Origin of the sequence: Trueperella abortisuis (genome assembly GCF_030811095.1) — a bacterium.
In the GTDB taxonomy this organism is placed as follows: Bacteria; Actinomycetota; Actinomycetes; order Actinomycetales; family Actinomycetaceae; genus Trueperella; species Trueperella abortisuis.
Window position 1 is genome coordinate 1,202,878 of record NZ_JAUSQL010000001.1, and the last position, 57,671, is coordinate 1,260,548.

A 57,671-nucleotide genomic window follows, 5' to 3' on the forward strand; every position below is an offset into this window, starting at 1 on the left:
CCACTTCGTGCCCAACCTGACGATGGGCGTCCCGATCGTGGAGTCGATCGTCGGGATCTCGCAGATTCCGGTCGACACGCACTTGATGATCGAGGACCCGGACCGCTGGGCGCCCGCCTACGCTGAAGCCGGCGCGAAGTCGGTCACCTTCCACGCGGAGGCCGCGGCCGCGCCGCTACGCCTCGCGCGCGAGCTGCGGGCGATGGGCGTGCGCGCGGGGCTGGGTCTCAAGCCCGCTACCCCCATCGAGCCCTACCTCGACATCCTCGACGAGTTCGACATGATCCTCATCATGACTGTCGAGCCCGGTTTCGGCGGCCAGTCCTTCATCGAGTCGATGATGGCGAAGGTGGCCCGCACCCGCGACGCCGTGAACAAGTCGGGCCTCGACGTGTGGATTCAGGTGGACGGCGGTATTTCGCGGGAGACGATCGAGATCGCGGCCGACGCCGGGGCCGACACGTTCGTTGCCGGATCGGCGGTCTACAAGTCGGAGGACGCCTACGCCGAGGTCGAGGCGCTACGCGAGTTGGCGAGCCGACACACACATTCTCGTTAAAGGTGCCTATACTGGGCACGTGCACATGCTCCGGGGTCAGTGAAAATCTGAACCGGCGGTGAAAGTCCGCGACCCGGCCCACTTGGGCCGGTTGATGGGGTGAGATTCCCCGACCGACGGTGAAAGTCCGGATGGGAGGAGCAATGAGGCGGCGTGTGCCGCCCGCACGCTTGACGCGTGCGTCCTTCCCGGTGCGTGCATGGGAAGGGACGAATGAAGCGGATGACATGGGCGGCACCGATCACGGTCGGCGTCGTTGCGATGATTGCCTGGATTGCGCTGACCGAGACGGGCGTGGTGGCGGAGTGGATTCTGCCCAGCCCCCGTCAGGTTGGCCAGCGGCTTTTCGCCGGGCTCGGCAAAGGCTACCTGGTCGACGGCACGCTCCAGACGCTGTACGAGGCGCTCCTGGGGTGCTTCTTCGCGGCGCTCATCGGCATTCCGCTCGGCTTCGCTATCGCCCATTGGCGGGCGCTGGCGGCGTCGGTTCAACCCTATCTGGCGGCTTCCCAGGCCATCCCTGCGGTCGCCATCGCACCCATGCTCGTGATCTGGGTGGGCTACGGAACGACCCCCATCGTCGTGCTGTGTACGATCATGGTCGTGTTCCCCATCGTCATCAATACGACGGTGGGAGCCAAAAGCATCGACCCAGACATCATCGGGGCCGCCCGCCTCGACGGTGCCGGGTCACTTCGCCTGGTGGGGATGATTGAGCTTCCCCTGGCGGCGCCGAACATCTTGGCCGGCCTGCGCAACGGCTTCACGCTGTCGATCACGGGTGCGGTAGTTGGGGAGATGGTCATCGGCGGCCGTGACGGGCTGGGCATCGTCCTCGTCGGGGCGCAGGCGCTCAATGACATCTCGGGCATGTTCGCCGCGATCGTCATCTTGGCAGTGTGCGCGATCCTGATCTACGTTCTCTTGCTCATCGCAGAATCCAGGGCCGTCTTGGCCGTGGAAGGAAGAAAAGGTAGAAAATGAAGAAGCTACTGGCGCTGCTGGCGCTGCTGGCGTTGACGTCCTGCTCGGGCGGGCCGGACACCGCCCCGACCTCCCCGTCGGTTGAGAGCCCCGCCGCGCACTCCGATGACGCCGGCGCCGCCGCCCTCACGATCGGCCTGACCTACATCCCCGACGTTCAGTTCGCCCCGGTCTACGTGGCGCTCGAGAAGGGCTACTTCGCCGACGAGGGCCTGGAGGTAACCATCCGCCACCACGGCGCGCAAGAGTCCCTCCTCGGTGCGCTGCAGTCTGGCGAGGAGGACGTCGTCTTCGCGGGCGGGGACGAGATGATGCAGGCGCGAAGCACCGGCGTCGACGTCGTGAACTGGGCGACGATGTACCAGCGCTACCCGGTGGTTCTCATCGCGAAGGCCGATTCGGGGATCACCTCACCCGCGGACCTCGCGGGCAAGACGGTGGGTCTGCCCGGCCCATACGGCGAGAACTATTTCGGTCTGCTCGCCATGCAGAAGGCTTACGGGTTGGAGGATATGCAGGTCGATTACATCGGCTACACCCAGTCGGCGGCGCTGAGCTCGGGTCAGGTGGACGCCATCATCGGGTTCACCAATAACGACGCCGTCTCCATGCGTCACGCTGGAATCGACGTGGTCGAGATGCCGTTGGTCGAGGGCAACCTGCCGCTTGTCGGCGTCGGGCTGGGATCGATCAACGTCGAGCCGGAGACGATGTCGAAGGTGCTTTCCGCGATGGAGAAGGCGACCGCCGACGCCTCCGCGGATCTTGACGGCACGCTGGACATTGTGGAGAGCTACGTGCCCACGCTCGCCGAACCCGACCAACGCGAGCTCGCCGGCGAGGTGCTCAAGGCTACCCTGAAGCTGTACACCGGCGGAGAGTCGTTCGGCGCGCAGGACGAACGGGCCTGGGAGGCCATGTCGGGCTTCCTTGAGGAGACCGGCGTGCTCGAAAAGCCCGTGTCCGCTACCGACGCCTACACGCTCGACGTTCTTAAAGCACGGACTAAGTGAGGCCAGCGCCCGGGCAGGGCTACAATGAAAGCGTGAAAACGTTTGAAGAGCTGTTTGCGGAACTGTCGACGAAGGCCATTGAGCGCCCCGAAGGTTCGGGGTCGGTCAAGGAGCTAGATGCTGGGATTCATTTCATCGGCAAGAAGATCGTGGAGGAGGCTGGCGAGGTTTGGATTGCCGCCGAGTACCAGTCTGATGAGGAGCTGGCCGAGGAGGCATCCCAGTTGCTCTACCATCTTCAGCTCATGCTCATCGCCCGCGGCCTGACCTTGGCCGACGTTTACCGGTACCTCTAGGAGAGTCATGCTTCGCATCGCCGTGCCCAATAAGGGCTCCCTGTCCGATCCCGCCTCGCGCATGCTCGCTGAGGCCGGCTACCGTCAGCGTCGCGAGTCGCGCGAGCTTGTGCTCGTTGATGAGGACAACGATGTTGAGTTCTTCTACATCCGCCCTCGCGACGTGGCGGTCTATGTCGGCGCCGGCACGGTCGACGTCGGCATCACCGGCCGTGACCTTCTGGTCGACTCGCAGGCGGGCGCGGTCGAGCACCGCGGTTTGGGCTTCGCCCGCGCAACATTCCGATTCGCCGCCCCCGGCGGGGAGACGATGACGATCGCCGACCTGGACGGAAAGCGCATCGCCACCTCCTACGACTCGCTGGTCAGCAGCTACCTGGCCGAGCGCGGAATCCAGGCGACTGTGGTCCATCTGGACGGCGCGGTGGAGAGCTCGGTGCGGCTCGGGGTCGCGGACGCGATCGCCGACGTCGTTGAGACGGGTTCGACGTTGCGGGCGGCGGGCATGGCCGTGTTCGGCGAGCCGTTGCTGCGCTCGGAGGCGATCCTCATCCGCCGCGCGGATCAGGAAGTCGGCCACGACTTACGCATTCTCGACGGCCGCCTCGAGGGCGTCATCATGGCGCGCAACTACGTGCTCATGGACTACGACATCCAGCGTGATCGCTTGGAGCAGGCCGTCACGCTCACCCCCGGTTACCAGTCGCCTACGGTCTCGCCACTCCACGACGAGGACTGGGTGGCCGTGCGGGCGATGGTGGAGCGCAAGAAGATGAACGCCGTCATGGACGATCTTCACGACGTCGGGGCGCGTGGCATCCTCGTCACCCCGATCCTGACTTCGCGCATCTAGAGGCGGCTATCGGCGCCGCCCGACGCGCGTCGGACCTACTTCCCGGCAGCTGAGCTGCCGGGAAGTATCTTTCCTGCGTATTCGCCGGCGGCCGCGGCGGCGAGGAAGGCCAGCGGATCCTCCTCGTAGCTACGCCCCATCGTGCGTAGCGGAGCGGGGGGATGGCGCAGGACGCTGTCGAGATGCTGCGCCGGATAGGGCACCAGCTCGAGGTGATCCCGCTTGAGCTGACGCACCTGCTCGGCAAGGCGCGAGGCGACGTCGTCGGGTAGGGGCAGCTGCGGTACCACGACGGCGCAGGGCACGTGGACCACGCGGGTGAGGACCGTCAAGGAATGGTGGGAGATGCCGACGTGGCGGCTACGCGGGTCTGCCTGTGAGGCACGCAGGGCGGCGATGGGGCGCCCGCCGAGCACGTGCGCGGCGTTGAGGGCCTCGCCGAGGGATGTGCCGGAGAATCCCCAGCGGGTGTCGGTGCCGAGGTTCCCCGGCCCCTGGGTGACGACCGCGATATCGGCCTGCCACACGAGGCGCGCGGCGAGGAGCGCCGTGTGGACGTTAACGGCCTCGAGCTCGCCACCGTAGGCCTGACCGGCAGAGATCGTGCCGAGGATGTGGTCGCCCTCGCGCAGTGCGTGAGCAGTCTGGGAGAACCACGCGGGAAGCGCTCCGCCGTCGGTCATGACGTAGGCGATGCGTGCCCCCGGGCGCACGGCGTGGATCCCGGCAACGATGGCGGGAAGGGCGGAGTGGAGGTCGGCGGCGATCACGGGCATCCCGGCTATCGAGTCGGCGTCGCGCAGAAGGGTGTGGTAGGGCGATTCCTGTTCGTCGACCCCCATCACCATGTACTGCAGTGGCGTGTAGCGTGCCTTGACGACATGGCCGGGCCCGGGGGTGTAGGCGGGCAGCCGTCCGGGGATGGCGACGATCATGACGAAGCCGCCCGTGCCAAGACCGCGGTCGTGGGTGGCGGTGGTGACGAGCACCGATTCGCCCACCCGCGGTTCACCCACCTGCGGAATGTAGGCCAAGGCCCGAACGAGCTGGCCGCCGGGGAGCTCGGCGTCAAACTCAGCCGCCTCGCCCCAGGTTTTGTGCTTTGCCACGAGTGTCGCATGCTGCCAGTTCATGCCTGCCACTCTAGTCGAGTAACCTAGTGGGTATGAAGAATGTGCGCACGGTGAGTGAACGGCGTTTTTCGCTGCTCGTTGCCCTGCGCCAGGGGCATCTGACGGCGCGCCAGATGCTCGACATGCCCGCCTACCGCGAGCTCGACCCGGCCAACGGCCAGCGTTACCTGGAGCGAGATATCCAGGTGTTGCGCGAATCGGGCTACCGGATCGATATCGATGCCGAGAACCGCTACATCTTGGCGGATCAGAACATCCTTGTGGACGGCACGGACGTGGAGATGAGCATCCTGCGCTCGCTCCTGGGCTCGAAGGCGACCTCACATGCGCTGGCTTTTGCGCAGTCCGCCGTGACCAAGCTGCTCTCCTCAGGCGAGGCGAGGGCCGGGGAGTCCCGGCTCGCCCCTCGCCTTCCGCGCGGTGACGCCGCGCTCGCCATCGCCCCGGCGATTCAACGCGCGTGCCGCATCGCCTTTGACTACCGTTCGACGTCGAGTCGGGCCGCCTCCCGCCGCGTCGTCGAGCCGATGCGGCTCGAGGTTCACCTCGACGCGTTCTACCTGCGCGGCTACCAGGTCAGTAGCGATTCGGGTAGCGGTGTCGGGATGCGTCTGTTCAAGGTCGACCGGATCGTCGGCAAGGTCGAGCTACTTGACGAACCGATCACACACGAGGCCCCGGCGAGCTTCCCCACGACGTTCACGCCGGTCGACGCCGTCGTGCGCACCTCGCGTGAGCTTCCGCTCGCCTCCCGGGCGAGCGAGGTGCGACAGGCCGACGGGGGCTACGAGCTCATTCTCACCGCGGTGGATCGCGCCGAACTCTATGAGGACCTCTTCTTCTACGGCCTAGACGCCCGCCTTGTAGGTCCACCCGAGCTCGTGGCCGATTTCGAGGCGAGGGTGGCTCACCTCGCTAGCCTCGGAGGTGAGCATGACTGACCTGTCCCTCGCGCGCAAGATCGCTATCCTGACCTACCTCGGGCGTGGCGCGCCGTCGTTGCGCGACCTCGCCGAGCACTTCCGCACCACACCTGCTCGGATGCGCCGCGAGCTCACCGAGCTCTTCCTCTTCGAGATCTGGGAGGGTGGCTACTACGAGGCCCCCGTCGACGTCGAGATTCCACAGGACGACGACGGCGAGGTTCGGCTGAACGACGATTCGACGGGTATGGCCCCGTCGCTCTCGCTGGCCGAGGTGCTCACGCTCTTGGCCCTTATCGACGACCTGCTTTCCGCCGTCGACGCCGGCACCCGCCTGCACCTCCTGCGCCTGCGTGAACGTATCGCAGCGGCGATGGAGGGGCGCGGCTACGGTTCGGCGCTGTGGCCGGCACCGGCGCTCAACGCCCGCGAAATCACCGATACTCTGGCGATCGCCATGAAGAAGGACAGGCTCGTCGAGCTCGTCTACCTCAAGGCGGGTCCGGATCTGCACGTCGTCGAGAATTCGGCGACCGTCCTCCCGGCGATGATCGCCACCGGTTCACGTCCGCGTTTGGTGGCCGGTAAGAATGGCCGCCTGCGCACCTACCGGCTCGACCGCATCGTCTCCGTCCGGGTCTTGGAGGCGGGCTTTGCTAAGAAGGCGCGCGATGAGATCGTGGAGGCGTTCGAGAGCGATGGCGGCTTTTTGGGGGAGCAGGTGACGATTCGGTGCACGGCGGAGGGCCGCTGGGTCACGGAAACCCTGCCCGTGGATTCCTTCCGCGACCTCGGCGACAGGCTGGAGATCGTGCTGACGGTGAGTTCACTGGCGTGGCTACGCACGTTGCTGGTACGCATGGGAGAATCGGTGCTCGGCGTCGAGCCGGAGCACGTCGCGCGGCAGATCGCCACGCAGGCCCGCCGATATCTGAAGGAGGACTGATGTGGTTCTGGATCCTACTGATCGGTTTGGTAGCCCTCGGGCTCTACCTCGCCTCGAACCTTAGGGATCTGTGGCACGCGGCGAAGAGGCTCGGCGCCCAGTTCGGCGAGCTGTCGCGGGTGGCCGACGCCCTGTCCGTGCCCGAACGTGAGCGCCCGCCACTGGCAGACCTCTACTCCGACCCGGAGCGCGTGCGGGAGGCCCGCGAGCAACGACGCCGGATTCGGATTGAGCGCGGGGAACGACGCCGCCGTAGCCTTGCCGGTGCACGCGAGCGCTGGGCCAGGCTCGACGATTCCGCCTTCGACTCGATCGGCCCGCAGGCCCGAGAGCGCGCCCGGCTGCGCGTCCAGGAGCGCACATGAGAGTTGCGCTTGCGCTGAATCCCACTTCGGGTAAGGGGCGCTCGGATGGCTACCGGGCGGTCTTGCGCGAGGTGCTGGGCAAGTATCCCGTGGACATGATGTGGTTGCCCACCGGTTCGCGTGAGGAAACCTTCCTCGCGATGCGTGAGGCGAGCGCCGAGGCGGATGCGTTGATCATCGTGGGAGGTGACGGCTTCATCCACAACGCAGTCAATGCGGTGGGGGATTCGGGTGTGCCCGTCGGGATCGTGGCGGCCGGTTCGGGTAACGACATCGCCCGCGAGTTTGGCCTGCCCATCCACTGCGTCCACGACTCGGTTCACCAGATCGCGGCCTGCCTGATGACCGGCCGGCACCGCGACGTTGACGTCATGGAGATTAGTTGGGAGGGCGGTAGCGAGCGTGCGCTGGCCATCGTTTCTGTCGGCATTGACGCGGACGTGAACTTGCGCACGAACCGCATGTCCTGGCCTAAGGGCAACACGCGCTACCTGCGTGCGCTACCCGGCGCAATCGGAGGCTATCAGCCCTTCGGCGCGCGGGTGACGATGGACGGGCATACCGCCGAGGGCAACATGACGCTCCTGTCGGTTGCGAACACACGCTACTTCGGGGGAGGGTTTTGTATCTCTCCCGGTGCGCTTCCCGACGACGGCCTGCTCGACGTCGTCCTCACGCGCGGCCTGCGCATGCCCGAGATCGTCGGCCTGCTCGGGCGCCTCATCGTCTACCGCCACCTTGCTGACCCGCGCGTTCACCTATACCGCACCAATGAGATTCGCATCGAGCAGGGGCCAGGCGCCACGCTTCCGGTACTCATGGCCGACGGCGAGGAGATCTGCCGCGCGCCCGCCACCGTCCGGATACTGCCGAAAGCGCTGAGGCTGGCCATATGATCTTAGAGAACTTCGTCGACCGCTACCGCGCCCGCGGAATCATCCTCGACGACTTCCAGCTGGCGGCCATCGAGGCGCTCGAATCTCGGGACGTGCTGGTGAGCGCACCGACGGGCGCGGGAAAGACCGTGGTGGCCGAATACGCAGTCGAGCTGGCGCTGGCCCACTCGAAGCGCTGCATCTACACTGCCCCGATCAAGGCCCTGTCCAACCAGAAGTTCCGCGACCTGAGCGAGCAGATTGGTCAGGACTACGTTGGCCTGCTCACTGGCGACCAGACAATCAATCGCGATGCCCCGATCTTGGTGGTCACCACCGAGGTGCTGCGCAACATGCTCTTCCAGCGTGACGACATCGTGGCCGACATCGGCTACGCGGTGCTCGATGAGGTGCACTACCTCAGCGACGAGTTTCGTGGGCCGGTGTGGGAGGAGATCATCCTGCAGCTACCTGCCCATGCCCGTCTCGTGGCGCTATCCGCCACCATCTCGAATGTGGAGGAGTTCGCGAGCTGGCTGCGATCGGTGCGTGGGGCGACAGCCGTGGTTGTCTCCACGGAGCGTCCGGTCCCTCTCGTGCAGCACGTGGCGATCAATCGGCGCCTCGAACCGCTGTTCGTCGGTGGGAAGATGAACCAGCGTCTCGTACAGGCCGATGCCTCCCTATCCGCTCATCGCCGACGCCGTCCCACCGGCTTCGCACGTCGCAAGCGCGTGCTCAACCAGCTTCACGACGCCGACCTGTTGCCCGCGATCGAGTTCATCTTTTCCCGCAAGGGGTGCGACCGTGCGGTGGCAGACCTGCTCGACGCCGGAGTCAGTCTCAACCGGGCCGACCAGCAGCGCGAGGTTCGCGCTCGCCTGCGCAAGCTACGCGCCGACGTGAGTGAGGAGGACCAGCGCGCGGTCCGATTCGGGTTCTGGGCCAAGGCGATGACGCGTGGGTTTTGTGCTCACCACGCCGGCATGTTCCCGGCGCTGAAGGAGCTGGCGGAGGATCTCATGGAGGATGGCCTGCTCAAGCTCGTCTACGCCACTGGCACGCTTGCGCTCGGAATCGACATGCCGGTGCGCACCGTCGTCCTTGAGGAGCTCCAGCGGTGGAACGGCTCCGATTTCGTTCCCCTGAGTGCCACCGAGTACACCCAGCTCATCGGGCGTGCGGGCCGGCGCGGGAAGGACAAGGTGGGTCACGCCGTCGTGATCCATACCGACGACCTCGACGTCCAGGCCCTGGCAGATCTTGGCTCGGGACGCGTGGAGCCGCTCGAGTCCGCGTTCTATCCTTCCTACAACTCCGTTGCCAACCTCCTGGCCTTCCACCCCTACGAGGATGCGCGGGCGATCATGGGCACGTCGTTCGCCCAGTATCAGCGCAACGCCGAGCTGGGCGAGGTGCGCGGGCGCATGACGCGTGTGCGTGCCCGGCTCGAGGCTGTCGAGGACGTCTTGGCGGGGGAGTGCCTCGAGGGGAGCCTGCCCGACTACCTCCGGCTACGTCGGAAGGCCAAGCGGGCCTCCAAGGCTGAGCGCAAGCGCGCCAAACGCGAATACCGCCAGCGCATCGCGGATTCGTGGGATGAGGCCGCCACCGGGCACCTGTACGCCTTCGCCCGCGGCGGGGAACTGGACTACGGCGTCGTTCTCTCGGTGGGCGCGAAACTACGCCTCGTTGACCTGAACGCACAGATGACGTGGCTACGCGAGGAGGAGCTGTCCTCCGAGCTACGCGACCTGGGCACGATCGCCATGCCCTTCGGGCTCTCCCCGAAGAAGGCCGAGGTCAGAGCCGACATTGCCGATGCCATGTGGGAGGCCGTGGGGGAGAGGATTGAGCTGGGAACCGACCGCGACCTCACGGGCTCTTGGGATCGCTTCGCGGTCACGTCCTCCACCGAGCTTGAGGCCCACCCCATCCACCACTGCCCGGACCTGGCCTCGCACATCCGTGCCGGCAGCGAGTTCACCTCGCTGCTGGCCAGCCTCGAGAATTTGGAGGCCGAAAGCGAGGCCTACGACGACTCGGTGGCCAAGGAGTTTGATGCCACCGCCGGCGTCTTGTTCCGGCTCGGCTATCTCCAGCCCGGCGACAAAGGCCCAAGGTCCGGAATGGTCAAGCTGGCGGCCGGCGCCGCTATGCTACGCGGCATCCACAACGAGGCCGACCTCCTTGTCTGCCAGAGCCTGTCCGAGGCCGCTTTCGCTGACCTCACGCCCGAGGAATTTGCGGGCGCCTGTTCGGCCTTCCTGTGCGACCGCCGGCTCGGGATCGACCGGCCGACGGGTGGCGCCCTCCGCGAGGCGTGGCAGGCGATCGAGCGCAACGTCACCTTCCTCACCCGCGTGGAGGAAGGCTTCGCCATCCTCCGTACCCCGGAGCCGTTTCCGGGCGGCATGGAAGCCTTCACCGCGTGGGCGGGCGGGCACAACCTCGAAACCGTTCTTGCACTGGGCAACCTGGTGGTGGGGGACTTCATCTCCGCTAATCGGCGCCTCATCGATCTGCTTGGTCAGATCGAGGCGGTGGCGCCCTCGGAGCTCCTGCGTGACGTGGCGGGCCAGGCGGCCAGGCTCATTCGCCGCTGGCAATGGCTCTGATCTACTTGGTGTGGCCATGGCCCATGACCTTGGTCGGCAACCGTCAGGTCGCTAGTGAGCGACCTCATGGTGCTACGGTGGGCGATTGGCGAAACTGAGTTGCTGGCCGGCTCACGCGGTTCTAGGCTATGAAGAGCACGAAGGTGTTAGTGCAGGCCCTGTTCGATAGAAAACGATCCACCGGATCGGTCCGAGGAACAGCGGCCTGCACTGTTTTATGCCGTAAGATCTGAACGTGATCCGATTCCTTCTCGCAGTCCTCGGCGGGGTGACGCTGTGGTTCGCCACCTCCACCGGCCTGTGGGTGGCGGGGTTTTTCGCGATTTCGCTGCTGTGGCTGGCGGTCCGGGGTAGGGCGGTGGGCGCCGGATTCGCCCTCGGCTGGTGCTGGGGTATCGCATTCTTCTTCCCACTCGTGAAGTGGGCCGCCGTCTCCACCGGGCTGATCGCCGCCCAGGTTGCGCTTGCCGTCGTGGAGGGGTGCTACCTCGGCGTCGTGGGGGCGGCGTGGGCGTTACTCTCGCGCGCGGGGGAACGACTGACTCGGCCGTGGCTGCGCGCACTGGCGGCCACCGCCATCTTCCTCGCCGTCGAACAGCTCCGCGGCATGTGGCCATACGGCGGCCTACCTTGGGGAACTTTGGCCTTCACGTTTACTACCTCGCCGCTGGTCAGCTACGCGCCATACGGCTCGACGGCCCTGGTGGGCGGGGTTGCCGTCTTGATCGGGGTGCTCGCGGCGATGACACCGTCGATGAGCTACCTGCAGATCGCCGCATCGGTGGTGGCGGCCCTCGTACTCGTCATCGCCCCGGTTATCCTTCCGGTGGGAGCGCGCTCCTCGGGGAGCCTCAACGTCGCTATTGTACAGGGCAACGTGGCGCCCCCAGGCACGCAAGACCGCGCGCTAGCGGTGACGGAAAACCACGTGCGCGCAACGCGCGAACTGGTCAAGGCCTCCGAGACGAAACCCGATCTCATTCTGTGGCCGGAGTCTTCCTCGGATCGCGACATCCGGGTTGACGACGCCGCGGGTAGCCTCGTCTTCGACATGGTCGCCGACCTCGGCATCCCGCTCGTGATGGGCACGCAGAGCTATGTTGAGGGCGGGCGGTACAACGACGTGCTCGTCATCGAACCCGACGGCATCGCGGACCGCTATTCGAAACAACACCCCGTACCGTTCGGGGAATACATCCCGCACCGGGAACTGATCCACAAGATTACCGACGTCGTGGATCAGGTTTCCACAGACATGCTTCCTGGGACGGGCAAGGCCCAGGTGGAGGTGCCCTCGCTGGGACTGCGCCTGGCGGTGCCGATCTGCTTCGAGGTGGCCTACACCGACATCGTCGCCGAGGCGGTGCGCGGCAGCCAGCTGCTCGTCATCCCCACCAACAACGCCTCCTTTGGCACGAGCGAGCTGTCCTCCCAGCAGTTTTCGATGACGGCTTTCCGCGCGGTTGAGACCGGTCGCACTGCGATCCAGGTATCGACCTCAGGCATCTCGGGCGTGGCCGACCACCACGGCGTCGTCTACGAGACGGACCTGTTCACCAAAGATGCCCGAGTGGTGCAGGTGGCGCTGTATGACCGGACGACGTTCGCCACTTCGACGGCCGCACCCCGTAGGGTGATCGTCTTCGTCCTTGGCGCGCTTGGCGCTATCCTAGCGATAGGCATGTCGAGGCAAGGACGATCATGAAGGTAGTCATCTGTATTCCAACCTATAACGAGCGCGAGTCTCTCCCGGGGCTCTTGGACCGGACGAGGGCGGCTGTCCCCGATGCCGACGTCCTCGTGATCGACGACAATTCCCCAGATGGCACGGGCGCCTTGGCCGATGATCGGGCTCAGCGCGATCCGCAGATTCACGTCATGCACCGTACGGCGAAGGAGGGCCTGGGGAGGGCCTATCTTGCGGGATTCGAGTGGGCCATCGAGCGCGGCTATAGCCACGTGTGCGAGATGGACGCCGACGGCTCGCACCGCCCCGAGCAACTTGTCGACCTCCTCGCACGCGCCGACGCATGGGATAAGCCCGAACTCGTCATTGGCTCGAGGTGGACCGACGGTGGGGAAGTGGTGAACTGGCCCAAGCACAGGGAGCTCCTCTCCCGCGCCGGAAATCTTTACATCAAGATATGGCTGAACCTGCCAGCGAAGGATGCTACGGCGGGTTTCCGCGTCTACCGTGCGGACGCCCTCAAGCGACTGGATTTCGCGGCCGTCGAGTCCAAGGGATACTTTTTCCAGGTTGATATGACGCTGAAGATGACCGATATGGGTGCGCGGATTGCGGAGGTGCCGATCTCGTTCGTCGAGCGCGAGGCGGGCACGTCGAAAATGAGCGGCAACATCGTGCAGGAAGCGTTTTTGCGCGCCACGAAGCTCGGGATTGAGCGACGCGGCGCGCAATTGCGGGCTCTATGGGCTCGGGCTAGCGCTTAGCGTAGGCGCTTGTAAAGCTTTCCCTGGCGCAGCAGCGCGAGGCGCTCGTCCAGCAAGACCTGCAGTTCCTCGATCGAACGACGCTCGAGCAGCATGTCCCAGTGGGTCCGTTGCGGCTTGGCCGGCTTCTCGTCGTCCTCACCCTCGACGGCGCCGATGAGCTCGGCGCGCTTGCCGCACTTGCATTCCCACGTCGCGGGCGCATCGGCGTCTTCGGCGAAGGTGACGGCAAACGTGTGCCCGTCCTCGCAGCGATAGTTTTCTTCGCGGCGCGCGACGAACGCGACGCCGGCATCGGACTCGAGCGAGTGCGCGCCGATCTTCATTCCGCGCAGTGAACGTTCTGCCATGGTTGTCTCCTTTGTTTATGCCTATCTTAACGCCGGAAGATCACCACTTATGCCGAGCGGCCGGAAGGGGCGAGAATCCGCGGAAAGGGGCTATTAGTCGCGAGCCCAAATCCGCAACGAAGATCCGATAATGTACATTATGTCAAAAGAGCGGGCGGGAACCCGCCTCGACACGCCGTTCATGCCCGGTTGATAGAAATGAGCTGCGAACCCCTCCCCGGGCCCGCTCTCCCACGATTGCCGCGTGCACGTAGACGAACGCCTACCCGTGGCGCGTTAGCAGGCGCCCTCAGATCGCTTAGATCGCGTTACGCTTGGCGGCACGACGCGCGGCGAGCTCATCAATCGGCTCGTTGTGCGCGCGCTCGGTGGGAAGCTCAGAGAGCTCGCCTTCCACCTCTCGCCACACCTTACCCACGGCGATGCCGAACACGCCCTGGCCGCCCTGGATAAGGTCGATCACCTCGTCGTTCGAGGTGCACAGGTACACGGAGGCGCCGTCGCTCATGAGCGTGACGGCAGACAGATCCTCGACTCCGTATTCCGTGAGCTGGGCGATGGCCACACGAATCTGCTGGAGGGATACGCCGGTGTCAAGCAGGCGCTTGACCACCTTGAGCACGAGCACGTCGCGGAAGGCATAGAGACGCTGCGAGCCGGAGCCCTTCGCAGAGCGGATCGAGGGCGAGACAAGCCCGATGCGATCCCAATAGTCAAGCTGACGGTAGGTGATGCCGAGCGCGCGGCACACGGCCGGCCCGCGGTAGCCGGTCTCCGTGTCAAGATCCGGCAACTGGCCACCAAAGAGCGTTCCCTGTGCGAGCTGCGGGCGTGCGCCATGTGCGGTTGCGTCACTCACGTCAGCCTCCTTCGAATTGTTACCTCTAGCGTAAACCGGAAGTGGGGCGATCTCAACGAAGCTGCTTGAAACACGCGCGGCGTGTCTTTGTGCCGTGTCTCAAGTTCAACTTGAAGTTTCGCTCCCCTATCTCAGTTGGACGTCGATGTTTTCCGTCAGCAGCGCTCGATACAGGTTGGTCAGCATTGTCGCCAGTTCCGCCGATTCGTTGACCACCCGCTCCTTGGCCAGTGGCGTGTTGCGCGCGCGCTCGGTGGCGAGGCGACTGGCGACATTAGTGGCGTGCGCGTGCGCGGAGTTCTTCACCTGACGCAGGCTGCGAAGATCCATGCCGGCCTCCCCCAGCATCTTCGAGTAGCGCACGATGTCCACGGCGTGCGCCGTCAAGCGCCCACGGGCATCAGGGATGATCATGCCGGCGTCTACCAGCTGGTCGATTTCGGCGAGTGAGGTGCCCGTTAGCGCTGCGAGCTCATCCCTGCGGATCCGGATCCCCGGGGTTGGACGAACCTCCGGCTCGGCACTGAGCGCGCGCAACTTGCCGGGGTGCTCTTGGCTGACCCGCCCGGAGTCGAGCTGGGCGAGCATCTCCTTGATCTGTGGCAACGGAACGTAGCGGTCTCGCTGCTCGACCAGGATGAAGCGCAGGCGCTCAACATCGGCGATCGAGAAGATGCGCTGGTTCGACTCGGTGCGGTACGGGTCGATGAGCCCTTGGGACTCGAAGTAGCGGATCTTCGAAGCGGCCAGAAACGGGAATTCCCGGCGCAAGTGAGTAGTGACCTCACCGATCTTCAGCGTGGGCTCGTGTGAGAGGTCGTGTGGCCAGGAGCTGGGAAGAGACTCCTCCCCAGCGCTTTGCGGCAGTGGACTCATTCGCCTGCCTGCCGAGATGCGTAGAAGGTCAGCTGGAACTTGCCGATACGCACCTCGTCGCCGTCATTAAGCTTGGCTTCCTCCACCTGCTGGAGGTTGACGTACGTGCCGTTGAGCGAGCCGATATCGCGCACGTAGAAGTCGCGCCCGTTGCGCAGGAAGAAGGCGTGCTTACGGGAGACCGTGACGTCGTCGAGGAAGATGTCCGACTTCGGGTGGCGCCCGACAGTGGTCGAATCCGCGTTGAGCAGGAAGCGGGCACCCGCGTTGGCGCCGGTGTGAGCGATGAGCAACGCCGAGGTGGGCGGCAACGCGTTGATCGTGGCCAAATCCTCCGGATCGAGACCCCGCACCACAGGTGCCGGCTCCACGGCGTCGTTAATCGCCGTAAAACGTGACGTGGAGGTGGGGTCAATTCCCTGCGGGTTTACCTCGAAATCTGCCATCACTTCCCCTTCCCTTATTCACACAATTTTAACGCACGAGCGAAGACGTGTCATTGCTGGTCGTCAACTGGGGATAAGCTCACGCAGCCTGCGCGCGGAGCATGCGCAGGTGCTCGTCGCGGCAGTCGAGGATAACCTTTCGCAACGCGCCAGGCGCCTCCGGGTTGGCATCCAGCCACTGTCCTGCCGCCACGACGTCCGGATGCTCCTGTGGGCTCGTCGCTTCGCCGAGATCCGTCATCGGGTAGAGCCCGTAGATGATGCGTTCGGCGATCTCCTGCGAACGCGTCGACCAGATTTCGGTCAGTTGACCGAAGTAGTCGCCAAGAGCGGCCGTCTTCTCCGCGGCCCGCAGAGGCTGACGCAGACCGTCGATGAGCGCCTGGACGTGGTCGTTAGACAGCCCTCCAGCGAGCACCTTGGCCAGCGTATCGGCGGCAGTGCCCGGCATGCTCGCGGTGGCATACATGTGTGCGACGACATCGGCGGCTGTCCCCGTCCTCGCGAGCTCGGAGTCGAGCTCGTCTTGGCTCGCGGTCCCGGTTGCCGCCAGCGCCGCGAGGTAGGCCCAGCGCAGGTCCTGGTCATCGGTGTTCTCCAGTAGTCTCACGACGGCGTCCGCCCGGCTCGGCAGCGACTGCCCGGCTCGCGCCGCGGCCCGTGACCAGATCAGGCGGGTGTCGGGGTCGCCCGCGATGTTCGCCACGGCCGCGTCGAAGAAGGATTCCAGCTCGGCCTCGCGTACGTCTGCCTTCGTGTAGGCGCGCAGCGCGGAGACCGAGTTGAGGGTGCGGGCCGCGAGCAGGCCCGAGCTGGTCCCCTGCGCAGAGCGCGCGGTGAAGTGGGCGTAGCCGACAGCGGGAAGCAGACCGTCGCGGACCATCTCCCATAATGCGGAGCTGACCACGCACTGAGCGAGCGGCTCGTCCAGTTCGTGGGCCAACGCGGCGGCGAGCGATCGCTCGTCGAAGGAGATCTTGAGGTAGGAAAGGGCATGGTCGTTGGGAAGGATGAGGTCTGCGTCGGCCCCGATCTCATCCCAGTCGACCACGACGGCATCGGTGAGCTCGACGTCGGTGGCGCCCGTGCGAACAAGACGGTCACCGTCGAGCCTCCAGCCGGAAACGTTCAGGTGGTGCGGGCGGGTGATGGGGGCACCGGCGGGATCGACTCCGACCTGACGCAGCGTCACGCCGTGCGGTCCGCGCTCGATAGTGACCGAGGATACTCCGGCCGTCTCAAGCCAGTGCCGCGCCCAGCCGCGAACGTCCTTTCCCGACGTGGTCTCAAGAGCCCCGAGAAGGTCGTCGAGAGTGGCGTTGGAGAAAGCCCTGTCCTTGAACAGTAGGGCGGCTCCTGCGAAGAACTCCTTCTCCCCCACCCATGCCACAAGCTGACGTAGCACGGCCGCGCCCTTGGCGTAGGTGATGCCGTCGAAAACCTGGTCGGCGGCCTCAAGATCCACGACGTCGGCCACGATGGGGTGTGTTGTCGGGTACTGGTCATTACGCAGAGCCCAGGCTACGCGGGCGCCGGCAAAATTCTCCCATGCCTCCGTGTACTGGGTAGCCGCGACCATACTCCACGCTCCCATGAACTCGGCAAAAGACTCCTTCAGCCACAGATCGTCCCACCACACGGGCGTGACGAGATCGCCGAACCACATGTGGCTCATCTCATGCAGGATAGTGTTGGCGCGGCTGGCGCGCTGGGAACGGGTGGACTGGCCGCGGAAGATGTAGGCGTCCTCGGAGAAAGTCACGCAACCGGGGTTCTCCATCGCGCCGAGGTTGTATTCGGGCACGAAGACCGAATCGTACTTGCCCCACACGTAGGGGTAGTCGAAGACTTGCGGCAACAGCGCCAGGCCCTGCTTCGTCACCGTCGAGATGTCCTGCAGGTCGAAATGGTCTTTGAGGGAGGTACGGCAGTAGAAACCGAGCTTGACCTCCTGCCCGTCCACCTCAGTCGAATCGGCGAAGGCATGGTAGGGCCCACCGATGAACGCAGTGAGGTAGGTAGACATACGCTTCGTGGTCGCGAACTGGGTACGCGTGAGCTCCTCGCCCCGGCTGTTTGCTCCCGCCGCACCCGTGCCGGTGGCCTCCCCGTTGGAGAGCACCACCCACGCGGCGGGGGCCGTGATCGAGATGGTGAAAGTCGCCTTGAGGTCCGGCTGTTCGAAGTTGGGGTAGACGCGACGAGCGTCGGCGGGCTCGAACTGTGTGTAGAGGTAGGTCTGGCCATCAACGGGGTCACGGAAGCGGTGGAGCCCCTCCCCCGTCGTCGAATATATCCCGCGCCCGGCGACCTCCACCGCGTGGTGGCCCTCCGGAATCTCCACAGTAACGCGCGCACCGTCGAAGGTAAAGGGCACGACGGCGTCGTCGATCTTGACGCTTGAGACGTCGGCGCCGATGAAGTCGAGGAAGGTGTCACCGCGCTCCGCCGCCTTCAGTTCGATGCGGGAAACGACGCCGAAGGTGGTGGCCTTCGAGGTCGCCTCGGACACGTCCAGATCGATGGTGTAGCCGTCCAGGCTCAACAGCTTGGCGCGGCGGCGGGCTTCTTCACGCTTCAGATTCTCGGTCACTGCTCAATTCTCACCCCTCCTTATCGCGCTGACAAGTCCGCGCGTCGCCCCGACGGGCTACGCTAGTAGGTATGAATCTTGATTATGCGCTTGTACGCCGCCCCTCTCCCATCATGGACCGCGGCCAGCTGACACACCTTCAGCCGACGCCAATGAGCTACGAGCTCGCACTGACGCAGTGGCAGGATTACTGCGAGGTGCTCTCCCACTACACCGACGTGGTGGAGGTCGAGCCGACCCCGGATCTGCCAGACTCGATCTTCGTGGAAGACACCGTCTTCACCTACGGCAACGTGGCTGTCCGCACGAACATGCATCCCACGCGTGCCGCGGAGCAGGACAGCGTGATCAGAGTGCTGGAGGCCCGCGGCTTCACCGTCGTGGGCCTTCCCGAAGGCGCCCGGCTCGAGGGCGGAGACGTGCTGAAGTTCGGTGGCAAGGTGTGGGTGGGTTTGTCCACCCGTAGCAACGACGCCGGGGTCGGCGCGTTGCGTGAGATTCTCGCGCCGCAAGGCGTGGAGGTGGTGGGCGTGCCCGTTGAGCGCGCGTTGCACTTGAAGTCCTGCCTGACCGCACTGCCCGATGGAACTTTCATCACGCACAGGGACTATGCCCCTCCAGCCGAGTGCTTCCCCGGCCTGCGCTACGTCCCGGAGTTCCTCGGCACACAGGTCGTGCTACTTGGCGGCAACAGCTTGCTGATCTCAGCCTCTGCGCCGCAGACTGCCGACTACCTGCGCGGCCTCGGCTTTGAGGTGGTGGCATGCGAGCTCACCGAAATCGAGAAGATGGAAGGGTCGTGCACCTGTCTGTCAGTGCGGATCCGGGGATAGACAGGTGCACGGTGGCGTGACCGGGCCAATGCGCGTCGTTGATTCTGGCGATGCATGCGCAGCTGTGGTGAGTCGCACCAACCCGGTACAGATTTGGTAAAACGACTGGGCTTTCGGCTAAGATCTATACGTCCAACGCGACACGGGCTATAGCGCAGTTTGGTAGCGCACTTGACTGGGGGTCAAGGGGTCGTGGGTTCAAATCCCGCTAGCCCGACCATGTGATGTCTCGCGACATAGCCGGAATTATATCGCGAGACATCCCACCTGAGCTGCGGCACCATTTGTTCCTACCAAGAGCACTGGAAGCCGTGGCGCCAAAAAGTATGGGTCGCCGTCAAAAGGTATCGACGAGGGGGTTGCCGTACTTCTTCCCGTGCCGCTTCTTGCGCAGGTAGTATTTGTAATCCTCGCGCACCTGCTCGTATTCTTCATCGGTTTTGTTCTTCAGGAAGTTCAGCGCGACTCCCGAACGCAGGTTCCCAGTTAGTCGCATCTTTCTCAACGACACACATCGTCAGATCACCTCCCAGGTGATGGTGAACAGTTCGCGACGGTTCTTGGTGGCGTTGAGGGCGTCGCGGGCGTTTTCGAGGTATTCCTCGGATTCGTCGCGCAGCCGGTTGCGTTCAGTGCGGTACTCATCCTCGGCGTCGTCGATCTTGCGTCGCCACTGGCGGGCTTCTTGCTTGAGCTTGAGCTCTTCGGTGGTGCTGGTGGCCTTGCGGGCCGCCTTCTTCGCGGTGGTTTCCTTGGCTTGGTATTCGCGGATTTTCGCGTCGAACTTCGCCTTGTGGTCGAGGCGGGCAGCTTCGATGAGTTCTTCTTGTTGGAGGAAGAACCCGGCGTTGCGATCCTCCACGTCTTGGCCGATCTCGGTGAGTTGAGCGTCAAGGGCATCCTCGAACCCAGCGTCGTCCACCTCCGCTTCGGTGATGTTGGTGCAGGTGAGGTCGAGCAGGTCGCGGACTTGTCCGTGGTCTATAGGGGTGCCGTCGTCGAGGAACCCTGCTGAAAGCAGGTAGGACTCGCGCAGTTGTTGTTTGCCTGCCTTCATCGTGAAGGCAGCTTCCTCGATCCGTAGTCGCCCACTCTTCTTGCGCAGACGCTTGGCAACCGTCGTGGCGCGTTCGGAGCCTTTGACCTGGAACGTGAGGTGCGCCGGTGGAGTGTCGTGGTTTTTCGCATGCTCGATCACCCACGCACATAGCTCACTGGCATACCGGTATTGGTGTGCGCCTTTGCGAGGCTCGGACTTGAAGTAGTACTCGCCGGTCGGGATCCCCGCTTCCGGGGCGTCCTTGAGCGTGAACTGGGTGCCAGTCTCGTTAAAGGTGGCAATGTTGCCCAGCTCATGGCGGGTGACTTCTATGAGGAGGCGCTCGAAGGCGTTGAGGACGACGCCGGTTTGGGCGTCGTAGGACTTGAGCTTGTCACGCACCTTCGGGTCGAGGTTGTCAAACACCTTGGCGCGGGTCTTCTTCATCTCCTGGTTGATCTGCTTGGCATACTTAGCTTCGAGAGCGGTGAAGGCGGCATCGATCTCGGCAGAGGTCTTGCAGTTGTCAAGGATGTGGGCGATGTTCTTCTCGAAATCCAGGCCGTCTTCGATCTGGCCGAGAACCTCATCGGAGGCGCCGAACACGGAGGTGAACAACTCGAACTTCTGCGTGAGCAGCTCCAGGATGCGCTCTTCGGCGAGGTTTCCTTTGTTGGAGAAGTTGACGACCACGACGTTGTGTTTTTGCCCGAAGCGGTGCACGCGGCCGATGCGCTGCTCGATGCGTTGCGGGTTCCACGGCAAGTCATAGTTGACCAGCATCGAGCAGAACTGCAGGTTGATGCCTTCGGCGGCAGCCTCGGTCGCGATCATGAGCCGACCGCGTGAACGGAATTCATCCACGAGGGCTTTACGCCGGTCCGCAGCAGGAATACCTGTGACGAGATCACCGCCCTCGTTCTCCTCGAGCCACCGCTTGTAGATCGTGTTGGCTTCCGGGCTGGTATTGGTGCCGTTGAACAAGACGAGGCCTTCGACCCATCCCGCCTCTGTGAGGGATCGGGCGAGGTAGTCCTGGGTGACGGTGGAATCGGTGAAGATGATCGCCTTCTCCGGCGCACCAATCTCGCTTAGCTTCGCAAAGCCCTGCTCGAGCGCATCAACCAGCTTCACAGCCTTCTGGTTGACGGTAATGGAGCGGGCGAGCTTTGCGTACTCGCGCAGCTCTTCGACTTCGCGCAGCATCGCCTGGCGCTGCTCCGGGTCAATCACCTCAGAGGTGACCGGGGTGTTTTCTGCTTCCTCGCGCAGCTCGCTGGTGACGTCTGGATCACCGACGAAACCACCGGCGTCGTTGCGTCGGCGTCCGGCACGGACTTCCGCTTCGAGGCGGTCTGCGGTGCGCTCCAGAGTGGAGGCGACGGCGTAGGAGGAGGAGCCGAGACGTTTACGCATGATGAGCGCGGACAGGTGGCGTTGGGATTTCGCGAACGCCCACAAAAACGGCCGCTGCAGGTACTCGTTGATCTTGTCGTACAGCTCAATCTCGGCATCGCTCGGGGTAAACGCGACGGTCAGCGGCATGCGCTCGGTGAAGCGAATGTACTTATCCGCATCCTTGCGAAGCGTCCGCTTCGCAACCATCGCGACCCTTTGGGCAAGGTCATCGTTACCGACCCCGTCAGGGTTGTCCAGATAGCGTTCCTTGAACGCATCCAGCGAATGGAAGTAATCCGGTGCGAACACCGAGACCAGCCCGTAGAGCTCCTCGAGCCGGTTCTGAAGCGGCGTCGCGGTGAGCATGACGGTCTTCGTGGCAGCGCGGCAGATGCGGGCGATGTTCCCTGCGATCTTGGCTTGCCCGGTCCAGTGGGAGCGCAGGCGGTGGGCCTCATCGCAGACCACGAGATCCCAGGTGCGGATCATCTTCGTGGTCTGCGAGTTCGCGAACTCATACGAGCAGATCAGGATCTGCTCCTTCGCGCCACGCCCGGCCAGTTCGTCGATGTTTGTGCGGTCGAGCAGGCTCGCGGGGAGGGCGAATTTTTCGTCGAGTTCCTGCTTCCACTGTTGGCGCAGCGAGGATGGGGCGATGATCAGGATCCGGCGATTGCGCTGTGCCCAGTATTGGGAGATGACGATTCCGGCCTCGATCGTTTTACCGAGCCCGACCTCGTCGGCAAGGATCACCCCATCCAGGAACGGGGTTTGCAGGGCGAACAGGGCGGCGTCAACCTGGTGGGGTTTGGGCTCCACCTGCGCGTCGAACAGCAGCCCCGCGAGTTTGCCGACATGGTCGGAAGCATAAGAGCGATCCAGCTCGTGGGCGTAGAGCTTGGCCTGGTAATCACTTAAAGGTTGCAACGCGCATTCGTCTCCTAGATTGTCTCCTAGATTTCCCACCGATCAGGCGCCGAGACCGCATAGTCCACGCCGATCGCCGCGAAGTGCTTCATCGCAGCCTTGATCTTCGCGTTCTCGCTCGGGCGGCGCTTGGCTGGATCCTGGCTCGACTTCGTTTCCCGCACCAGGTAGAGGTGCTCCGTGCCGTCCTCAACCTTGATGATTGCCCAGTCCGGGTTGTAATCACCCACCGGTGTGGGGACACGGAACTTGTCGGGCAGTTTCATGAACAACTTGATGTCCTCACGCCCATCCAGATATTGGGCGAACTGCCGCTCCACTACCGAGTCGAGCACGAGGTAGTCGAAGTCCGTCTTGTTCTTGTTCGTGACCTTATACAGCTGGTCGATGAACCGGTCTTTCTCCTCCAGCCCATCGGCCTGGAGTTCACGCAGCTCGTAGATGGAGCCACCGATCGGCTCATACTGGATCCCATCGATGAGGGTGTGGGCGAGCTCGGTCTCGATGCGTTCGGTGACCATCTTGATGAAGTCATTCGGGTTCGCCAGGAAGTCCCCGATACGGCCGGAGCCGATCAAGATCTCGATGATCGTCTTCCTGGTCAGTGAGGTCGCCTCCTGCAGCTGGCTGATGATGTCCGGCAGCGGATACGAGTCCGTGAGCACACTGGATCGGGAACCCAGTTCCGTGCCCTTCGGGCCACCACGGGTGATCTCAAGCCCCGTGCGAGTGACTTGGATACGGATCGGATCGATCTGCGGCGCCTGGCGAATACTCGCCACACTCCGGCTGATGAGGTCCGCTCGGTCGAGGGCAACCCGGTAGGTGGTGCGCGCGGTGATCGCCTCCCAGAACTCTTCGAACTCCGGGGTGGCATAGACCTGCTTGTTAAGGGTACGCACCTGCCGCTTGCGCTTTTGCTTGACGATCGTTTCGATCTTGCAGCCATCGACGATCCGGATGATGTCTTCCTCGTAACCTGCGAACTCGGCAGGCAGATTCACTGTGAAGCCCAGCTGATCCGGCACCCACGTGCCCATCACCTCACCGGCGGCATTGATGTAGCCCTGGCTGTGGAGCGACTCCCAAATCTCACCGGAACGCTTTGTCCCCAGCCGCGTCTCCTTGCCCGTCACCTCATCAACCACCGGCAACGCAGCGAACTCAGTCCGCCTCACGTACCCGATCGCCACACCAGCCTGCTTGTACTCATCCTGCAGCGCGGACGCGAACGCCTTATATGACTCGTTCGCCACCACAGTGAGTTGTGCGGTGCCCGCGTCCTTGATCCGCTCACCATCTTGGTTCACAGGAAGGCGCAGGCCACGGCCGATAGTCTGGCGACGCTCGGTCTCGGTCGCCATGTCACGCAGCGTGCAGATCTGGAACACGTTCGGGTTATCCCACCCCTCACGGAGCGCAGAGTGAGAGAAGATGAACCGGACCGGCTCGTCCATACTGAGCAAGCGAGCCTTGTCCTTCATGATCAGCTCATAAGCGTCATCATCTGCCTTCGTCTTGCCCGAGGAGTCCTTAAACGTGAGCTGGGCATTCTTACCCTTACCAGCCTTCATCTGCGCGAAGTACCCCGAGCGCACCTCCACCGGATCCTCGGGCAGGAACGCGTGTGAGGCTGGGTTCTTCGCTCGCTCCTGACCGTAAATCGCATCGAAGGCCTCGGCGAACGGGCCGCGCGCATCAAGGTTATTGATGCCCTCACCAAGATAAGAGGCGACCTTGTCGATGAAGAACAGCGAGAGCACTTTGATACCGCGCTCGTGAACCTGGGTCTCCTTGCGGATGTGCTCACGGATGGTCTCTCTGATCATCTCCCTGAACACAGCGTCCTGGTTATCGCCAATCGCCTCACCCACCCGCAGATATCCGTGGTTACTGAGCTCGATCTGCTCGGGTTGGATGCTGATCTCGTTGATCCGCCAATTCCCCTCATACGCCGGATTCCCACCAGAGAGCCGCTCCAGATCGGCACCTTGGGTGGCAGAGACCTTCTTCTTGACGAAGCCGCCGTCCTTCTTCCGCACCACCAGCTCCAGCGACGCTTTGAACGACGGGTCGCGCTTGACCTCCAGCAACCTCACATACGGCTTCGCAGCGCTGCCCATCTCCAAGGCGTCGGAAACGACAATCTTCTTCACCAACTCCAGCCGGTGCGCATCCAACGGATCGAGCCGGTAGACCACGTTTCGGGTGGTGCGGTGGGTTGCCGAGTAGCGCAGCGTGCACAGCGGATTTAAGTCGGCGACGGCGGAGTGGGACAGCTGGGACTCCATGTTTTGCGGCTCGTCCATGATGACGATCGGCCGCGTCGCCTGCAAGAAGTCCAACGGCCGCAGCCCGGAGAGCTTGTCGCGCATCTGGTGGATGATGCGGTTGTTCTTGTCGCCCCTGATCGAATCAATCGTCATCACCATAAACTGCAGCGACGTCGCGGTCGCGAAATCCCGCACATCCTCAGCCCGATCCCCCGAATACACCGTGTAGTCCATGTTGATCTGCGGATACAAATGCCGGAAATGCTCCCGCATCAACTGGATGCTCGTCTTCACGCCCTCACGGATCGCTACAGACGGCACCAAAATAATGAACTTGTTGAACCGGTACTTGCTCGCAAGCTCGAACGCCGTCCGCAAATACACATACGTTTTACCCGTCCCGGTCTCCATCTCTACATCGAACTGAAGCCCATCCACCAGGGTGTCGTTAACCTCCAAACCGTTGCGATCCTGCACTCGACGCAGATTCGCGGCAATCGTGTCCTCATCAAGAACCAGGTTGTTGCCATAAGCTCCAATCTCCACGGCGACATCCAAGGAACCCTGCCCAGGAAGATCGGGAAAATCGAGAGCCTGTTGAGGTGGAAGGAACTGCAAACTCGTCACGAGCTGGTCAGCATCGGCGGGCTGCCCATCGAACAGATCCGTGACAGCCTCGATGGCGCTCGTCTGGTAGGGCTGGCGGGGATCAAACTGAAAACGCATCACTCACTCGCCTTACGCCGTCCACAGATCAACACTGCGGGTCTTGCACTCCTGCACCAGATTCGTCTTCAACTCATCATTACCCTGGAACGCATCCTCCAGGATCACAAGCCGCTCCGGCTCCTTTGCGACCATCGCACGCAACTGATCCAGCGTCGGAGTCTGGTGCTCATCCAGGTAGGCCAACACAAGCCCACCAGCCACACTGAACACCTCGAGACCCTCGATGTTGACCTTCTCGATCTTCTCTGACAACGAGAAGCCAAGCTTCAACAAGACCTCAGTCAACAGCGCCTCAGGGCGAGCATGATCATTAGCCGAATCAGCCAACCGTGCAAGTAAACCAACCAGGTCTTCTTCAGTAAGACCTGAGTCCGCCTTCCACTTCGCGAAATTAGTGTCCACAAGCTTGTAGGCGCGGAAACCAACATCCAGATCTTTGCGTCCATCGAGCTTGCCGGACTCTTCCTCAAGGAACTTCTCTCCGGCTCGGCGAATACGTTCGCGCGTAATCTGCGAGATCGTTTCGTATCCAGCCTTACGCGCCTCGGACTTCTCACCCGTAGGCTCCGGGAGCTGAACCGAAATACACCTGCGGTTACCGCCATCCTCCGCATTCAGGTGCATCACGGCATGAGCAGTTGTGCCAGACCCCGCAAAGAAATCCAGGACGATACCATTAGTGTCACCATTGAGGACGAGCTTGGTCCACCGGGCAAGAACATACTCGTCTTTAGGGTAGTCGAATACACCGGAACCTATGAGGCGTCGGAGACGCTGAGCAGCGGTCGTTCTGATTTGTGTAAAGACCGATTCAGCTACTTGGGAATCAAGTTCGTCAAGAAAGGTCTTGCCGCGTGGAATCTTCTTTTCATCAACCCCGAACTCTATGAGGTCTCTTTGAACTTGTTCTTTCAGGCTCTCTTCCGTGAAACGCCAGCCTGTGCTCGGTGTTGTGACAGGTCGCTTCGTTATCGGATGAAGAACCTCAAACCGTGGTCCACCACCTCCGGGCCACCCTAGATCTTTGTCAGCGTTATAGACTCGACCATTTTGATCGATGCTCTTGAAACGGGTAACCGCTGGGGTCAAATCCTTTCTGGATCCGAGCCACTCTCTGAATTTCCTTGTAGCAAGAGCCGGGTTACCTTGTGCAGCTTGCCAGCACCTCGATCCAGCTTCAAGAGCATCTTCGACACCAGATTTGCGTTCTCTCCACCGAACGCCGTTCTCTTTAAGGAAGGCCTCATTTCTTGCGTACACTAAAATGTAGTCATGACCCACTGACACATACCGTGAGTCATTCTTACGACCGCCTTGCCAGACCAAAGTAGCAATAAAGTTATTCTGCCCAAATATCTCATCGCACATCATACGCAAGTTGGCTTGCTCGCTGTCGTCTACCGAGATGAGGACTGCACCGTCCTGCGTCAGGAGATTCCTCGCGAGTTTGAGGCGCGGGTACATCATGTTGAGCCAGTTGGAGTGGAAGCGCCCGGATGATTCCGAGTTCGTTGACAGTCTCCCGCCGTCATCGGTCTGGCCGGTGAGCTCGAGGTAGTTGCCTATAGAATCCGCATAATCGTCCGCGTAGACGAAGTCGTTGCCCGTGTTGTATGGCGGGTCGATATAGATCATCTTGATCTGCCCGTAATAGTGCTTTTGGAGGATCTTCAGCACTTCGAGGTTGTCGCCCTCGATAAAGACGTTCTGAGTGGTGTCCCAGTCGACGGAGTTCTCTTTGTCGGGCATGAGTGTTGCCGTTGTCGGTGTTTGTGCTACCCGAATTGCTTCGCGCTTGCCTGGCCACGTCAGACCGAATCGCTCGCGGCCGTCCTCGACGTCGATGTCGAGGATGGTCTTGAGGGTGTCGAGGTTGATTTTGCCGTCGGCTGCGACCTCGGGGAAGAGTTCTGCGAGCTTGGTGGCTGCTTCGGTGGCAAAGTCGGGGGTGGTGCGTGGCACTTCGTTGAGTTCTTCGGTCATTGCTTGCTCCATGGGTTCGTGAAAGTCGGGTTGCCTGCGGCGCTGCTGCCGCTGAATTCTGCCTGATTGGTCGGCTCCGGTGCCGGGCTGCGCGGTCGCGTCGCTACTACCCGTTTGTCCAGGCAGAGACCGGTGGCTATCAGCCCTCTACCCTTCGCGCTCGCCTTTCTCGTTGTGCGTTCTCCTGTTCATTCGGGACGACTTCGCAGATGTCGGCGATGTCGCAGTTGAGCGCTTCGCAGATTCTCACAAGGACGGTTGTGGTGACGTTTCCGTCGCGGCCGAGCTTGGCGATTGCTACTCCTGGTAGCCATTTCCGCATGCAGGCGGGCTAGTCGCCCATTGCCGTGCCGACCTCGCGAGCTGCCTCAATCCATTCGTGGTCTGTGGGTACGTACTTGACCTTGCCGGCCACCGACTCGAGGTCTACCAGCTCAGTGCCGTGCCCGCGGTCAGCCACCATGACATTGAAATGGCCCTCGGCCACGGCCGCCGCGCCCGCCACGCCGAGCCGAGTGCCCAGCAGGCGATCCGCACCGTTGGGAGTACCACCGCGCTGCACATGACCAAGGATTGTCACGCGTGCCTCGAGCCCCGTCAGCGACTCAAGCTCCTGCGCCAACGCCAACGACGTGCCGCGGTGGGAGCTCTCGATCGCTTTGACAGACTTCTTCGCGATCGCCTTCGCCTCCGGCGATGAGGCGTCCTTGACAAGGGTACGCGCGTATTCGAGTTGCTTGGCCTCCTCGATTGGCATCGCGCCCTCTGCGACGGCGACCACGGAAAAGCTCAGTCCGTTCGCCCGACGTCGTTCGATCTTCTCCGCGATCGCCTCAACCGAGTATGGGATCTCCGGAATCAGAATGACGTCGGCGCCACCGGCGATACCCGCACCGAGGGCAAGCCAGCCCGCGCGATGTCCCATAAGCTCAACCACGATAATGCGATGGTGGGAATGCGCCGTCGAATGGAGGCGGTCAATTGCCTCGGTGGCGATCTCAAGCGCGGTTGAGAAGCCGAAGGAGGAGTCCGTGTAGAGAATGTCGTTGTCGATCGTCTTCGGCAGGTGGATGACGTTGAGCCCGGCCTCGGCAAGCCGATGGGCGTTTTTGGCCGTTCCCCCGCCGCCCAGACAAACGAGAGCGTCGAGGCCATCGGCCTCGTAGTTATCCACGATCGTGGGGATCATGTCCGTCTTTTGGCCATTGACCATCATGCGATGGACCTTGTCACGAGACGTGCCCAGGATCGTGCCGCCCGTCGTCAGGATACCCGACAGCTCCCTGGCCTCAAGCTCAACGAAACGATTCTCAGCCAGTCCGCGCATACCATCGCGGAAACCCACGAGCTGCCAGCCGTAGTTGCCGATCGCTGCCTTGCCAAAGCCACGAATGGCCGCGTTCAACCCGGGTGCGTCGCCGCCTGCGGTGAGGATTCCAATTCTCTTAGTCATGGCTCAATTATGGCCCATGACCGCGGCGCATGTGGGCTTTTGGCACGCATGCTCAAACCACATGATTGCCGCGCACGACCTCCGTCTGGATGCCCTGGCTACTTTCGCTTGCGTCGCTCGCGCACACGCACCGAAATCTCCACGGGTGAGCCGAGGAAATCGAAGGTCTCGCGCAGCCGGCGCTCGATGAAGCGCCGGTAACCGTGATCCAGGAAGCCCGTGGTGAAGAGCACAAAGCGAGGCGGCTGAACGGCCACCTGGGTGGCAAAGAGGATGCGCGGCTGGCGGCCGCCCCGAACCGGGTGAGGGTTGGCAGCGACCAGTTCTCCGAGCGTCGAATTGAGCTTGGAGGTCGTGACGCGCTTATCCCACGAGTCGAGCGCCTTCTCCATCGCGCGCGTGAGGCGGTTGGTGTGCCATCCCGTCTTGGCGGAAATGTTGATGCGCTCTACCCACGGCATCTGCACGAGTTCGCGTTCGATGTCGCGGTCGAGCTGGATGCGCCGCTCGTCGTCCACCAGGTCCCACTTGTTGCACACGAGAACCATCGCGCGCCCGGCATCGATGACCTGCTGCATGATACGCACGTCCTGCTCGGACAGATCCGAGGAGGCGTCGATGAGCATCAGCGCGAGCTCCGCCTTATCGATGGCGCGCTGTGTGCGCAGGGAGGCGTAGTAGTCGGCGCCGGACTGCATATGCACACGACGCCGAATGCCCGCGGTGTCGACGAAGGTCCACACTCGCCCGTCAAGTTCGACGATCTCGTCGACCGGGTCGCGCGTGGTGCCGGCGAGGTCGTCGACCACCACGCGGTTCTCCCCCGCCAGCTGATTAAGCAGCGAAGACTTGCCGACGTTCGGCTTTCCCACGAGCGCCACGCGGCGCGGCCCCTTACCCGGACGCTCTCGCCGCACACCGGAGACCTTGGGTAGCACCCGCATCGCCTCGTCCAGCAGATCCCCCGATCCGCGCCCATGAAGGGCGGACACGGGGAACGGCTCGCCCAACCCGAGAGACCACAGGTAGGCCACGTCCGCCTCCTGCGCGGGCGAATCAACCTTGTTGGCTGCCAGCACGGTCGGCTTGCCGGAACGTCGAATCAACTCCACGATGCGCTCGTCGCCGTCCGTAACGCCCACGTTCGCGTCCACGACGAGCACGACGGCGTCGGCCTCCCGGATCGCGATCTCGGACTGGTCGGCAACTGAGCGGTCGATGCCGGTCACGTCGATCTCCCACCCGCCGGTGTCCACGACCGTAAAGGCGCGTCCGTTCCATTCGGCGTCGTAGTAAACACGGTCGCGCGTGACGCCGGGGGTGTCCTGCACGACGGCGACTCGCCGGCCCACCACCCGGTTGACGAGGGTGGACTTGCCCACGTTGGGCCGTCCGACGATCGCCAACACGGGGTTGGTCGGAGCCACCTCAGCGGGTGCGATCTCGGGGTCGATGTCGAGCAGCGCGGCGTCGTCGTCCTCAAGTTCGTAGTCTTCGAGGGAGGAGCGCATGAGCTCGTAGTTGGCCTCTTCCTGGGCGTCGTTCTCAGTCACGGTAGCCTTCCGGGATCAGGTCGATGACGGCGGCCACGACGTCGTCGATGCCAAGGTTGGACGAGTCGATGGTGGTCACGCCGTCCTCGGCGACGGTGAAGTTGATGACGGTTGAGTCGTCGCGGTCACGGCGGAGCACCTCGTCGCGGGTGGCGGCGATGGCGTCCTGGTCGGTGGTGCCGAGGTTCTCCCTGGCGCGACGCGCCAAGCGCGCCTCCTCCGAGGCGGTCAGTAGTACCCGCACGGGCGCGTTGGGGGCAACCACGGTGGTGATATCGCGCCCTTCGGCCACGATCCCCCGGCCCTGCGAATGGCCGGAGGGGGTGGACTCTTCGGCGATGATCGCCTGCTGCATGCGCACCATTTCTGCCCGCACGTCAAGGTTGACCGCCAGCTTCGAGACCACCTTGGATACCTCGGAGGTGCGGATCGCGGCCGTGATGTCATTGTCAGCGCACATGAAACGCTGACTGGCGGGGTCGAGGTCGATCGAGAGCGGCATCGACCGGGTGGATGCGAGGACGGCCTCGGCGTCGTCGAGGTCGACGCCCTCGTGGACGGCCCACCACGTGGCCGCGCGGTACATCGCACCGGTATCGAGGTAGGACAGCCCCAACTCGCGAGCCACCCGCTTGGCCACGGTCGACTTGCCGGAGCCCGAGGGCCCATCGATGGCGATCACCAACGGCTGAGGATTCTCACTTCTGACCACTTGCCACCCCTTCTGTTCCAGGCCGCGTTCGAGGGGAAGCCCCTGATGCGGGTTGACCTTGAGAATAACCCGACCCACCGGCTGGCGTGCCGAGTGCTCCATCTCGAGGTCCTCGATGTTGATTCCAAGCTCGCCGATCTCGGCGAACAGTCGCCCGAGCATGCCCGGCTGATCCGGGATGAGGACGATGACGTCGGCGTAGGAGGCGCGCGCCCCTCCGTGCTTGCCCGGGATGCGGGCCACGCCCTTGTTGCCGTCCGAGATGACGGACGATATGCGGTCCAGGCCAGAGTCCCGGTCGAGGGTGGCGACGAGCGCGCCTAGGCGGGCCGAGATGCCCCGCAATACGTTCGCGATCTCGGTGCGGTTGCCGTTGATGATCGACGTCCACAGTAGCGGGTCCGATTCCGCGATTCGCGTGACGTCGCGCAGACCCTGACCAGCCAGGTCGAGGGCTTGCGCGGGTGCATCGCGCAGGGCCGAAGCCACGAGCGAGCTCATGAGCTGAGGCATGTGGGACACGAGTGCGACGGCGTGGTCGTGTTCTGCGGCGCTGAGCATGGATACCGACGCACCCATGTCGACGGCGAGCGTGCGCACCGCCCCCACCGCCGCTTGCGACGTGTGATCGTTGGGGGTGATGACCCACGGGCGGCCGACGAAGAGGTCGGCGTCGGCGGCTATCGCGCCGGACCGCTCCTTGCCCGCCATCGGGTGCGAGCCGACCCAGCGGTCGAATCCGGGGTGGCCCTCGAGCGCGGCGCCGATCTTATCCTTGACCGAGGCTACGTCGGTGACCACCGCATCCGGGAATCGATCCAGCGCGCTCGCCACGACCCCCGCCGTCACGTCGGGCGGAATCGCGACGACGACGATCTTCGGCTTGGCGACCGGATCCAGTGTTCCCGCCCCCAGATCGCGAGCGAGGGCGGCAGCCACCGGCGAGGCATCCTCGAGGTGAACCTCCACCCCGGCGCGGCGCAGGCGCAACGCGATGGAGGTGCCAAGCAGACCGGCGCCGATCACCAGCACCGGCGAGGGCGTGAGCACGGTGTCGTTCACAGCTTCACCATGCTCATCAGGGCGCCGAGCTCGGAGCCGGCCACCTGGCGCACTTGGCCCGGCTTAAGACGCCCGATCGTGATGTTGCCGAATTGGGTGCGCACCAGGTCAATCACGGGGAAGCCGACCTCCTCCATGATCCTGCGCACGATGCGGTTGCGCCCCGAATGCAGGGTCAGCTCCACGATCGAATGCTTCTTGCCCAATTCGCGTAGCACGAAGCTGTCCACCTTGACTGGGCCGTCGTCGAGCGTGATCCCCTTCTCCAACACCTTGGTCAGACCGCGCGGAACGGTGCCTTCCACGCGGGCGATGTAGGTCTTGGGCACCTCGTAGGAGGGGTGGGTGAGGCGGTGAGCGAGCTCGCCGTCGTTGGTCAGCAGGATGATGCCCTCCGTGTCGGCGTCGAGGCGGCCCACGTGGTAGAGCCGCTCGGTGCGGTCCGCGACGTAGTCGGCCAGCGTTGGCCGACCCTGGTCATCGCTCATGGTGGACACGACGCCGCGCTCCTTGTAGCACACGAGCGTCAGCTTCGTCTCGTCGAGCTGAACCCGGTTGCCGTCAACGTGGATGACGGCGTCGGGGCTGACCCGGATGCCGAGCTGGCGCACGACGACGCCGTCGACACTGACCCGCCCCTGGGTGATGAGCTCCTCGCAGGCGCGCCGGGATCCAACGCCGGCGTGTGCGAGCACCTTTTGTAGGCGCTCCCCGTTGGCGTCGTACAGGTCCTGTGCGCGTGTCATCGTAGCTCCTTTTCGACCTCGTCGAGGTCGGCATCGTCTGGCAGGTAGGGCGCCAAGGGGGCCAGGTCGTCGAGTGAGTTCATGCCCATCTTCTCAAGGAAGAGCGGGGTGGTGGCGTACAGGCTCGCGCCCGTGGCGGCCGTGCTTCCCACCTGCTCGACCAACCCCCTGGTGACCAAAGTTCGAACAACAGAGTCTACCTCAACTCCACGGATTGACGCGATTTGTGCGCGGGTGCACGGCTGGCGGTAGGCGATGACGGCGAGCGTCTCGAGCGCTTGGACCGACAGCCGGGAGGACTGGCCCGATGTGATGAATCCGGCCACGATCTCGCTGTAGCGCGGGTGGGAGTAGAAGCGCCAGCCGCCACCCGCCTCGCGTAGCTCGAATCCGCGCTGTTCCTCCGTGTAGGCACGAGCCATCGCGCGCAGGAGGGAGTCGGTATCGGCCTCGGGCAGGTCGATGGACGCCGCGAGCCGATCCGCCGGGATGGGCTCGGGCGCCACCATCAAGATCGCCTCGAGGGCGCCACGCTGAACGTCACTCATCGCTATCCTCACTTTCGTCATTCTCCCCCGCCGACGGCGCCGATGCCAGGAGCGCCGCAGACACATCCGCCGAAGGGCGGGCGTCTTTCGGCGTTGCCGTGCGCGTGATGAAGAGGGTGGCCAGTGGGCCATTTTGCTCGACATCGACCTCCCCGCCGCGCAGCATCTCAAGGACCGCCAGGAAGCGGGAGACCACGGTCGTGACCGAGTGGGCCTGCCGGCACAGTTCGGTGAAGGAGACCCGCTCCCCCACCACGAGGGTCTGGCGCAGGTAGTCCACCTGGGTCTCGACGGGCACCAGCGGGTCGTGCAGGTGGTCGAAGGTGACCTCCTCAGGCATGCGGGTCAAGGCGCGCGCCGCCAGCAGGGCAAGGTCCTCCACGCCGATGCGCAATTCGACCTCGGGTAAAAGAGCGCGGAAGCGCTCCTCCATCGGCACGTCACGCGCGTGGGACAGCGACTGCACGGCCAGCGTGGCAGCAAGGTCGGCTGCAACGTCCTTGTAGGCCTTGTACTGCAAGAGCTTGGCGAACAGGAGGTCACGTGCGCTGAGGATCTCCACGTCCTCTTCCTCGACCTCCTCGTGCGGAAGCAGGCGCGCCGCTTTCATGTCCAGTAGGGTCGCGGCGATGACGACGAACTGGGACATCTGCGACAGGTCGGCCTCGTGAACACGCACGAAGTCCAGGAACTCGTCGGTCACTTCGGCCAGCGCCACCTCGGTGACGTCGAGCTTCTTGCGGGAAATCAGTGAGAGGAGAACCTCAAACGGCCCCGAAAAGACATCGAGATCGACGGCGAATCCATCGCTAAAGAGATCCTCGTCGCCGCTCACTAGGGTGCGCCGCCACGGCAGATCAGTTCGCGTGCAAGCCGGCGGTAGGCCTCGGCGCCCTTCGATTTCGGGTCGTAGCTGGTAATCGGTTCAGCCGCCACTGTGGCGTCCGGGAAGCGGACGGTGCGAGGGATCTGGGTCTCGAAGACCTTCTCCCCGAACTGTTGGCGGATCGTGGAGATCACCTCGCGAGCGTGTAGCGTGCGCGTGTCGACCATGGTCAGCAGTACGCCATCCACGCTCAGCTGCGGGTTGAGTCGGTCTTGGACACGCTCGATCTGGTCGATAAGGAGCGCAACGCCGCGCATGGCGAAGAACTCCGCCTCCAGTGGGATCATGACGCCGTGGGCGGCGGTGAGCGCGTTGATGGTGAGCAGGCCGAGGGAGGGCTGGCAGTCGACGATGATGACGTCGTAATCGTTGACTATCGGACGCAACACCCGCAGGAGCGACTGTTCGCGCGCCACCTCGTTAATGAGCTGGATTTCGGCGGCGGACAGCTCAATGTTCGACGGCACAATGTCGAGGTTCTCGGTGGAGGTGTGGTGGATGATCCGCGTGATGTCGGGCTTGGCGGAGAGCATCTCGTCATACAGCGTCCGCTCGAGGCTCATCGCGTTGATACCCACGCCCGCAGATGCCGCGCCTTGCGGGTCAAAATCGACGATGAGAACCTTGCGCCCGTATTCGGCCAGCGCCGCGGCGAGGTTGATCGAGGTGGTCGTCTTGCCCACGCCGCCCTTCTGGTTGCACATGGCGATGATGCGGGCAGGACCGTGGGAATCCAGATCGGCGGGGAGCGGAAAGTCGCGGCCGGGATCTAGGTCGTCGAGGAGATCAGTCTGTACAGGAGTCACATCACTAATCTACCTGATGTCGGCAAGTTCTTAAGTGTGCAGGGCTCGAGGGTGGGAACTGGCATACGTTTCACGCATCGTCTGCGTGGTGACCTTGGTGTAGATCTGCGTCGTGGTCACCGACGAGTGGCCGAGCATTTCCTGGACGATCCGCACGTCCGCTCCGCCCTGGAGCAGGTGGGTGGCGAACGAGTGGCGGAAGGTATGCGGCGAGACGCCCTCGATCCCGGCGCGCTGGGCGATCGCTTTAATCGCCGTCCACGCCGACTGCCGGGTGAGCGGTTTGCCTCGCGTGTTGAGGAATAACGACGCCGTGCCGGTCCCCTTCGCCGCCAGCGCAGGCCTGCCTCGCACGAGGTAGGCCTCCAGCGCGGCGATGGCGTACTGCCCAAGCGGGAGGATTCGCTCCTTACGACCCTTGCCGAACAGACGAATCGTGGCGGAATCAAGGTCGACGTCGTCGGCCGTGAGCCCCACCGCCTCCGCGATGCGCGCGCCGGTGCCGTAGAGGACCTCGACGAGGGCGCGGTCACGCAGAGCGATCGGCCCGTCACCGACGGATGCGGCCTCGATCAGGGCGGTCATCTGCTCGACCGTGATCGCCTTGGGTAGGCGCTGGCCGATCTTCGGTGGGCGCAGGTCAGCCGTGGGGTCGGCGGACGTGCGGCCCTCGAGGTAGAGGAATCCGTGCAGGCGTCGGATCGCGGTCACCATCCGCGCCACCGAGGACGTGGCGAAGACCGCGCCCGCCCGCCCATCTCGCAGGTAGTCGACGAAACTGGCGGCGTCCTCGGGCGTGGCGCTCGAAAAGGAGTGCACGCCGCGCGATTCGAGGTGATTCACATAATGGGAGATGTCGCGCCGGTAGGCGGAGGTGGTGTTCGTCGAGAGCGAGCGCTCCACGCTGAGGTGGGCGAGGAATTGGCTGACGTCGCGCGCAAAATCACTGCCATGCACTTTAGCGCGTCTGTCCACGTCTTACGCTCCCTTTGTGAGATAACCGCGTAGACTTTACTATAACCGCTCACCCGCACTCTAAACGAAGGAGTTTTTCATGACGTTCGAATGGAGCGACCTTGACCAGAAGGCCGTAGACACCGGCCGCGTGCTCGCCGCCGACGCCGTGCAGAATGTCGGCAACGGCCACCCAGGCACGGCCATGTCGCTGTCGCCCGCCGCCTACCTGCTCTTCCAGAAGGTCATGCGCAATGACCCAGCTGATGACGCCTGGCTCGGCCGGGATCGCTTCGTCCTGTCCGCCGGTCATTCCTCGCTGACCCAGTACGTCCAGCTTTTCCTCGCCGGCTACGGCCTCGAGGTTGAGGACCTCAAGGCGCTGCGCACCGAAGGCTCCCTCACCCCCGGCCACCCCGAGTACGGCCACACGAAGGGCGTGGAGATCACCACCGGCCCGCTCGGCCAGGGCCTGGCCTCCGCGGTTGGCATGGCGATGGCATCTCGCCGCGCCCACGGCCTATTCGACCCAAACACCCCCGAGGGCGAATCCGTCTTTGACCACTTTGTCTACGTCATCGCGGGAGACGGTTGCATGCAGGAGGGCGTGACCTCCGAGGCGTCCTCCATCGCGGGGACCCAAAACCTGGGCAACCTCATCGTCATTTACGACGACAACCGCATCTCCATTGAGGACGACACCTCGATCGCCTTCTCCGAGGACGTCCTGGCCCGCTACGAGGCCTACGGCTGGCACACTCAGCACGTGAGCTGGCTCGGCGACGGCGAGTACCACGAGGACGTCGAGGCGCTCTACCGGGCCATCGAGGAGGCCAAGAAGGTCACCGACAAGCCCTCGGTCATCAAGCTGTCCACGATCATCGCCTGGCCGGCGCCCACCAAGCAGGGCACCGGCGCCTCGCACGGCTCGGCCCTTGGCGAGGACGAGATCCGCCAGACCAAGGAGTTCCTCGGCCTCGACCCGGACAAGTCCTTCTACATCGATCCCAAGGTGCTCGAGCACACCCGCGCCCAGGCCAAGGTGAAGGCCGAGGCGGCTCGCGCCGCGTGGGAGCCGAAGTTCGACACGTGGGCAAAGGAGAACCCCGAGGCCAAGGCCTTGCTCGACCGGGTGCTCGCCCACAGGCTTCCCGACGGCTACGCCGACGCCTTCCCAACCTTCGAGGCGGACAAGCCGGTAGCTACCCGCGCCGCCTCCGGCGTCGTGCTCAACGCGATCAAGGACGCCCTGCCCGAGCTGTGGGGCGGCTCCGCCGATCTCGCGGGCTCGAACAACACGATCATGAAGGGCGAGCCGTCCTTCTTCCCCGAAGAGCGCTCATCGGCGATGTTCCCCGGCAACGAGTACGGGCGCAACCTGCACTTCGGCATCCGCGAACACGGCATGGGCTCCATCGTCAACGGCATCGCGCTAGACGGTCTGACCCGCCCGTATGGCGCAACCTTCTTCGTCTTCGCAGACTACATGCGCCCGGCCGTCCGCCTTGCGGCGCTCATGAAGATCCCCTCCACCTTCGTGTGGACCCACGACTCGGTGGGTGTGGGCGAGGACGGCCCCACGCATCAGCCGGTTGAGCACCTGTGGGCCTACCGCGCGATCCCTGGCCTGGATATCGTCCGCCCGGCGGACGCCAACGAGACCTCCTACGCCTGGCGCGGCATCCTCGAGCGCACCGACCGCCCGGCCGGCCTCATCCTGTCCCGCCAAAACCTTCCCGTCCCCGCCCGTGGCGAGGGGGCGCTGGCCTCGGCTGAAGGCGTCCTCAAGGGCGGCTACGTGCTGGCCGATGCCGAGCAGCTCGACGTCGTCATCATGGCCACCGGCTCCGAGGTTTCCGTGGCGCTCGAAGCCCGCGAGGAGCTGGCCAAGGAGGGCATCGGCGCGCGCGTCGTCTCGATGCCGTGCCTGGAGTGGTTTGAGGAGCAGCCTGAGGACTACCGCGAGTCGGTGCTGCCCTCCTCCGTCAAGGCGCGCGTCTCGGTGGAGGCCGGCTCGACGCTCGGCTGGCGCAACTATGTGGGTGACGCCGGTCGCACGGTCGGCATCGACCACTTCGGCGAATCCGCCAACGGCGGCTTGCTGCTGAAGAAGTACGGCATGACCGCGCAAAACGTGGTCAAGGCCGCCAAGGAATCCATCGCTGCGGCCACGAAGTAGGGAGGCCACGTGTCCAATCTTGCAAAGCTCTCCGAGCTCGGTGTGTCCATCTGGCTCGACGATCTCTCGCGCTCCCGGCTCGATTCGGGCAACCTCGAGGGGCTTATTCACGATCATTCGGTCGTGGGCGTGACCACTAACCCCTCCATCTTCCAAGCCGCCATCTCCGGCTCGGATGCCTACCGGGACGACATCGCACGCCTGGCGGACGAGGGAAAGACGGCCGAGGAGATCATCACCGCCCTCACCACCGACGACGTGCGGCGGGCCTGCGACCTGTTCGCACCCACGTTCGAGGCGAGCCGCGGCTACGACGGGCGCGTGTCGATCGAGGTAGACCCGCGTCTGGCCCACAACCCCGCCCCCACTTTGGCGCAGGCCAAGGAACTGTGGGCGATGGTTGACCGCCCGAACGTGATGATCAAGATCCCTGCCACGAAGGCGGGCCTGCCGGCCATCCGCGACGCGATCGCCGCGGGCCTTTCGGTCAACGTCACGCTCATCTTCTCGGTTGAGCGCTACGAGGAGGTCATCGATGCCTACCTCAGCGGACTCGAGGCGGCCCTCGCGGCCGGCAAGGATCTTTCCACCATCCACTCCGTCGCCTCCTTCTTCGTCTCCCGTGTGGATACGGAGATCGATGCGCGGCTGGAGAAGATCGGCGGCCAGTCCGCGCTTGCCATGCGCGGCAAGGCTGGCGTGGCCAACGCGCGCAACGCCTATGCCGCTTTCCTCAAGCATGTCGAGTCGGAACGCTTCCGCGACCTGGAGGACGAGGGCGCCAACATGCAACGTCCGCTGTGGGCTTCCACGGGCGTGAAGAACCCCGACTACTCCCCCACCCTGTACGTGGATCAACTCGCCACCGCACACGTGGTCAACACGATGCCGGAGGCGACACTGTGGGCCACGAAGGACGGCGCGGAGCTTGCGGGCGACACCGTGCGCCCCAACCTCGACGAGGCCGCGAACACGATCAAGCGCCTGACCCTTCTGGGCATCGACGTCCCCGGCGTCGCCGCCAAGCTCGAGGAGGAGGGCGTGGAGAAGTTCGAGACCGCCTGGGATCAGCTCATCGATACGGTCACCGACGCGATGAACGCTAACTAGGGGTAGAGTAGGTGAGGCAGGGTTGCTCGATGGGGCGGCCCTGCCTCACTTCTTGGAGGTACACACATGGGACCTGAGTGGTCGAATCCGCTCCTATCAAACGGCGACACCCGGCTCCTTCGGGTGGCGGGCCCGTGCGGCTTGGTACTCTTCGGCATCACGGGCGACCTGTCAAAGAATAAGATCCTGCCCGCGATCTACGATCTCTCTCACCGCGACCTGTTGCCGGCTTCTTTCACCCTGATCGGGGTGGCACGCCCGAAGGCGTCCATCCCCGACCTGACTGCCTGGGTGGAGGATGCGATTCGCGCGGGGGCTAAGACCGGTATCGACGAGACGGCGCTTCGCCAGCTCATCGCCGGATTCCGGGTGGTGGAGGGCGACTACGACTCGCCCGAGACCTTCGCCAAGCTGCAGGCCGAGCTCGAGGATGCCAACGTCGAGCGCGGAACCGATGGGAACTACGCCTTTTACCTCGCCATTCCCCCGGCGCTCTTCCCCAAAGTTCTCACCGAACTCAAGGACGCCGGGCTGGCCAGCCAGGAGGAGGGCTGGCGGCGCGTTGTCATCGAGAAGCCCTTCGGCCATGACTTGGCAAGCGCTCAAGAGCTGGACCGGATCGTAACCGGGGTCTTCGACGAGTCTTCGATCTTCCGCATCGACCATTATCTTGGCAAGGAGACGGTGCAAAACATCCTCGCCCTGCGCTTCGCCAACGAGCTCTTCGAGCCGATCTGGAACAATGCCCACGTCGACCACGTGCAGATCACCATGGCAGAAGACATCGGCATCGGATCGCGCGCCGGTTACTACGACGGCGTTGGCGCCGCACGCGACGTCATTCAGAATCACCTCCTCCAGCTGCTGGCACTCGTGGCGATGGAGGAACCGACGTCGTTCGAGGCCGATGCGTTGCGCCACGAGAAGGAAAAGGTGCTCAAGGCCACCCACCTTATCGACGGCCCGGAGACGTCCTCCGTCTTCGCCCAATACGCCTCTGGCTGGCAGGGCGGTGAACTCGTGCGCTCCTACCTGGAAGAGGACGGCGTCGCCGCCAACACCCGCACCGATACCTATGCCGCGCTCCGGCTCAGCATCGACACGCGCCGCTGGGCGGGCGTCCCGTTCTATCTGCGCGCCGGAAAGCGGCTGGGCAGGCGCGTGACCGAGGTGGCCCTCGAATTCCGCCGCCCGCCCTTCCTGCCGTTTACGAAGGAACAGATGGCGGGGATGGGCACGAACACGCTCGTCCTCCGTATCCAGCCCGATGAAGGCGTCACCTTCCGCTTTGCCTCCAAGGTTCCCGGCGCGCAGATGCAGCTGCGAGACGTGACGATGGATTTTGGCTACGGTCACGCGTTCACCGAGTATGCCCCGGAGGCCTACGAGCGGCTCATCCTCGACGTGCTGCTCGGCGATCCGCCACTCTTTCCGCGTCAAACCGAGGTGGAGCTGGGCTGGAAGCTCATCGACGAGGTGACGGGATACTGGGAGAACAGCGGCCGTCCCATCGAGACGTACGAGCCCGGATCGTGGGGGCCGCTCGGTTCGGACGCGATGCTCGGCCAGGACGGCAACGCCTGGCGCAGGCCCTAGGAGGAACCATGGATAAGATCTCACACACCACGTCCGCCCGCCTCGCCCGCCGGCTCAATGAGCTACGCGGCGAGGGCACCTACGCCCTCGGCAAGGTCCTCAACCTCGTCGCCGTGGTTCGCGACGAGGACGGGGTGCGCGCTGTCGTCGACTCCGCGCTCGGCGTGGCGGAGGCACACCCCTTGCGCATCGTCGTCGTCTTGCCTGACGCATCCGACGACGGCGACGCCCGGCTCGACGCTGAGATCCTCGGTCACGAGGACGTGGGACCAGCAGAAGTAGTGATTCTGCGTCCATACAACGGAGCAGGAACGAGCCGCATCTCGCTCGTGACACCGTTGCTCCTCCCCGACGCGCCCGTCTTCACCTGGTGGGTGCAGGACGCGCCGACCTGCCCGACGGACAGAAGCCTGGGGCAGATCGCCTCCCGACGCATCACCAACGCCAACGCCGTCACCGACCCACTCGGCGCACTCAAGGAGTTGGCGAGGAAACGCGAGCCCGGCGACACGGACATCAACTGGGCCGGGATCACGATCTGGCGTTCCCAGCTCGCCGCCCTCCTCAACGAGGGGCCGCACGAAAGTGTCGTCAGCGCACAGGTGGGTGGCAACACCCATCGGGTCGGCTCCCACATGCTCGCCGCCTGGCTACGGCTCCGTCTCGCTGTGCCCGTCGAGCTGATCCACACGGGCGCACCCGGAATCGAGTATGTCTGCCTCCATCGTCCCTCCGGCGACCTGTCCATCACCCGCCCTGGCCGCGGCTCCATCGCGGTACTCGGACGCCCGGGCAGGCCCGACCTGCAGATCTCGATGCCCATGCGCTCTTACGAGTCTCAGCTGATCGAGGAGCTGCGCACCGTGGGAGACGATCCTGAATTCGCGGCGGTCCTGGCGGCGATGGCCGACCAGTAGTCAGGTAGACGGGAATCTGCGGGACGGGCATCGGCACGTGGGCTGCGTGCTCGACCGTCGCGACCTTGGCCCATGATCTTGCCCTCTCCAGGTAGCGAGCGCGCTGTGGGGCCAGAGCACTTGGCACGAACGGCAAGCGGCCGTGACGCGACCCAAGCCCCGTCGGTCATCCGTGTCGCGGTCTCTGGGAAGCCGGAGACGAAAAACGCGCCCGACAAACGGGCGCGTTTCAACAGCTAGTCGCTCGACCTAGCCCTGGAACTTCGTGATGAGGCCGATGAGCACGATCGACAGCGTCCAAACCAGCGCAACACCTACCGTAATGCGGTTCAGGTTGCGCTCGGCCACGCCCGATGAACGCATTGAGGTGGAAATGCCGCCGCCGAATACGTCGGAGACGCCCCCGCCACGACCCTTGTGCAGCAGGATCGAGCCGATGAGGAGGAGGCTCGACAGGACGAGCACGACGATGCACACAATGAGGATGACCTGCACGATATTCTCTTTCGTTCGGAATCGGCGCCAGACGCCGCAATACCGTACCAGTGTATAGCACCGGGGAGGGCAAGGGCGTATACGCCCTTGCCCTCCCCGGTGTGAAACCTATCGCTTAGGCGAGGTAGGTCACGATCTTCGCGAACTCCGCGGCGTCAAGTGAGGCACCGCCCACGAGCGCGCCGTCAACGTCGGGCTGAGCCATGATGTCCTTGACATTGGAGGACTTCACCGAACCGCCGTACTGGATGCGGACCGACTGCGCGGTCGCGTCGTCGTAGAGCTCGCCCACCTTGCCACGGATGGCGCCACAGACCTCCTGGGCGTCCTCCGGGGTGGCGACCTCGCCGGTGCCGATAGCCCAAATGGGCTCGTAGGCGATCACCGACTTGGCGACTTCCTCGGCGCTAAGGCCGGCGAGCATCTCCTCGATCTGGCCAAGCACGAAATCGACCTGGTTGCCGGCCTTGCGCACGTCCAGCGCCTCGCCGCAACACATGATCGGGGTCATGCCGGCGTCGAGGACCTTCTTGGCCTTCTTACCGACGAGCTCGGAGGTCTCACCGTGGTACTCGCGTCGCTCCGAGTGGCCGACCACCACGTAGGTGCAGCCAAGCTTGGTGAGCATGCCGGTTGAGATCTCACCCGTGTAGGCGCCCTTGTCGTGAATCGAGACGTCCTGCGCGCCGTATCCGATCTCGAACTCCTCGGCGTCGATGAGCGTCTGGACAGAGCGGATATCCGTAAAGGGGACGATGACGGCCGCCTCGGTGGTGGCGAAATCGTGCTTGAGGTCCTTCAATGTGAGGGCAAGCTTCTGAACCAGGGAAACGGCCTCGAGGTGGTCGAGGTTCATCTTCCAGTTGCCTGCCATGAGCGGGGTGCGTGACATTTAGTCCTCCAAAACTGCGATGCCGGGAAGCTCCTTGCCCTCGAGGAACTCGAGGGAGGCGCCGCCGCCGGTGGAAATGTGATTGAACTTGGCTTCGTCAAAGCCGAGGGTGCGGACCGCTGCGGCCGAATCGCCGCCGCCGACGATCGTGAAGCCGTCAGCCTTCTCCATCGCCTCGGCGATGGCCTTCGTGCCCTGCGCGAACGCCGGGAACTCGAAGACGCCCATCGGGCCGTTCCACACGATCGTCTTCGAATCGGCGATCGCGGCCGCGTAACCCTTGCGGGTCTTCGGACCGATGTCGAGGCCCATCTCGTCGGCCGGCATTTCGCCGGTGTCGTAGATGGAGGCCGGGGCGTCGGCGCTGAACTCGGGAGCCGTCACGTTGTCAACCGGCACGAGGATCTCGACGCCGGCCTCGTGGGCCTTCTTCAGGTACTCGGCGGCCTTCTCCACGAAGTCCTCCTCGAGGAGAGAGGTGCCCACCTCGTTGCCCTTGGCCTTGAGGAAGGTGTAGGCCATGCCGCCGCCGATCAGCAGGCGGTCCGCCTTGTCGAGCAGGTTGTCGATGACGCCGAGCTTGTCCGAAACCTTCGAACCGCCGAGGATCACGGTGTAGGGACGCGCCGGATCCTTCGTGGCCTTCGACAGGGAGTCAATCTCCTTAAACACGAGTTCGCCGGCCGCGCTCGGCAGCTTCTTGGCGATATCGTAGACGGAGGCCTGCTTGCGATGAACCACTCCGAAGCCGTCGGAAACAAAGGCGTCAGCCAGCGCGGCGTACTCGGCGGCGAGTTCTTCGCGCTCGGCGTCGACCTTGGACGACTCGCGCGGGTCAAAGCGGACGTTCTCCAGCAGCACGACGTCGCCGTCGGCCATCTCGGCCGTCAGGGCCTTCGCGGATTCGCCCACCGTGTCCTGCGCCAGCTTGACCTCCTTGCCAAGCAGCTCGGAGAGGCGGGCGGCCACGGGAGCCAACGAGAAGTCAGGGTTGACCTCACCCTTCGGCCGGCCCAGGTGCGCCGAGACGATTACCTTGGCGCCGGCGTCGATGAGGCGCGTCAGGGTGGGAAGAGCGGCGCGGATGCGGCCGTCGTCCGTAATGTTCTTGTCCTTGTCCAGCGGGACGTTGAAGTCCGAGCGGACGAAAACCTTCTTGCCGGCGAGGTCGCCGAGCGAATCAATGGTCCTCATAAATTCTCCTTCTCCAGCCGGGCACCGCCCGTAGGTCGGAAACGCACCCGGCAAAAGTCATGTTCTGTAAAAGTGCCCGCACATGCGCGACATGTGCGGGCACTCTACTTAGCGACGCGCTTAGAGCGACTTGCCGACGAGAACGGCGAGGTCAACGAGGCGGTTCGAGTAACCCCACTCGTTGTCGTACCAGGAAACAACCTTGACCTGGTTACCGATGACCTTGGTCAGGCCGGCATCGAAGATCGAGGAGTGCGGGTCGGTCTCGATGTCCTTCGAGACGATCGGATCCTCGGTGTACTTCAGGATGCCCTTGAGCTCGCCCTCCGCGGCCTTCTTAATGGCGGCGTTGACTTCCTCAACGGTGACCTCGCGCTCGGCCTCGAAGGTGAGATCGGTTGCGGAGCCGGTCGGAACCGGCACGCGCAGAGCATAACCGTCGAACTTACCCTTGAGATCGGGCAGGACCAGGGCAACGGCCTTGGCGGCGCCGGTCGAGGTGGGGATGATCGACAGAGCAGCGGCGCGGGCGCGGCGCAGATCCTTGTGCGGGCCATCCATGAGGTTCTGGTCAGCCGTGTAAGCGTGAACCGTGGTCATGAGACCCTTAACGATTCCGAACTCTTCGTTGAGAACCTTAGCCATCGGGGCGAGGCAGTTGGTGGTGCAGGAAGCGTTGGAGATGATGTTGTGCTTGGCGGTATCGTAATCGCCGTCGTTCACGCCCATGACGATGGTGATGTCCTCGTTCTTCGCGGGAGCGGAGATGAGAACCTTCTTGGCGCCAGCCTCGAGGTGCTTCTTGGCGTCGTCAGCGTTGGTGAAGCGGCCGGTCGACTCGATGACAATGTCAACGCCGAGCTTGCCCCACGGAAGGTTAGCCGGGTCGCGCTCTTCGAATGCCTTGATGACGCGGTCGCCGACCTTGATCTCCTCATCGGTGTAGGTGACCTCCTCATCAAGGGCACCGAGGATTGAGTCGTACTTCAGCAGGTGAGCGAGGGTCCGGTTGTCGGTCAGATCGTTGACCGCAACGATCTCGATATCCGCACCCTGTGCAAGCGCTGCACGCGTGAAATTACGGCCGATACGGCCAAATCCGTTGATTCCAACCTTAATGGTCACTCTTGTCCTCCTTGTGTGGACGCACCACACGTTGTCAATGGATAAGCGGGAAGTTCCCGCAACGATCGCTGGGCGCGCTTCTCGCGTGGCCGCTCACGTTTCGTAAAGATTCTACAACGAAGCGCGCCCAACCTGCAGGGACCTTAGCCGTTTCTTCACACTTAGCAAAACAGGCTCGACGCGCGGTCCCCGCGTGTGGCTACCACACCGCGTTTACAGGCGGCGCTGCGCGCCGGCCACCGCATCCATCGTGTCGGGAACGCCGAGCTCGGCCGCGCGCTTGTCAGCCATCGTGTTGAGCCTACGCAAACGCCCGGCTACCGCGTCCTTCGTGGCGGGCGGGTTGAGCCTGCCCCCGAGCATGTTGAGGGAGTCCTCGGGATACTGGATCCTGAACTGGCCCACCTCGCGCAGGTTTTCCGGCACGTCCTCCCCCAGGATCTCAAAGGCTCGCTTGACGCGGATGACGGCGACGACGGCGGCGTCAGCAGACCTGCGCATGTTCGCGTCGTCGAAATTGGCCAGCCGGTTAGCCTGGCCGTGGACCTCGCGCTCCGTGCGTAGCTCCTCCCACAGCAGAACCCCGTCATTGGAACCCATCCGGCTAAGCATGTCGGAGATCGCGTCTCCCTCGCGGATGTCGACGCGGAAGGCTCCGCGGGCTTCGCGGGCGCGGTACGGACTGCCCAGGCGGCGGGCTAGCCCGCCAATCCCGTAGGCGGCCTCCAGCGACGGGCAGGTCACCTCAAGCGCCGCGTTGCGGCCCGGCTCCATGAGCGAGCCGCGCGCGAGAAAGGCCCCACGCCACGCGGCCGAGGCGTCGGCCTTCGACCCGCCCACAATCTGCGTCGGTAGCCCGCGTACCGGCCGCCCCAGGGTGTCGAGCAGTCCGAGCCGGCGCGCGACGCGCTCGCCATTCTTCGTGATCCGCACGACGTACGTGTTACCGGCCCGTCCCGAGTTCTTCACCACCACCAGGTCGGCGTCGATGGAGAAGACAGCCTTAATGAGCTCACACATGTGCCGAGCTGCCCCCGGGTGATCCAGTTCAGCCTGAAGGGTGACCACGCCGTCGTTGATCTGGAGGCCACCGGCGAAGCGGAACATTACCGAAACCTCGGCGATCATCGACGACGCTAACCGCGGGAAAACCGCGCCCAGCTCGTCCTTTAAAGTGGCGGTCAACGCCGGCATGATTCCTCCAAAAATGGGTACGAAACACTCATTATACGTAAAGCCTCTTACCAGCCCAGACTCGATCCGAGCAACTCGCGTAGCGCGGAGGCGAGGAACAACACGTCGTGTCGCGCCGGATCCGTGCGGTCGGCGAGCTGCCGGGCAAGGACCTGCGCCCCACAGTTCTCCGCCTCACGCAGGAGCTCGCCCCAGTTGGTGCCGGGTCCGTCGTCGATGACGATCCGATCCAGCCGCAGGCCCGGTGCGTGCTCGTGGAAGGAGCGCACGTGGTCCGCGGGTGAGAGGCTGCGCGTCTCGTCGTCGGGAACAAGGTTGATGAGCAGCGCCCGCTTGGCCGGTGTCGTCACGAGCGCCTCAGCGAGCTCAGGAACGAGCAAATGCGGGATGACGGAGGTAAACCACGAGCCGGGACCAACGATGACCCAGTCCGCGTCGTGAATGGCCGCGATCGCCTCGGGAACAGCCGGCGGGTTGTCCGGGATGAGCCGCACCTGCTTGATCTCCGCCCGGCACGTGGCCACACCCACCTGCCCGGTGACAGTGTGTTCACCGTCGGCGTCGCACACGTCCGCCTCGATGCGCAGCGGCGTGGAAGACATCGGCAGCACGGTGCCCGCCGCATCCAGTAGCCTGCCCACCAGCTCCAATCCCTTGACCTGATCACCCAGCAAATCCCACACGCCGGTGATGAGCAGGTTGCCCAGCGAGTGGCCGTTGAGCGGGCCCGCGGATGTGAAGCGGTACTGCATGACGTCGCGCCAGGTCAGCGCCCACTCCCCGTCGTCGCACAGCGCGGACAGCGCCATGCGAAGGTCACCGGGAGGCAGAATGTCGAATTCCTCGCGTAGCCGGCCGGAGCTCCCGCCGTCGTCGGCCACCGTGACGATCGCCGTGATGTTGCGCGTGAGCAGACGCAGTGCGCTGAGCGTGGCGTAAAGGCCGTGGCCCCCGCCCAGCGCGACCACCTTCGCGCCGCGTGCCCCGGTACTCATTCGCGCCCCAAGTCGCGGTGGTAGACCCGCACGGAGTGTCCCCGCTCGCGCATGAGCTGAGCCATCCGCTCCGTCATCGCCACCGAGCGGTGCTTGCCGCCCGTGCAGCCAATCGCGATGGTGACGTAGGGTTTGAGCTCATGTTTGTAGCCTTCGAGGATCGGGTCGATCAGGTCGGCGTACCCCGCGATGAACTCTTCCGCGCCGTCGATGCTGAGCACGAAGTCGGACACCGGCTGGTCCTTGCCCGTCAGGTGGCGTAGCTCGGTGACCCAGTACGGGTTGGGCAGGAAGCGCACGTCCGCCACGTGGTCGGCGTCCATCGGAAGGCCGTATTTGAAGCCGAAGGACATGATGGTCAAGTGCGGATCGTCCTCGCCCGCCTCCTGCATGTTCTGCCGGATCTTGCGCGCGAGGTCGTGGACAGTGAGGTTGGAGGTGTCAATGACGATGTCCGCGCGCGTGCGCAACTGGGAAAGTACCTCCCTCTCTTGGCGGATGCCGTCGAGCAGGCGGCCATCGCCCTGAAGCGGGTGCGGGCGGCGCACCGACTCGTAGCGACGCACGAGCACCTCGTCCGAGGCGTCGAGGAACATGATCCGATAGTCCTGCTTGCGCTCCTGCAACTGATCGAGTACGTCCACCAGCTCCTGGAAGTACTCGCGCGAGCGGACGTCGACGACGGCGGCGAGCTTGCGAACCGTCTGGCCGTCCACCGGCGAGATGAGGCCAGCGAGCGCACTGAGCAGCCGCGGGGGAAGGTTGTCGACGACGTACCAGCCGATGTCCTCCAGCGTCGCGGCCGCGCGGGAACGGCCCGCGCCCGACATTCCGGTGATGATGAGGATGTCGGGAATATCCGCGGCGGGTAGCGCCGCTACCTGGTCGAGTTGAGGTACGAGACGCGGAATCTTGCTCGTGTCGTTGATGTCGTCGTGAGAGATCTTCATGGCACTATCGTGCCAGTTTTCCCTCCGAGTTTCCTGAAAAGTGAGCGACAATCGCACCCGCCATCGCCGGCCCGATTCCCGAAACGGCCTGGAGGTCCTCCGCGCTTGCGGCCTTGATCCGTGCCACGGACTTGAAATGTTTAAGAAGCGCCGCCTGCTTCGCCGGCCCCAAACCTGGGATCTCATCGAGCGCCGATCGGGTCATCGACGCCGAGCGCCGCTTACGGTGGAAGGTGATAGCGAAGCGGTGGGACTCATCGCGCAGATGCTGGAGCAGGCGTAGCGCCGGAGACTGACGCGAGAGGATGATAGGAAACTCTTCGCCCGGAATCCAGATCTCCTCCAGGCGTTTGGCCAGCCCGACCACCGTCACGTCCGCGCCCAGTTCGTCCACGACCCGCTGGGCCGCATTCACCTGCGGCAGGCCGCCGTCGACAACGATGAGGTCTGGCCGGTAGGCGAAGCGTGGCCTGTCGGGCCCGGCCTCCCCAGACTCCTTCGGCATCTCAGTTTCCTGCGTGGGCTCGAGGAGGCGCCTGAGGCGGCGTCGGAGCACCTCGTCCATCGCCGCCGTGTCATCGCGGGCGCCCTGCCCGTCCTCGCCGCGCACCACGAAGTGCCGGTAGTCGGCCTTCTTCGCCAACCCGTCCTCGAAAACAACCATCGATCCCACCTGGTGGGTGCCCTGCGTGTGGGAAATGTCGTAGCCTTCGATGCGCAACGGGGCCCGCGGCAGGTCGAGGCCCACACGTAGCTCCTCAAGTGCCTGGGAGCGCTCGGTGATGTCGCCCGCGCGAGCCAGCTTGTGGCGCTGAAGAGCCTGCGCCGCGTTCGTCTTCACCGTCTCCATCAGTTGGGCCTTGGGCCCGCGCTGTGGGGTTTTGATCGTCACCTTCGCCCCGCGCAGATCGGTGAGCCAAGCGGTGAGCGCGGCGCCGTCGACGGGCGCGGTAGGCACCCAGATCTCGCGCGGAAGCGCGGAGGTAGACGTGTGGTCGACGTCGTCGACGGAGGTGGCCTGCGCCTTCGTCGCCGTCTCTCCCGTGTACTCGCCGTAAACCTGCACGAGCAACTGGTTAACGAGGCCGGGTGCGTCCTCGTCCTCGATGGCGGAAATCCAGCCGCGCTGCCCGCGGATACGCCCGCCTCGCACGAAGAACACCTGCACCGAGGCTTCCAACTCGTCAAAGACAAGGCCGAAGACGTCGGCGTCCACGTCAGCATCCAACACCACGGTGTTGCGTTCGGCCACGACCTCCAGCGCCCGAACGTCGTCACGTAGGCGGGCGGCGCGCTCGAAGTCAAGATCGGCGGAGGCGGCCGCCATCTCCTTTTTCTTCTGCGAGATCAGCTCCTCCCCCGAGCCGTCGAGGAATCGCACCATGTGCAGGGCGATATCGCGGTGTTCCTCGACCCCCACGCGCCCCACGCACGGAGCCGAACACTTGCCGATGTAGCCCAACAGGCACGGCCGCCCGGACCGTTGCGCCCCACGGAAGACGCCGGCCGAACACGAACGGATCGGGAAGACGCGCAGGAGCTGGTCGAGCGAGTCGCGCACCGCCCACACCTTCGTGTACGGCCCGTAGTAGCGATTGCCGCGCCGGTGAGCGTTTCGGGTGACCATCACCCGAGGAAATTCCTCGCTCATCGTGACCGCCAGGTACGGGTAGGACTTGTCGTCGCGGTACATGACGTTAAAGCGGGGTGCGAACTCCTTGATCCACGAATATTCCAGCGTCAGGGCCTCGATCTCGGAGGCGACCACCACCCACTGCACGCGCACCGCCGTGAAGACCATCTGGCGCGTGCGCGGGTGGAGCAACGCCGGATCCTGGAAGTAGTTCTGCAGGCGCTGGCGAAGGTTCTTGGCCTTGCCCACGTAGATGACCCGTTCGTCCTCGTCGATGAAACGATAGACGCCCGGGTCCCTGGGGATGTCGCCCGTCTTGGGGCGATAGCTTTCCGGATTGGCCATCTATGTCAAAGTACCCGCTTTTAGCAGGATCGGCTTGAGGTAGCGCCCCGTGTAGGATTCCTCCACAAGCGCCACCTGCTCCGGGGTGCCCTCCGCGACGACGAGTCCGCCGCCCTTGCCGCCCTCCGGCCCGAGGTCAATCACCCAGTCCGCAGACTTGATGACGTCGAGGTTGTGCTCAATGACGATGATCGTGTTGCCCTTGTCGGCAAGCTCCTGCAGGACGCCGAGCAACTTGCGCACGTCTTCGAAGTGGAGGCCCGTGGTCGGCTCGTCGAGCATGTAGACCGTACGACCCGCCGAGCGTCGGTGCAGTTCGGCAGCCAGCTTGACGCGCTGAGCCTCACCGCCGGAGAGCGTGGTGGCCGGCTGGCCGAGCTTGATGTAACCCAGGCCGACGTTTTCCAGCACCTCGAGGTATTTCGTGATCCGGGTGACCGTACCGAAGAACTCTCTTGCCTGCGAGATGGTCATGTCGAGCACCTCGGCCACGTTCTTTCCCTTGTAATGGACCTCGAGCGTCTCGCGGTTGTAGCGCGTGCCGTGGCAGACCTCGCAAGGAACATAAACGTCGGGTAGGAAGTTCATCTCAATCTTCAACGTGCCGTCCCCCGAGCAGGACTCGCAGCGCCCGCCCTTCACGTTGAAAGAGAAGCGACCCGGACCGTACCCGCGTACTTTCGCCTCCTCCGTCTCGGCGAACAACCTGCGGATCGGATCCCACATGCCCGTGTAGGTGGCAGGGTTCGACCGTGGCGTGCGCCCGATCGGCGACTGGTCCACGTGAACCACCTTGTCCAGATCCGCCAAGCCCTTGACCTTGGCGTGCTTGCCAGGCAGGGTTTGGGCGTGGTTGAGCTTGTTGGCCAGCACCCGGTACAGGATCGTGTTGACCAGCGAGGACTTGCCGGATCCGGACACGCCTGTCACCGCCGTCATGACGCCGATCGGAAACTTCACGTCGATCCCGCGCAGGTTGTTCTCCCGCGCGCCCTTGACCTCGATCTGCTTCGTCTTGTACACGCGGCGCCGGTTCTTCGGCACCGCGATCTCGCGCGTGCCCTTAAGGTAGGCGCCCGTCAGCGACTGCTCGCACTCGACGAGGCCTGCCGGCTCACCCGAGTAGACGATGTTTCCTCCGAGTTCGCCGGCGCGCGGGCCGATGTCCACCACCCAGTCCGCCGCCCTGATCGTCTCCTCATCGTGTTCGACGACGACGAGCGTGTTACCCAGGTCGCGTAGCCGCAACAGGGCCGCCAGTAGCTTCTCATTGTCACGCTGATGCAGGCCAATAGATGGCTCGTCGAGCACGTAGAGCACACCGACCAGGCCCGCTCCGATCTGAGTGGCGAGCCGGATACGCTGTGCCTCGCCACCCGAAAGCGAACCCGCCGAGCGGGACAGCGTCAAATAGTCCAGCCCCACGTTCACCAGGAATGTCAGCCGTGCCAAGATCTCCTTGAGGACGGCGTTGGCGATTTTACGCTCGCGCTGGCCCAGCTCGATATGGGACAGGTAGTCCAGCGCGTCAACGATCGAGAGCTCGGTAAGCTCGAAGATATTGAGCTCACCCACCCGCACCGCGAGCACCTCGGGGCGAAGCCGCGCCCCGCCACACACCTGACACGTGACCTCCCGCATGAAGCCCTCATAGCGTTCGCGAGACCACTCAGAACTCGTCTCGTCGTGCTTGCGCTTGACGAAGTGCAGCACGCCCTCGAAACCCGTGGAGTACACCTTCTCGCGACCCCAACGGTTGCGATACTTCATCTTGACCTTGTAGTCCAAGCCGTGCAGGATCGCGTCACGAGCCGTGGCAGACAGGTCCTTCCAGCGCGTGTCGAGGCCGAAGCCAAGCTGCTCACCCAGACCCTCGAGCTGACGCATGTGGTAGTCGCGAGCCGGGCCAGACGCCGTCGTCGTCCACGGGATGATCGCACCCTCCTCCAGCGTCATGTCCTCGTCTGCGATCACCAGATCCTCCGAGACCTGGATGGTGTAGCCGATGCCGTCGCACCCGGGACACGAACCGTAGGGGGCGTTGAAGGAGAAGGTGCGCGGCTCGATCTCTTCGATCTCCAACACGTGGTCGTTCGGGCACGAGCGGTACTCGGAGAACTTACGCTCACGCTCAGGATCGTCCTTATCCCGATCAACGAACTCCACGATGAGCCGCCCGTCCGCGAGCCGCAGCGCGGTCTCCACCGAGTCGTTCAGACGCGAACGCATCCCCTCACGGATCACCAGGCGGTCCACCACCACCTCGATGTTGTGCTTCTTCGTCTTAGCCAAGGTTGGCGGCTCGCTGAGGCGAACCTGCTCGCCGTCGACCCGCGCGCGGGAGTATCCGTCCGCGCTCAGCGCGCGGAAGACGTCCACGTGCTCGCCTTTGCGGCCGCGGATGACGGGGGCAAGGATTTGGAAGCGCGTGCCTTCATCCAGCTGCAGGAGCCTGTCAACAATCTTCTCCGCGCTCTGCGCCTCGATCTTCTCCCCACACACCGGGCAGTACTGCGTGCCGGCACGGGCGTAGAGCAGGCGCAGGTAGTCATAGACCTCGGTCATCGTACCCACCGTGGAGCGCGGGTTGCGGTTCGTCGACTTCTGATCGATCGACACAGCCGGCGAGAGGCCCTCGATGAAATCGACATCCGGTTTATCCATCTGCCCTAGGAACTGCCGGGCATAGGCGGACAGCGACTCGACATATCGACGCTGCCCCTCGGCGAAGATCGTGTCGAAGGCGAGCGAAGACTTCCCCGAGCCGGACAAGCCTGTGAAGACCACCATCTTCTCGCGCGGAATCTCAAGCGAGACGTCCTTCAGGTTGTGTTCGCGGGCGCCTTGAATGCGAATGTTTTCGTGCACGCCCTTCAGTTTAGACAAAGCGTCCGACGTAATCGAACGCTTGTTTGATGTTTTTGCCACAGCCCCCGCATGCTCAATCCACTAGTATGAGCGCATGGCAATTTACGCGATTCGATACTCCTACGTCAACGACTCCGATGCGCTCGCCACCGTGCGCCCCAAGCACCGCGAGTTCCTCAAGTCACTTTTTGACGACGGCGTACTGCTTGCCTCCGGCCCGCTCGAGGGCAACCGCGCGCTCATCATCGTCAAGGCGGAGGACGCCATCGCCGCGCTTTCGCTTGTGGATGCTGACCCGTTCAACCAGGCCTCGCTGATCGCCGACCGCGAGGCGCTCGAGTGGACCCAGATCTATGGCCCCTGGGCTTAAGCGCTTCTTCAGGCCAGACTTCCTCCTCACCGGAATCGTCACCGCCCTCATCCTGGGGCTCGTAGTGCCGATTCCCGAGCAACACATCTCGTGGCTCTCGGAGCTTGCCGACGTCGGCGTGGGCATGGTGTTCCTTGTCTACGGGATGCGCCTGCGCACGAGCGAGGTCGTGGAGGGCATGCGGAATATCAAGCTGCAAGTCTCCGTCCTCGTGGCCACCTACGTTATCTTCCCGCTCGTCGGCCTCGCGCTGTACTACACGCTGGGCGCCATCATCGGGGCTTCATTTGCAACCGGCCTGCTCTACCTGAGCCTGCTGCCCTCGACAGTACAGTCGTCGGTGACCTTCGTGTCGATCGCGCGCGGCGACATCGGGGCAGCGGTGTGCTCGGCGACCGTGTCTAACATCCTAGGCATGTTCCTCTCCCCACTCCTCGTGCTCGTCTTCATGAATCTCGAGGACGCCCACACCGGCGGCATTCAGTCCGTGCTCCTGAAGCTGCTGCTGCCCTTCATCATCGGCCAGCTACTCCAGCCTCGTTTCGGCGACTGGATGCGAGCCCATCGCAACATAACGCGTTACACGGACAACAGTGCCATCATCCTCGTGGTGTTCGTGGCGGTGCTCAAGGCCACGGCCGACAACGCTTGGAGCTCAGTCACGCTCGGCGGCTTCGTCGTCCTCTTCATCGTGTTGGCACTCATGCTTGCCATCATGCTGTGGGTGACGTGGCACGGCGGCAACCTCCTGCGTTTTAGGCGCCCGCAGCGCATCGTGCTATTGATGTGCGGCTCGAAGAAGTCGCTCGCCACCGGCCTGCCCATGGCCCAGGCGCTGTTCGACCCGGCGATCGTGGGCGCCGTCGTCGTGCCCGTCATCATCTTCCACCAGATCCAGCTGATGGTGTGCGCGATGATTGCCCGGAGGCTCGGCGATCAGGCCGACGCGGAGGACGCCGCGGCATCCTAGTCTGTTTGCTTGAAAGGAAGGGCCCGGGTTCGCCCCGGGCCCTCACGCCTATTTGACGCCTATTTGTCCGCAGCGGCAGCGGACTCGTCCGGGTCGCCGATACTGGGCTCGTGACGCTCACGCGGCTCGATGCTCGCCACCTTGTCGGCCGCCGTCTCCAGGCCCGCGTACCTGCGCGAGCCAATGATGGAGGCGACCACGGTGATGAAGATCGTGCCAAGAATGACACCCACCGAGACCCCGATCGACGGCTCGGAAATCGCCGTCAGCATGTCGTAGCCATGGAAGGCGTGTACGAGAAGCTTGACCGCGATAAAGCCGAGGATGACGGCCAGTCCGTAGTGAAGGTAGATGAGCCGCTCGAGTAGCCCATCCACGAGGAAGAACAGCTGGCGCAGCCCGAGCAGAGCGAAGGCGTTAGCCGCAAAGACAATGAAGGGCTCACGGGTGAGGCCAAAGATTGCGGGGATCGAGTCGAGGGCGAACATGAGATCGATCGTTCCGACGGTGATGATGCACAGCATGAGCGGCGTGATCCACGTCTTGCCGGCGCGACGGACCACAAGGCGGTCGCCGACGTAGCCGTCGGTCACATTCGCCACGCGGGAAACAAGGCGGGTGACGAGGGTGGGCTCGTACTCCTCCCCCGCGTCGTCCTCATGCGCCTTGCGCTTGCGCCCCTCCTGGATTCCATCGATTACCTGTTTGATGGCTGTGTAGAGCATCCAAGCGCCGAAGATGAAGAAGACCCAGATGAACTGCTCGATGAGCTTTGCGCCGATGAGGATGAAGATAAGACGCAACACGAGCGCAATGATGATGCCGTACAGCAACACCTTCTGCTGGTAGATGCGCGGCACCCGAAAGGCGGCGATGATAATGATGAACACGAAGATGTTGTCCAGCGACAGCGAATACTCGGTGAGGTAGCCGGCGAAGTACTCAGTGGCAAACACCCCGCCGTGACGCAGATAGGTCATGACGCCGAAGATGATGGCGAGCGACACGTAGAAGGCAGTCCAGCGGGCCGCCTCCCCGAGGGTCGGTTCGTGAGCGCGGCGGACGTGGCCAAAGAGATCCACTGCGATGAGGGCGACCACGATCACGCCGAGGAGTGCCCACTCCCACAGGGATACGTGCATCTGGGATGCGACGGGGGCTGTGTAGGGGACGAGGATTGAAGCTAACACGGTTTGCCTTTCCGGTACAAACGATCAGGTACCGGAGGTCTCTTCCCGCCTGAGGATTCAGGCCGCGGCCCGGGCTGTGCGCCGTATTGACGAACCGTTATTGAGTGGGAGTACTCCCCTCCGCTCCTTTCGATCCTAGCTTACGACGCTGCCTCTCGAGCGTCGCGATGGCGTGGGGTGGGCAACATCCGGCCGAGATCAGGCATTCTCGATCTGTCGCAGTTCCTTCTTCACGTCGAGGATCTCGTCGCGTAGGCGCGCCGCCAGCTCGAACTGGAGTTGCTCGGCGGCAGCGTGCATCTGCTCGGTGAGGTCTTCGAGAAGCTGACGGATCTCGCGGCCGTCCTGGGGTAGCCGATCGGCGACGGATGCCTCCTTGCGGTAGCCACCCTCGAGCAAGGTTTCGGTGTCCACGTCCTCGCGGGCAAGCATGTCTGTGACGTCGGAGATCCTCTTCCGCAGCGGCGCCGGGTCAATACCGTGGGCGGTATTGTAGGCGATCTGCTTCTCACGACGGCGATTGGTTTCGTCGATCGCCTCGCGCATATTGGGAGTGATCGTGTCGGCGTACATGTGTACCTGGCCCGACACGTTTCGCGCCGCGCGCCCAATGGTTTGGATGAGCGACGTGGTGGACCGTAGGAACCCCTGCTTGTCGGCATCGAGAATCGCCACCAGCGACACTTCGGGCAGGTCAAGGCCCTCGCGAAGAAGGTTGATGCCCACAAGAACGTCGAACTTACCTAGCCGTAGCTCGCGCAGAAGCTCAACGCGCCGCAGCGTATCAACATCCGAGTGGAGATATTCGACCTTGATGCCGCGCTCGGCCATGTAATCGGTGAGGTCCTCGGCCATCTTCTTCGTCAGCGTGGTCACGAGCACCCGCTCGTCACGTTCGGTGCGGATGCGGACCTCTTCCAGAAGGTCGTCGATCTGGCCCTTGGTGGGCTTGACGATGATCTCCGGGTCGACCAGGCCGGTAGGGCGGATGATCTGTTCGACCCAACCGTCCGACTTCTCCAGCTCATACTTGCCTGGGGTGGCCGAAAGGTAGACGGTTTGCCCGATCCGTTCGAGAAACTCGTCCCATTTCAGCGGCCGATTATCCATCGCCGACGGCAGGCGGAAGCCGTAGTCAACAAGGGTGCGCTTACGCGACATGTCCCCCTCATACATCGCGCCAATCTGCGGCACGGTCACGTGCGACTCGTCGATGACGAGCACGAAGTCCTCCGGGAAGTAGTCGAGCAACGTGTTCGGCGGCGTACCAGGCCCGCGCCCGTCGATGTGGCGCGAGTAGTTCTCGATACCGGCGCACGATCCGAGATTGCGCATCATCTCCAGGTCGAAGGTGGTGCGCATCTCAAGACGCTGGGCCTCAAGGAGCTTACCCTGCTCACGCAACTCCTCCAGCCGCTCGTCGAGTTCCTCCTTGATGGAGGCCATGGCCCGTTCCATGCGCTCCGGGCCGGCCACATAGTGGGAGGCGGGAAAAATGTGGGCATGATCGGTCTCTCGGATAACGTGGCCAGTCAGCGGGTGAAGGAGGCAGATCGAGTCGATCTCGTCTCCAAAGAACTCGATGCGCACCGCAAGCTCCTCGTAG

General features: G+C 63.9%; 49 protein-coding genes, 1 tRNA gene and 1 riboswitch (2 of these 51 only partly in view). Of the genes, 20 read left to right on the top strand and 30 right to left on the bottom strand.

Going from position 1 to position 57,671, the window contains the following annotated elements; genetic code table 11:
* From rpe to hisG, 5 genes are all read left to right on the top strand, one after another.
* A protein-coding gene (rpe, locus tag J2S45_RS05315) for a ribulose-phosphate 3-epimerase (protein WP_307634763.1) crosses the window boundary here: on the top strand, positions 1 to 559 show its 3' portion. Its footprint begins 104 nt before the window's first position; only the last 559 of its 663 coding nucleotides appear in the window; its start codon lies beyond the left edge, outside the window; its stop codon occupies positions 557 to 559.
* 22 nt (positions 560 to 581) lie between these two features.
* Positions 582 to 706: riboswitch (FMN riboswitch) on the top strand.
* A gap of 66 nt (positions 707 to 772) precedes the next feature.
* Positions 773 to 1,543, top strand: coding sequence for an ABC transporter permease (locus J2S45_RS05320; protein WP_296929653.1), 771 nt, complete (start codon positions 773 to 775; stop codon positions 1,541 to 1,543).
* Entirely contained in the window at positions 1,540 to 2,556 is a 1,017-nt protein-coding gene (locus J2S45_RS05325; protein WP_270974543.1) for an ABC transporter substrate-binding protein, read from the top strand. Before J2S45_RS05320 ends, J2S45_RS05325 begins: the two co-directional genes overlap by 4 nt.
* A gap of 32 nt (positions 2,557 to 2,588) precedes the next feature.
* The gene (locus J2S45_RS05330) at positions 2,589 to 2,852 is read left to right on the top strand and encodes a phosphoribosyl-ATP diphosphatase (RefSeq protein ID WP_270974544.1); all 264 of its coding nucleotides are present in this window, start codon (positions 2,589 to 2,591) and stop codon (positions 2,850 to 2,852) included.
* 7 nt (positions 2,853 to 2,859) lie between these two features.
* Entirely contained in the window at positions 2,860 to 3,705 is an 846-nt protein-coding gene (gene hisG, locus J2S45_RS05335; RefSeq protein ID WP_270974547.1) for an ATP phosphoribosyltransferase, read from the top strand.
* 35 nt (positions 3,706 to 3,740) lie between these two features.
* Here the strand turns inward: hisG and J2S45_RS05340 are convergent, their stop codons facing one another.
* Positions 3,741 to 4,838, bottom strand: a complete 1,098-nt coding sequence (locus tag J2S45_RS05340) for a DUF3866 family protein (protein ID WP_307634764.1) — start codon at positions 4,836 to 4,838, stop codon at positions 3,741 to 3,743.
* Positions 4,839 to 4,870: 32 nt separating this feature from the next.
* Between J2S45_RS05340 and J2S45_RS05345 the strand changes: the two genes are divergently transcribed.
* The 7 genes from J2S45_RS05345 (at position 4,871) to J2S45_RS05375 (ending at position 13,016) form a co-directional block, all read left to right on the top strand.
* Positions 4,871 to 5,779, top strand: coding sequence for a helix-turn-helix transcriptional regulator (locus J2S45_RS05345; RefSeq protein ID WP_307634765.1), 909 nt, complete (start codon positions 4,871 to 4,873; stop codon positions 5,777 to 5,779).
* Entirely contained in the window at positions 5,772 to 6,707 is a 936-nt protein-coding gene (locus tag J2S45_RS05350) for a helix-turn-helix transcriptional regulator (protein ID WP_307634766.1), read from the top strand. The genes J2S45_RS05345 and J2S45_RS05350 overlap by 8 nt, the downstream gene beginning before the upstream one ends.
* Complete coding sequence (locus tag J2S45_RS05355) at positions 6,707 to 7,072, top strand: hypothetical protein (protein WP_307634767.1); 366 nt, start codon at positions 6,707 to 6,709, stop codon at positions 7,070 to 7,072. Before J2S45_RS05350 ends, J2S45_RS05355 begins: the two co-directional genes overlap by 1 nt.
* Positions 7,069 to 7,968 carry a diacylglycerol/lipid kinase family protein gene (locus J2S45_RS05360; RefSeq protein ID WP_296929665.1) on the top strand — a complete coding sequence of 300 codons (900 nt, stop codon included), beginning with the start codon at positions 7,069 to 7,071 and terminating at the stop codon, positions 7,966 to 7,968. The genes J2S45_RS05355 and J2S45_RS05360 overlap by 4 nt, the downstream gene beginning before the upstream one ends.
* Entirely contained in the window at positions 7,965 to 10,565 is a 2,601-nt protein-coding gene (locus tag J2S45_RS05365; protein ID WP_307634768.1) for a DEAD/DEAH box helicase, read from the top strand. Before J2S45_RS05360 ends, J2S45_RS05365 begins: the two co-directional genes overlap by 4 nt.
* A gap of 235 nt (positions 10,566 to 10,800) precedes the next feature.
* The gene (gene lnt, locus J2S45_RS05370; RefSeq protein ID WP_307634769.1) at positions 10,801 to 12,270 is read left to right on the top strand and encodes an apolipoprotein N-acyltransferase; all 1,470 of its coding nucleotides are present in this window, start codon (positions 10,801 to 10,803) and stop codon (positions 12,268 to 12,270) included.
* Positions 12,267 to 13,016 carry a polyprenol monophosphomannose synthase gene (locus J2S45_RS05375; protein WP_307634770.1) on the top strand — a complete coding sequence of 250 codons (750 nt, stop codon included), beginning with the start codon at positions 12,267 to 12,269 and terminating at the stop codon, positions 13,014 to 13,016. The genes lnt and J2S45_RS05375 overlap by 4 nt, the downstream gene beginning before the upstream one ends.
* On the opposite strand, the gene J2S45_RS05380 is transcribed toward J2S45_RS05375, so the two are convergent.
* The 5 genes from J2S45_RS05380 to pepN all read right to left on the bottom strand — a co-directional run bounded on the left by J2S45_RS05380 (position 13,013) and on the right by pepN (position 18,140).
* The gene (locus J2S45_RS05380; protein ID WP_270974558.1) at positions 13,013 to 13,366 is read right to left on the bottom strand and encodes an RNA polymerase-binding protein RbpA; all 354 of its coding nucleotides are present in this window, start codon (positions 13,364 to 13,366) and stop codon (positions 13,013 to 13,015) included. The two genes, J2S45_RS05375 and J2S45_RS05380, sit on opposite strands and share 4 nt — an antisense overlap.
* A 298-nt stretch (positions 13,367 to 13,664) precedes the next feature.
* A complete protein-coding gene (locus J2S45_RS05385) occupies positions 13,665 to 14,225 on the bottom strand; it encodes a MerR family transcriptional regulator (protein WP_270974559.1) in 561 nt (186 codons plus the stop codon).
* 126 nt (positions 14,226 to 14,351) lie between these two features.
* Positions 14,352 to 15,101 (bottom strand): transcriptional regulator FtsR, encoded by a 750-nt coding sequence (ftsR, locus tag J2S45_RS05390; RefSeq protein WP_307634771.1) that lies wholly within the window; start codon positions 15,099 to 15,101, stop codon positions 14,352 to 14,354.
* The gene (locus J2S45_RS05395; RefSeq protein ID WP_296929675.1) at positions 15,098 to 15,547 is read right to left on the bottom strand and encodes an FHA domain-containing protein; all 450 of its coding nucleotides are present in this window, start codon (positions 15,545 to 15,547) and stop codon (positions 15,098 to 15,100) included. The genes ftsR and J2S45_RS05395 overlap by 4 nt, the downstream gene beginning before the upstream one ends.
* 79 nt (positions 15,548 to 15,626) lie before the next feature.
* The gene (gene pepN / locus J2S45_RS05400; protein WP_307634772.1) at positions 15,627 to 18,140 is read right to left on the bottom strand and encodes an aminopeptidase N; all 2,514 of its coding nucleotides are present in this window, start codon (positions 18,138 to 18,140) and stop codon (positions 15,627 to 15,629) included.
* Between the two features lie 71 nt (positions 18,141 to 18,211).
* Here pepN and J2S45_RS05405 point away from each other — a divergent pair, with 71 nt between their 5' ends.
* The gene (locus tag J2S45_RS05405; RefSeq protein WP_307634773.1) at positions 18,212 to 18,973 is read left to right on the top strand and encodes a dimethylarginine dimethylaminohydrolase family protein; all 762 of its coding nucleotides are present in this window, start codon (positions 18,212 to 18,214) and stop codon (positions 18,971 to 18,973) included.
* A 143-nt stretch (positions 18,974 to 19,116) separates the two neighbouring features.
* Positions 19,117 to 19,193: transfer RNA gene (locus tag J2S45_RS05410), tRNA-Pro, on the top strand.
* A 117-nt stretch (positions 19,194 to 19,310) separates the two neighbouring features.
* On the opposite strand, the gene J2S45_RS05415 is transcribed toward J2S45_RS05410, so the two are convergent.
* The 13 genes from J2S45_RS05415 to xerD form a co-directional block, all read right to left on the bottom strand.
* Complete coding sequence (locus J2S45_RS05415) at positions 19,311 to 19,469, bottom strand: hypothetical protein (protein ID WP_307634774.1); 159 nt, start codon at positions 19,467 to 19,469, stop codon at positions 19,311 to 19,313.
* 21 nt (positions 19,470 to 19,490) lie between these two features.
* Positions 19,491 to 22,337: an SNF2-related protein gene (locus tag J2S45_RS05420; RefSeq protein ID WP_307634775.1), complete on the bottom strand. Its 2,847-nt coding sequence runs from the start codon at positions 22,335 to 22,337 to the stop codon at positions 19,491 to 19,493.
* A gap of 26 nt (positions 22,338 to 22,363) precedes the next feature.
* A complete protein-coding gene (locus J2S45_RS05425; RefSeq protein WP_307634776.1) occupies positions 22,364 to 25,336 on the bottom strand; it encodes a restriction endonuclease in 2,973 nt (990 codons plus the stop codon).
* Between the two features lie 12 nt (positions 25,337 to 25,348).
* Positions 25,349 to 27,322 carry a site-specific DNA-methyltransferase gene (locus J2S45_RS05430; protein ID WP_307634777.1) on the bottom strand — a complete coding sequence of 658 codons (1,974 nt, stop codon included), beginning with the start codon at positions 27,320 to 27,322 and terminating at the stop codon, positions 25,349 to 25,351.
* Between the two features lie 139 nt (positions 27,323 to 27,461).
* Positions 27,462 to 27,644 (bottom strand): helix-turn-helix domain-containing protein, encoded by a 183-nt coding sequence (locus J2S45_RS05435; protein WP_307634778.1) that lies wholly within the window; start codon positions 27,642 to 27,644, stop codon positions 27,462 to 27,464.
* A gap of 9 nt (positions 27,645 to 27,653) precedes the next feature.
* On the bottom strand, positions 27,654 to 28,775 hold the full coding sequence (locus J2S45_RS05440; RefSeq protein WP_296932580.1) for a 6-phosphofructokinase: 1,122 nt from the start codon (positions 28,773 to 28,775) through the stop codon (positions 27,654 to 27,656).
* Between the two features lie 98 nt (positions 28,776 to 28,873).
* Entirely contained in the window at positions 28,874 to 30,286 is a 1,413-nt protein-coding gene (gene der, locus J2S45_RS05445; RefSeq protein WP_300047189.1) for a ribosome biogenesis GTPase Der, read from the bottom strand.
* A gap of 34 nt (positions 30,287 to 30,320) precedes the next feature.
* Complete coding sequence (locus J2S45_RS05450; protein WP_307634779.1) at positions 30,321 to 32,102, bottom strand: prephenate dehydrogenase; 1,782 nt, start codon at positions 32,100 to 32,102, stop codon at positions 30,321 to 30,323.
* Complete coding sequence (locus tag J2S45_RS05455; protein WP_296932583.1) at positions 32,099 to 32,848, bottom strand: pseudouridine synthase; 750 nt, start codon at positions 32,846 to 32,848, stop codon at positions 32,099 to 32,101. The genes J2S45_RS05450 and J2S45_RS05455 overlap by 4 nt, the downstream gene beginning before the upstream one ends.
* Positions 32,845 to 33,396, bottom strand: coding sequence for an SMC-Scp complex subunit ScpB (scpB, locus tag J2S45_RS05460; RefSeq protein WP_296932586.1), 552 nt, complete (start codon positions 33,394 to 33,396; stop codon positions 32,845 to 32,847). The genes J2S45_RS05455 and scpB overlap by 4 nt, the downstream gene beginning before the upstream one ends.
* On the bottom strand, positions 33,389 to 34,231 hold the full coding sequence (locus tag J2S45_RS05465) for a segregation and condensation protein A (protein ID WP_296932588.1): 843 nt from the start codon (positions 34,229 to 34,231) through the stop codon (positions 33,389 to 33,391). The genes scpB and J2S45_RS05465 overlap by 8 nt, the downstream gene beginning before the upstream one ends.
* On the bottom strand, positions 34,231 to 35,088 hold the full coding sequence (locus J2S45_RS05470) for a ParA family protein (protein WP_270974572.1): 858 nt from the start codon (positions 35,086 to 35,088) through the stop codon (positions 34,231 to 34,233). Before J2S45_RS05470 ends, J2S45_RS05465 begins: the two co-directional genes overlap by 1 nt.
* Before the next feature lie 30 nt (positions 35,089 to 35,118).
* On the bottom strand, positions 35,119 to 36,063 hold the full coding sequence (gene xerD / locus J2S45_RS05475; RefSeq protein ID WP_307634780.1) for a site-specific tyrosine recombinase XerD: 945 nt from the start codon (positions 36,061 to 36,063) through the stop codon (positions 35,119 to 35,121).
* A gap of 79 nt (positions 36,064 to 36,142) precedes the next feature.
* Between xerD and tkt the strand changes: the two genes are divergently transcribed.
* The 4 genes from tkt to J2S45_RS05495 all read left to right on the top strand — a co-directional run bounded on the left by tkt (position 36,143) and on the right by J2S45_RS05495 (position 41,844).
* Positions 36,143 to 38,221, top strand: a complete 2,079-nt coding sequence (gene tkt / locus J2S45_RS05480; protein ID WP_307634781.1) for a transketolase — start codon at positions 36,143 to 36,145, stop codon at positions 38,219 to 38,221.
* Between the two features lie 9 nt (positions 38,222 to 38,230).
* The gene (tal, locus tag J2S45_RS05485; RefSeq protein WP_307634782.1) at positions 38,231 to 39,331 is read left to right on the top strand and encodes a transaldolase; all 1,101 of its coding nucleotides are present in this window, start codon (positions 38,231 to 38,233) and stop codon (positions 39,329 to 39,331) included.
* Between the two features lie 66 nt (positions 39,332 to 39,397).
* A complete protein-coding gene (gene zwf, locus J2S45_RS05490) occupies positions 39,398 to 40,927 on the top strand; it encodes a glucose-6-phosphate dehydrogenase (protein WP_307634783.1) in 1,530 nt (509 codons plus the stop codon).
* 8 nt (positions 40,928 to 40,935) lie between these two features.
* Entirely contained in the window at positions 40,936 to 41,844 is a 909-nt protein-coding gene (locus J2S45_RS05495; protein WP_307634784.1) for a glucose-6-phosphate dehydrogenase assembly protein OpcA, read from the top strand.
* A 249-nt stretch (positions 41,845 to 42,093) separates the two neighbouring features.
* On the opposite strand, the gene secG is transcribed toward J2S45_RS05495, so the two are convergent.
* The 9 genes from secG to uvrA all read right to left on the bottom strand — a co-directional run bounded on the left by secG (position 42,094) and on the right by uvrA (position 53,535).
* Positions 42,094 to 42,339 (bottom strand): preprotein translocase subunit SecG, encoded by a 246-nt coding sequence (gene secG, locus J2S45_RS05500; protein ID WP_270974578.1) that lies wholly within the window; start codon positions 42,337 to 42,339, stop codon positions 42,094 to 42,096.
* Positions 42,340 to 42,454: 115 nt separating this feature from the next.
* On the bottom strand, positions 42,455 to 43,231 hold the full coding sequence (tpiA, locus tag J2S45_RS05505) for a triose-phosphate isomerase (protein ID WP_270974579.1): 777 nt from the start codon (positions 43,229 to 43,231) through the stop codon (positions 42,455 to 42,457).
* Entirely contained in the window at positions 43,232 to 44,425 is a 1,194-nt protein-coding gene (locus J2S45_RS05510; protein ID WP_296931140.1) for a phosphoglycerate kinase, read from the bottom strand.
* Between the two features lie 120 nt (positions 44,426 to 44,545).
* Positions 44,546 to 45,550, bottom strand: coding sequence for a type I glyceraldehyde-3-phosphate dehydrogenase (gene gap / locus J2S45_RS05515; RefSeq protein ID WP_270974581.1), 1,005 nt, complete (start codon positions 45,548 to 45,550; stop codon positions 44,546 to 44,548).
* A 213-nt stretch (positions 45,551 to 45,763) separates the two neighbouring features.
* Positions 45,764 to 46,744 (bottom strand): DNA-binding protein WhiA, encoded by a 981-nt coding sequence (gene whiA, locus J2S45_RS05520; protein ID WP_296931136.1) that lies wholly within the window; start codon positions 46,742 to 46,744, stop codon positions 45,764 to 45,766.
* 47 nt (positions 46,745 to 46,791) lie between these two features.
* Positions 46,792 to 47,739 carry a gluconeogenesis factor YvcK family protein gene (locus J2S45_RS05525; RefSeq protein ID WP_307634785.1) on the bottom strand — a complete coding sequence of 316 codons (948 nt, stop codon included), beginning with the start codon at positions 47,737 to 47,739 and terminating at the stop codon, positions 46,792 to 46,794.
* A complete protein-coding gene (rapZ, locus tag J2S45_RS05530) occupies positions 47,736 to 48,689 on the bottom strand; it encodes an RNase adapter RapZ (RefSeq protein WP_307634786.1) in 954 nt (317 codons plus the stop codon). Before rapZ ends, J2S45_RS05525 begins: the two co-directional genes overlap by 4 nt.
* Positions 48,690 to 48,693: 4 nt before the next feature.
* Positions 48,694 to 50,667, bottom strand: coding sequence for an excinuclease ABC subunit UvrC (uvrC, locus tag J2S45_RS05535; protein WP_307634787.1), 1,974 nt, complete (start codon positions 50,665 to 50,667; stop codon positions 48,694 to 48,696).
* Positions 50,668 to 53,535 carry an excinuclease ABC subunit UvrA gene (uvrA, locus tag J2S45_RS05540; RefSeq protein WP_307634788.1) on the bottom strand — a complete coding sequence of 956 codons (2,868 nt, stop codon included), beginning with the start codon at positions 53,533 to 53,535 and terminating at the stop codon, positions 50,668 to 50,670.
* A gap of 94 nt (positions 53,536 to 53,629) precedes the next feature.
* Here uvrA and J2S45_RS05545 point away from each other — a divergent pair, with 94 nt between their 5' ends.
* Together J2S45_RS05545 and J2S45_RS05550 are read left to right on the top strand one after the other, a co-directional pair.
* Positions 53,630 to 53,905, top strand: coding sequence for a YciI family protein (locus J2S45_RS05545; RefSeq protein WP_270974588.1), 276 nt, complete (start codon positions 53,630 to 53,632; stop codon positions 53,903 to 53,905).
* Entirely contained in the window at positions 53,889 to 54,875 is a 987-nt protein-coding gene (locus tag J2S45_RS05550; RefSeq protein WP_307634789.1) for a bile acid:sodium symporter family protein, read from the top strand. The genes J2S45_RS05545 and J2S45_RS05550 overlap by 17 nt, the downstream gene beginning before the upstream one ends.
* Positions 54,876 to 54,934: 59 nt before the next feature.
* Here the strand turns inward: J2S45_RS05550 and J2S45_RS05555 are convergent, their stop codons facing one another.
* Both J2S45_RS05555 and uvrB read right to left on the bottom strand, forming a co-directional pair.
* Positions 54,935 to 56,017 (bottom strand): TerC family protein, encoded by a 1,083-nt coding sequence (locus J2S45_RS05555; RefSeq protein ID WP_307635431.1) that lies wholly within the window; start codon positions 56,015 to 56,017, stop codon positions 54,935 to 54,937.
* Between the two features lie 246 nt (positions 56,018 to 56,263).
* Positions 56,264 to 57,671, bottom strand: the 3' portion of a protein-coding gene (gene uvrB, locus J2S45_RS05560; RefSeq protein ID WP_307634790.1) for an excinuclease ABC subunit UvrB. It continues 641 nt past the right edge of the window; only the last 1,408 of its 2,049 coding nucleotides appear in the window; its start codon lies beyond the right edge, outside the window — the gene reads right to left on this strand; it ends in the stop codon at positions 56,264 to 56,266.

Excerpts from the sequence above, each read along its gene's own strand:
- J2S45_RS05320 (WP_296929653.1), top strand. The coding sequence starts at position 773 with ATGAAGCGGATGACATGGGCGGCACCGATCACGGTCGGCGTCGTTGCG.
- J2S45_RS05325 (WP_270974543.1), top strand. The coding sequence starts at position 1,540 with ATGAAGAAGCTACTGGCGCTGCTGGCGCTGCTGGCGTTGACGTCCTGC.
- hisG (WP_270974547.1), top strand. The coding sequence starts at position 2,860 with ATGCTTCGCATCGCCGTGCCCAATAAGGGCTCCCTGTCCGATCCCGCC.
- J2S45_RS05340 (WP_307634764.1), bottom strand. The coding sequence starts at position 4,838 with ATGAACTGGCAGCATGCGACACTCGTGGCAAAGCACAAAACCTGGGGC.
- J2S45_RS05345 (WP_307634765.1), top strand. The coding sequence starts at position 4,871 with ATGAAGAATGTGCGCACGGTGAGTGAACGGCGTTTTTCGCTGCTCGTT.
- J2S45_RS05350 (WP_307634766.1), top strand. The coding sequence starts at position 5,772 with ATGACTGACCTGTCCCTCGCGCGCAAGATCGCTATCCTGACCTACCTC.
- J2S45_RS05355 (WP_307634767.1), top strand. The coding sequence starts at position 6,707 with ATGTGGTTCTGGATCCTACTGATCGGTTTGGTAGCCCTCGGGCTCTAC.
- J2S45_RS05360 (WP_296929665.1), top strand. The coding sequence starts at position 7,069 with ATGAGAGTTGCGCTTGCGCTGAATCCCACTTCGGGTAAGGGGCGCTCG.
- J2S45_RS05365 (WP_307634768.1), top strand. The coding sequence starts at position 7,965 with ATGATCTTAGAGAACTTCGTCGACCGCTACCGCGCCCGCGGAATCATC.
- J2S45_RS05375 (WP_307634770.1), top strand. The coding sequence starts at position 12,267 with ATGAAGGTAGTCATCTGTATTCCAACCTATAACGAGCGCGAGTCTCTC.
- J2S45_RS05380 (WP_270974558.1), bottom strand. The coding sequence starts at position 13,366 with ATGGCAGAACGTTCACTGCGCGGAATGAAGATCGGCGCGCACTCGCTC.
- ftsR (WP_307634771.1), bottom strand. The coding sequence starts at position 15,101 with ATGAGTCCACTGCCGCAAAGCGCTGGGGAGGAGTCTCTTCCCAGCTCC.
- J2S45_RS05395 (WP_296929675.1), bottom strand. The coding sequence starts at position 15,547 with ATGGCAGATTTCGAGGTAAACCCGCAGGGAATTGACCCCACCTCCACG.
- J2S45_RS05405 (WP_307634773.1), top strand. The coding sequence starts at position 18,212 with ATGAATCTTGATTATGCGCTTGTACGCCGCCCCTCTCCCATCATGGAC.
- J2S45_RS05415 (WP_307634774.1), bottom strand. The coding sequence starts at position 19,469 with ATGCGACTAACTGGGAACCTGCGTTCGGGAGTCGCGCTGAACTTCCTG.
- J2S45_RS05425 (WP_307634776.1), bottom strand. The coding sequence starts at position 25,336 with ATGCGTTTTCAGTTTGATCCCCGCCAGCCCTACCAGACGAGCGCCATC.
- J2S45_RS05430 (WP_307634777.1), bottom strand. The coding sequence starts at position 27,322 with ATGACCGAAGAACTCAACGAAGTGCCACGCACCACCCCCGACTTTGCC.
- J2S45_RS05435 (WP_307634778.1), bottom strand. The coding sequence starts at position 27,644 with ATGCGGAAATGGCTACCAGGAGTAGCAATCGCCAAGCTCGGCCGCGAC.
- J2S45_RS05440 (WP_296932580.1), bottom strand. The coding sequence starts at position 28,775 with ATGACTAAGAGAATTGGAATCCTCACCGCAGGCGGCGACGCACCCGGG.
- der (WP_300047189.1), bottom strand. The coding sequence starts at position 30,286 with ATGCGCTCCTCCCTCGAAGACTACGAACTTGAGGACGACGACGCCGCG.
- J2S45_RS05455 (WP_296932583.1), bottom strand. The coding sequence starts at position 32,848 with ATGACACGCGCACAGGACCTGTACGACGCCAACGGGGAGCGCCTACAA.
- scpB (WP_296932586.1), bottom strand. The coding sequence starts at position 33,396 with ATGAGTGACGTTCAGCGTGGCGCCCTCGAGGCGATCTTGATGGTGGCG.
- tkt (WP_307634781.1), top strand. The coding sequence starts at position 36,143 with ATGACGTTCGAATGGAGCGACCTTGACCAGAAGGCCGTAGACACCGGC.
- zwf (WP_307634783.1), top strand. The coding sequence starts at position 39,398 with ATGGGACCTGAGTGGTCGAATCCGCTCCTATCAAACGGCGACACCCGG.
- J2S45_RS05495 (WP_307634784.1), top strand. The coding sequence starts at position 40,936 with ATGGATAAGATCTCACACACCACGTCCGCCCGCCTCGCCCGCCGGCTC.
- tpiA (WP_270974579.1), bottom strand. The coding sequence starts at position 43,231 with ATGTCACGCACCCCGCTCATGGCAGGCAACTGGAAGATGAACCTCGAC.
- J2S45_RS05510 (WP_296931140.1), bottom strand. The coding sequence starts at position 44,425 with ATGAGGACCATTGATTCGCTCGGCGACCTCGCCGGCAAGAAGGTTTTC.
- whiA (WP_296931136.1), bottom strand. The coding sequence starts at position 46,744 with ATGCCGGCGTTGACCGCCACTTTAAAGGACGAGCTGGGCGCGGTTTTC.
- J2S45_RS05525 (WP_307634785.1), bottom strand. The coding sequence starts at position 47,739 with ATGAGTACCGGGGCACGCGGCGCGAAGGTGGTCGCGCTGGGCGGGGGC.
- rapZ (WP_307634786.1), bottom strand. The coding sequence starts at position 48,689 with ATGAAGATCTCTCACGACGACATCAACGACACGAGCAAGATTCCGCGT.
- uvrC (WP_307634787.1), bottom strand. The coding sequence starts at position 50,667 with ATGGCCAATCCGGAAAGCTATCGCCCCAAGACGGGCGACATCCCCAGG.
- J2S45_RS05545 (WP_270974588.1), top strand. The coding sequence starts at position 53,630 with ATGGCAATTTACGCGATTCGATACTCCTACGTCAACGACTCCGATGCG.
- J2S45_RS05550 (WP_307634789.1), top strand. The coding sequence starts at position 53,889 with ATGGCCCCTGGGCTTAAGCGCTTCTTCAGGCCAGACTTCCTCCTCACC.
- J2S45_RS05555 (WP_307635431.1), bottom strand. The coding sequence starts at position 56,017 with ATGCACGTATCCCTGTGGGAGTGGGCACTCCTCGGCGTGATCGTGGTC.